Origin of the sequence: Rhizobium sp. P32RR-XVIII (genome assembly GCF_012641395.1) — a bacterium.
GTDB lineage: Bacteria > Pseudomonadota > Alphaproteobacteria > Rhizobiales > Rhizobiaceae > Rhizobium.
The window spans coordinates 1-54915 of the sequence record NZ_JABAIH010000009.1; the positions used below are offsets into that span (position 1 = coordinate 1).

The 54915-nt window shown below is 59.9% G+C and carries 57 protein-coding genes, 12 pseudogenes and 1 riboswitch (1 of these 70 only partly in view); of the genes and pseudogenes, 20 read left to right on the forward strand and 49 right to left on the reverse strand.

Features of this window, described 5'->3' with window-relative positions:
- Positions 1–407 precede the first annotated feature (407 nt).
- The 3 genes and pseudogenes from HGP14_RS22910 to HGP14_RS22920 all read left to right on the forward strand — a co-directional run.
- Positions 408–760, forward strand: a pseudogene (locus tag HGP14_RS22910) (IS6 family transposase); the annotation flags it as partial.
- A 130-nt stretch (positions 761–890) separates the two neighbouring features.
- Complete coding sequence (locus HGP14_RS22915; protein WP_205927300.1) at positions 891–1121, forward strand: type II toxin-antitoxin system ParD family antitoxin; 231 nt, start codon at positions 891–893, stop codon at positions 1119–1121.
- Entirely contained in the window at positions 1118–1459 is a 342-nt protein-coding gene (locus HGP14_RS22920) for a type II toxin-antitoxin system RelE/ParE family toxin (RefSeq protein WP_168832200.1), read from the forward strand. Before HGP14_RS22915 ends, HGP14_RS22920 begins: the two co-directional genes overlap by 4 nt.
- 132 nt (positions 1460–1591) lie before the next feature.
- On the opposite strand, the gene HGP14_RS36690 is transcribed toward HGP14_RS22920, so the two are convergent.
- Genes HGP14_RS36690 through HGP14_RS22935 form a run of 3 tightly spaced genes read right to left on the reverse strand, consistent with a single transcriptional unit; the run spans position 1592 to position 2387 of the window.
- Positions 1592–1888, reverse strand: a complete 297-nt coding sequence (locus tag HGP14_RS36690) for a transporter substrate-binding domain-containing protein (protein ID WP_168832201.1) — start codon at positions 1886–1888, stop codon at positions 1592–1594.
- The gene (locus tag HGP14_RS36695) at positions 1846–2037 is read right to left on the reverse strand and encodes a hypothetical protein (protein ID WP_168832202.1); all 192 of its coding nucleotides are present in this window, start codon (positions 2035–2037) and stop codon (positions 1846–1848) included. Before HGP14_RS36695 ends, HGP14_RS36690 begins: the two co-directional genes overlap by 43 nt.
- On the reverse strand, positions 2034–2387 hold the full coding sequence (locus HGP14_RS22935; RefSeq protein WP_312862178.1) for a transporter substrate-binding domain-containing protein: 354 nt from the start codon (positions 2385–2387) through the stop codon (positions 2034–2036). Before HGP14_RS22935 ends, HGP14_RS36695 begins: the two co-directional genes overlap by 4 nt.
- A 51-nt stretch (positions 2388–2438) precedes the next feature.
- Between HGP14_RS22935 and HGP14_RS22940 the strand changes: the two are divergent.
- Positions 2439–2531: pseudogene (locus HGP14_RS22940) on the forward strand (flavin reductase family protein); the annotation flags it as partial.
- Between the two features lie 67 nt (positions 2532–2598).
- Here HGP14_RS22940 and HGP14_RS22945 read toward each other — a convergent pair.
- The 17 genes and pseudogenes from HGP14_RS22945 to HGP14_RS23025 form a co-directional block, all read right to left on the reverse strand.
- The gene (locus HGP14_RS22945; protein ID WP_168832204.1) at positions 2599–3591 is read right to left on the reverse strand and encodes a dihydroxyacetone kinase subunit DhaK; all 993 of its coding nucleotides are present in this window, start codon (positions 3589–3591) and stop codon (positions 2599–2601) included.
- Between the two features lie 55 nt (positions 3592–3646).
- Positions 3647–4057: a hypothetical protein gene (locus HGP14_RS22950; protein ID WP_168832205.1), complete on the reverse strand. Its 411-nt coding sequence runs from the start codon at positions 4055–4057 to the stop codon at positions 3647–3649.
- Positions 4058–4059: 2 nt separating this feature from the next.
- Positions 4060–5640 carry a putative PEP-binding protein gene (locus HGP14_RS22955; RefSeq protein WP_168832206.1) on the reverse strand — a complete coding sequence of 527 codons (1581 nt, stop codon included), beginning with the start codon at positions 5638–5640 and terminating at the stop codon, positions 4060–4062.
- Positions 5624–5968, reverse strand: coding sequence for an HPr family phosphocarrier protein (locus HGP14_RS22960; RefSeq protein ID WP_168832377.1), 345 nt, complete (start codon positions 5966–5968; stop codon positions 5624–5626). The genes HGP14_RS22955 and HGP14_RS22960 overlap by 17 nt, the downstream gene beginning before the upstream one ends.
- Positions 5968–6366 carry a dihydroxyacetone kinase phosphoryl donor subunit DhaM gene (dhaM, locus tag HGP14_RS22965; protein WP_168832207.1) on the reverse strand — a complete coding sequence of 133 codons (399 nt, stop codon included), beginning with the start codon at positions 6364–6366 and terminating at the stop codon, positions 5968–5970. The genes HGP14_RS22960 and dhaM overlap by 1 nt, the downstream gene beginning before the upstream one ends.
- Positions 6363–6977 (reverse strand): dihydroxyacetone kinase subunit DhaL, encoded by a 615-nt coding sequence (dhaL, locus tag HGP14_RS22970; protein WP_168832208.1) that lies wholly within the window; start codon positions 6975–6977, stop codon positions 6363–6365. The genes dhaM and dhaL overlap by 4 nt, the downstream gene beginning before the upstream one ends.
- Positions 6978–7005: 28 nt before the next feature.
- Positions 7006–8646 (reverse strand): dihydroxyacetone kinase subunit DhaK, encoded by a 1641-nt coding sequence (locus tag HGP14_RS22975; protein WP_168832209.1) that lies wholly within the window; start codon positions 8644–8646, stop codon positions 7006–7008.
- Positions 8647–8697: 51 nt separating this feature from the next.
- Positions 8698–9702: an ABC transporter ATP-binding protein gene (locus HGP14_RS22980; protein ID WP_168832210.1), complete on the reverse strand. Its 1005-nt coding sequence runs from the start codon at positions 9700–9702 to the stop codon at positions 8698–8700.
- On the reverse strand, positions 9695–10792 hold the full coding sequence (locus HGP14_RS22985) for an ABC transporter ATP-binding protein (protein WP_168832211.1): 1098 nt from the start codon (positions 10790–10792) through the stop codon (positions 9695–9697). Before HGP14_RS22985 ends, HGP14_RS22980 begins: the two co-directional genes overlap by 8 nt.
- 3 nt (positions 10793–10795) lie before the next feature.
- A complete protein-coding gene (locus HGP14_RS22990; RefSeq protein ID WP_168832212.1) occupies positions 10796–11008 on the reverse strand; it encodes a hypothetical protein in 213 nt (70 codons plus the stop codon).
- A complete protein-coding gene (locus HGP14_RS22995; protein WP_168832213.1) occupies positions 11005–11958 on the reverse strand; it encodes a carbohydrate ABC transporter permease in 954 nt (317 codons plus the stop codon). Before HGP14_RS22995 ends, HGP14_RS22990 begins: the two co-directional genes overlap by 4 nt.
- Positions 11955–12923, reverse strand: coding sequence for a carbohydrate ABC transporter permease (locus HGP14_RS23000; protein ID WP_205927301.1), 969 nt, complete (start codon positions 12921–12923; stop codon positions 11955–11957). The genes HGP14_RS22995 and HGP14_RS23000 overlap by 4 nt, the downstream gene beginning before the upstream one ends.
- A 101-nt stretch (positions 12924–13024) precedes the next feature.
- Entirely contained in the window at positions 13025–14350 is a 1326-nt protein-coding gene (locus tag HGP14_RS23005) for an ABC transporter substrate-binding protein (protein ID WP_168832215.1), read from the reverse strand.
- 340 nt (positions 14351–14690) lie between these two features.
- Positions 14691–14834 (reverse strand): annotated as a pseudogene (locus HGP14_RS36700) (IS6 family transposase); the annotation flags it as partial.
- A 416-nt stretch (positions 14835–15250) separates the two neighbouring features.
- Positions 15251–15652: a TetR/AcrR family transcriptional regulator gene (locus HGP14_RS23015; protein WP_168832217.1), complete on the reverse strand. Its 402-nt coding sequence runs from the start codon at positions 15650–15652 to the stop codon at positions 15251–15253.
- Positions 15653–15803: 151 nt separating this feature from the next.
- Positions 15804–16715: a response regulator transcription factor gene (locus tag HGP14_RS23020; protein ID WP_168832218.1), complete on the reverse strand. Its 912-nt coding sequence runs from the start codon at positions 16713–16715 to the stop codon at positions 15804–15806.
- Positions 16708–20094, reverse strand: coding sequence for an ATP-binding protein (locus HGP14_RS23025; protein ID WP_168832219.1), 3387 nt, complete (start codon positions 20092–20094; stop codon positions 16708–16710). The genes HGP14_RS23020 and HGP14_RS23025 overlap by 8 nt, the downstream gene beginning before the upstream one ends.
- 216 nt (positions 20095–20310) lie before the next feature.
- Between HGP14_RS23025 and urtA the strand changes: the two genes are divergently transcribed.
- The 5 genes from urtA (at position 20311) to urtE (ending at position 25959) form a co-directional block, all read left to right on the forward strand.
- Positions 20311–21603, forward strand: coding sequence for an urea ABC transporter substrate-binding protein (urtA, locus tag HGP14_RS23030; protein WP_168832220.1), 1293 nt, complete (start codon positions 20311–20313; stop codon positions 21601–21603).
- A 117-nt stretch (positions 21604–21720) separates the two neighbouring features.
- The gene (gene urtB / locus HGP14_RS23035) at positions 21721–23340 is read left to right on the forward strand and encodes an urea ABC transporter permease subunit UrtB (RefSeq protein WP_168832221.1); all 1620 of its coding nucleotides are present in this window, start codon (positions 21721–21723) and stop codon (positions 23338–23340) included.
- On the forward strand, positions 23337–24500 hold the full coding sequence (gene urtC / locus HGP14_RS23040) for an urea ABC transporter permease subunit UrtC (RefSeq protein WP_168832222.1): 1164 nt from the start codon (positions 23337–23339) through the stop codon (positions 24498–24500). The genes urtB and urtC overlap by 4 nt, the downstream gene beginning before the upstream one ends.
- 6 nt (positions 24501–24506) lie before the next feature.
- Positions 24507–25262, forward strand: a complete 756-nt coding sequence (urtD, locus tag HGP14_RS23045; RefSeq protein WP_168832223.1) for an urea ABC transporter ATP-binding protein UrtD — start codon at positions 24507–24509, stop codon at positions 25260–25262.
- Position 25263: 1 nt separating this feature from the next.
- On the forward strand, positions 25264–25959 hold the full coding sequence (urtE, locus tag HGP14_RS23050; RefSeq protein WP_168832224.1) for an urea ABC transporter ATP-binding subunit UrtE: 696 nt from the start codon (positions 25264–25266) through the stop codon (positions 25957–25959).
- 306 nt (positions 25960–26265) lie between these two features.
- On the opposite strand, the gene HGP14_RS23055 is transcribed toward urtE, so the two are convergent.
- A complete protein-coding gene (locus HGP14_RS23055; RefSeq protein WP_168832225.1) occupies positions 26266–26484 on the reverse strand; it encodes a hypothetical protein in 219 nt (72 codons plus the stop codon).
- Positions 26485–27114: 630 nt separating this feature from the next.
- Between HGP14_RS23055 and HGP14_RS23060 the strand changes: the two genes are divergently transcribed.
- Entirely contained in the window at positions 27115–27789 is a 675-nt protein-coding gene (locus HGP14_RS23060; protein ID WP_168832226.1) for an HAD family hydrolase, read from the forward strand.
- Between the two features lie 435 nt (positions 27790–28224).
- Here HGP14_RS23060 and HGP14_RS23070 read toward each other — a convergent pair whose 3' ends face one another.
- The 8 genes and pseudogenes from HGP14_RS23070 to HGP14_RS23105 form a co-directional block, all read right to left on the reverse strand.
- A complete protein-coding gene (locus HGP14_RS23070) occupies positions 28225–28701 on the reverse strand; it encodes an Hsp20 family protein (protein ID WP_168832227.1) in 477 nt (158 codons plus the stop codon).
- A gap of 155 nt (positions 28702–28856) precedes the next feature.
- A pseudogene (locus HGP14_RS23075) lies at positions 28857–29153 on the reverse strand (hypothetical protein).
- A 74-nt stretch (positions 29154–29227) separates the two neighbouring features.
- Positions 29228–29515, reverse strand: a complete 288-nt coding sequence (gene gatC / locus HGP14_RS23080; protein ID WP_168832228.1) for an Asp-tRNA(Asn)/Glu-tRNA(Gln) amidotransferase subunit GatC — start codon at positions 29513–29515, stop codon at positions 29228–29230.
- 797 nt (positions 29516–30312) lie between these two features.
- Positions 30313–30671, reverse strand: a pseudogene (locus HGP14_RS23085) (thermonuclease family protein).
- Between the two features lie 80 nt (positions 30672–30751).
- Complete coding sequence (locus HGP14_RS23090) at positions 30752–31126, reverse strand: outer membrane protein (protein WP_168832229.1); 375 nt, start codon at positions 31124–31126, stop codon at positions 30752–30754.
- Positions 31127–31206: 80 nt separating this feature from the next.
- Positions 31207–31558: pseudogene (locus HGP14_RS23095) on the reverse strand (SPW repeat protein).
- A gap of 399 nt (positions 31559–31957) precedes the next feature.
- A pseudogene (locus HGP14_RS23100) lies at positions 31958–32468 on the reverse strand (Hsp20/alpha crystallin family protein).
- Positions 32469–32559: 91 nt separating this feature from the next.
- Positions 32560–33033, reverse strand: coding sequence for an Hsp20 family protein (locus HGP14_RS23105; RefSeq protein ID WP_168832230.1), 474 nt, complete (start codon positions 33031–33033; stop codon positions 32560–32562).
- Between the two features lie 212 nt (positions 33034–33245).
- Between HGP14_RS23105 and HGP14_RS23110 the strand changes: the two genes are divergently transcribed.
- A complete protein-coding gene (locus HGP14_RS23110) occupies positions 33246–33467 on the forward strand; it encodes a hypothetical protein (protein WP_168832231.1) in 222 nt (73 codons plus the stop codon).
- Between the two features lie 41 nt (positions 33468–33508).
- Here the strand turns inward: HGP14_RS23110 and HGP14_RS23115 are convergent.
- The 4 genes and pseudogenes from HGP14_RS23115 to groES form a co-directional block, all read right to left on the reverse strand.
- A pseudogene (locus HGP14_RS23115) lies at positions 33509–33691 on the reverse strand (hypothetical protein); the annotation flags it as partial.
- Positions 33692–33695: 4 nt separating this feature from the next.
- A complete protein-coding gene (locus HGP14_RS23120; protein WP_168832232.1) occupies positions 33696–33908 on the reverse strand; it encodes a hypothetical protein in 213 nt (70 codons plus the stop codon).
- Positions 33909–33956: 48 nt separating this feature from the next.
- Complete coding sequence (gene groL, locus HGP14_RS23125; RefSeq protein WP_168832233.1) at positions 33957–35585, reverse strand: chaperonin GroEL; 1629 nt, start codon at positions 35583–35585, stop codon at positions 33957–33959.
- Between the two features lie 54 nt (positions 35586–35639).
- Positions 35640–35954: a co-chaperone GroES gene (groES, locus tag HGP14_RS23130; RefSeq protein ID WP_168832234.1), complete on the reverse strand. Its 315-nt coding sequence runs from the start codon at positions 35952–35954 to the stop codon at positions 35640–35642.
- A 276-nt stretch (positions 35955–36230) separates the two neighbouring features.
- Here groES and HGP14_RS23135 point away from each other — a divergent pair, with 276 nt between their 5' ends.
- Both HGP14_RS23135 and HGP14_RS23140 read left to right on the forward strand, forming a co-directional pair.
- Complete coding sequence (locus HGP14_RS23135) at positions 36231–36503, forward strand: usg protein (protein WP_168832235.1); 273 nt, start codon at positions 36231–36233, stop codon at positions 36501–36503.
- Between the two features lie 96 nt (positions 36504–36599).
- Positions 36600–36890, forward strand: coding sequence for a hypothetical protein (locus HGP14_RS23140; protein WP_168832236.1), 291 nt, complete (start codon positions 36600–36602; stop codon positions 36888–36890).
- A gap of 96 nt (positions 36891–36986) precedes the next feature.
- Here the strand turns inward: HGP14_RS23140 and HGP14_RS23145 are convergent, their stop codons facing one another.
- From HGP14_RS23145 to HGP14_RS35635, 3 genes are read right to left on the reverse strand one after another with little or no spacing between them, the layout of a single operon-like run.
- Positions 36987–37172 carry a hypothetical protein gene (locus tag HGP14_RS23145; protein ID WP_205927302.1) on the reverse strand — a complete coding sequence of 62 codons (186 nt, stop codon included), beginning with the start codon at positions 37170–37172 and terminating at the stop codon, positions 36987–36989.
- Positions 37160–37519 (reverse strand): DnaJ C-terminal domain-containing protein, encoded by a 360-nt coding sequence (locus HGP14_RS35630; RefSeq protein WP_246704548.1) that lies wholly within the window; start codon positions 37517–37519, stop codon positions 37160–37162. Before HGP14_RS35630 ends, HGP14_RS23145 begins: the two co-directional genes overlap by 13 nt.
- Positions 37446–37841 carry a DnaJ domain-containing protein gene (locus HGP14_RS35635; protein WP_246704549.1) on the reverse strand — a complete coding sequence of 132 codons (396 nt, stop codon included), beginning with the start codon at positions 37839–37841 and terminating at the stop codon, positions 37446–37448. Before HGP14_RS35635 ends, HGP14_RS35630 begins: the two co-directional genes overlap by 74 nt.
- Positions 37842–38226: 385 nt before the next feature.
- Here HGP14_RS35635 and HGP14_RS23155 point away from each other — a divergent pair, with 385 nt between their 5' ends.
- The 3 genes from HGP14_RS23155 (at position 38227) to HGP14_RS23165 (ending at position 39360) form a co-directional block, all read left to right on the forward strand.
- Positions 38227–38703, forward strand: a complete 477-nt coding sequence (locus HGP14_RS23155; protein WP_168832237.1) for an Hsp20 family protein — start codon at positions 38227–38229, stop codon at positions 38701–38703.
- Between the two features lie 70 nt (positions 38704–38773).
- The gene (locus HGP14_RS23160) at positions 38774–39073 is read left to right on the forward strand and encodes a DUF982 domain-containing protein (protein WP_168832238.1); all 300 of its coding nucleotides are present in this window, start codon (positions 38774–38776) and stop codon (positions 39071–39073) included.
- 11 nt (positions 39074–39084) lie between these two features.
- On the forward strand, positions 39085–39360 hold the full coding sequence (locus tag HGP14_RS23165) for a hypothetical protein (RefSeq protein WP_168832239.1): 276 nt from the start codon (positions 39085–39087) through the stop codon (positions 39358–39360).
- A gap of 42 nt (positions 39361–39402) precedes the next feature.
- On the opposite strand, the gene HGP14_RS36705 is transcribed toward HGP14_RS23165, so the two are convergent.
- The 12 genes and pseudogenes from HGP14_RS36705 to HGP14_RS23225 form a co-directional block, all read right to left on the reverse strand.
- Positions 39403–39759 carry a hypothetical protein gene (locus HGP14_RS36705; protein ID WP_409527097.1) on the reverse strand — a complete coding sequence of 119 codons (357 nt, stop codon included), beginning with the start codon at positions 39757–39759 and terminating at the stop codon, positions 39403–39405.
- 213 nt (positions 39760–39972) lie between these two features.
- Positions 39973–40458 carry a DUF3788 domain-containing protein gene (locus HGP14_RS23175; protein WP_246704550.1) on the reverse strand — a complete coding sequence of 162 codons (486 nt, stop codon included), beginning with the start codon at positions 40456–40458 and terminating at the stop codon, positions 39973–39975.
- Positions 40459–40528: 70 nt separating this feature from the next.
- On the reverse strand, positions 40529–41212 hold the full coding sequence (locus tag HGP14_RS23180) for an FMN-dependent NADH-azoreductase (RefSeq protein ID WP_168832240.1): 684 nt from the start codon (positions 41210–41212) through the stop codon (positions 40529–40531).
- A gap of 56 nt (positions 41213–41268) precedes the next feature.
- Positions 41269–41522, reverse strand: a pseudogene (locus HGP14_RS35640) (nitroreductase family protein); the annotation flags it as partial.
- A gap of 128 nt (positions 41523–41650) precedes the next feature.
- Positions 41651–41834, reverse strand: a pseudogene (locus HGP14_RS35645) (helix-turn-helix domain-containing protein); the annotation flags it as partial.
- Positions 41835–42052: 218 nt separating this feature from the next.
- Positions 42053–43873 carry an allophanate hydrolase gene (gene atzF / locus HGP14_RS23195; RefSeq protein WP_168832241.1) on the reverse strand — a complete coding sequence of 607 codons (1821 nt, stop codon included), beginning with the start codon at positions 43871–43873 and terminating at the stop codon, positions 42053–42055.
- 3 nt (positions 43874–43876) lie between these two features.
- Entirely contained in the window at positions 43877–47416 is a 3540-nt protein-coding gene (gene uca / locus HGP14_RS23200; protein WP_168832242.1) for an urea carboxylase, read from the reverse strand.
- 2 nt (positions 47417–47418) lie between these two features.
- A complete protein-coding gene (locus HGP14_RS23205) occupies positions 47419–48069 on the reverse strand; it encodes an urea amidolyase associated protein UAAP2 (RefSeq protein WP_168832243.1) in 651 nt (216 codons plus the stop codon).
- Between the two features lie 10 nt (positions 48070–48079).
- Positions 48080–48901 (reverse strand): urea amidolyase associated protein UAAP1, encoded by an 822-nt coding sequence (locus HGP14_RS23210; protein ID WP_168832244.1) that lies wholly within the window; start codon positions 48899–48901, stop codon positions 48080–48082.
- A complete protein-coding gene (locus HGP14_RS23215) occupies positions 48898–49722 on the reverse strand; it encodes an ABC transporter ATP-binding protein (RefSeq protein WP_168832245.1) in 825 nt (274 codons plus the stop codon). Before HGP14_RS23215 ends, HGP14_RS23210 begins: the two co-directional genes overlap by 4 nt.
- Positions 49719–50537, reverse strand: coding sequence for an ABC transporter permease (locus HGP14_RS23220; RefSeq protein ID WP_168832246.1), 819 nt, complete (start codon positions 50535–50537; stop codon positions 49719–49721). The genes HGP14_RS23215 and HGP14_RS23220 overlap by 4 nt, the downstream gene beginning before the upstream one ends.
- 61 nt (positions 50538–50598) lie before the next feature.
- A complete protein-coding gene (locus HGP14_RS23225; protein WP_168832247.1) occupies positions 50599–51672 on the reverse strand; it encodes a putative urea ABC transporter substrate-binding protein in 1074 nt (357 codons plus the stop codon).
- 74 nt (positions 51673–51746) lie between these two features.
- Positions 51747–51858, reverse strand: a riboswitch (guanidine-I (ykkC/yxkD leader).
- 284 nt (positions 51859–52142) lie between these two features.
- Here HGP14_RS23225 and HGP14_RS23230 point away from each other — a divergent pair.
- Positions 52143–53029 (forward strand): annotated as a pseudogene (locus tag HGP14_RS23230) (LysR family transcriptional regulator).
- A gap of 586 nt (positions 53030–53615) precedes the next feature.
- On the opposite strand, the gene HGP14_RS23235 reads toward HGP14_RS23230, so the two are convergent.
- On the reverse strand, positions 53616–53792 hold the full coding sequence (locus HGP14_RS23235; protein ID WP_168832248.1) for a hypothetical protein: 177 nt from the start codon (positions 53790–53792) through the stop codon (positions 53616–53618).
- Positions 53793–54225: 433 nt separating this feature from the next.
- Between HGP14_RS23235 and HGP14_RS23240 the strand changes: the two genes are divergently transcribed.
- The 3 genes and pseudogenes from HGP14_RS23240 to HGP14_RS35650 all read left to right on the forward strand — a co-directional run.
- The gene (locus HGP14_RS23240) at positions 54226–54435 is read left to right on the forward strand and encodes a cold-shock protein (RefSeq protein WP_168832249.1); all 210 of its coding nucleotides are present in this window, start codon (positions 54226–54228) and stop codon (positions 54433–54435) included.
- 126 nt (positions 54436–54561) lie between these two features.
- Positions 54562–54786, forward strand: coding sequence for a hypothetical protein (locus HGP14_RS23245; RefSeq protein WP_168832250.1), 225 nt, complete (start codon positions 54562–54564; stop codon positions 54784–54786).
- Between the two features lie 41 nt (positions 54787–54827).
- A pseudogene (locus HGP14_RS35650) lies at positions 54828–54915 on the forward strand (DUF6481 family protein); its annotated part runs 278 nt beyond the window's last position; the annotation flags it as partial.

A 54915-nucleotide genomic window follows, 5' to 3' on the forward strand; every position in this document is an offset into this window, starting at 1 on the left:
GGAGGTTGGCTTCGGAGACTGTCGTCGGCTACTGGATTTAAACTCGACCACGAAGTTCCTCTGTGGCTTTTTCATAAAGTCTAGTCCTTCGTATCGATTGGCCGGTCGATCGGCCATGATCTCTTCGCCGGTTGGGATCTCTGGCCACAGGATTGGGGCTTCGCCACCTTTAACGAAGTGTCGAAGCTAAGTCATCAGCGTGCCGCAAATCCCTGAGGCGAGATGATCCGCTATTCCTCACGAGGCCAAGTATTGCAACCAAGCTTGGTTTCGAACGCGTGGAATGCTCCCATAAGCGTGTATCAACGCGGCAAGCTCGGCTCAGTGCGTCGGACTTTCGGTTCCGCTGGCACCGTAACGTTAACCGAGCAGCGATGAAAATGTGGGATCTGGCGGTATGACCAGATTTGCACGTGGTCCTCTCTCGTCGCCACAGATTTCCAGCGGAAGTGATTGCCCATGCCGTCTGGCTCTATTTGCGGTTTCCGCTCAGCCTGCGCATGGTCGAGGATATGCTGGCGGCCCGTGGCATCATCGTCTCTCACCAGACCGTGAGACTTCGGGCTGAGAAATTCGGCAGGCGTTTCGCCAATGATATTCGCGGGCGCTCAGTCGGCAAGCTCGGCGACAAATGGCATCTCGACGAGGCCATCATCACCATCAGGGAAAGAAGCACTGGTTTTGGCGCGCCGTCGATCAGGACGGCTTCGTCCTCGACGGGCTGGTGCAAAGCCGCCTTAGTACCAAGGCTGCAATGCGTTAGATGCGCAGGCTTCTGAAAGGGCAGAGCCGTTCGCCCCGCAATCGCACCGTCATGGGGCCTGCAAGGGACGGTCACATCAGCACCTTGCCAAATTTTGGCATAGGGCTATTTTATCGGCATGATCACGATGAGCATTTCTCTACCCGACAACCTGAAGAGTTTCGTTGACCAGCAGGTTTCGGAGCGGGGCTACGGCACCAGCAGCGAGTACGTACGGGAGCTAATCCGTCGCGACCGGGACCGAGAACATCTGCGCGGCTTGCTCTTCGAAGGAGCATCATCACCCGCGACCACGCCGGTAGACGAGCGGTATTTCGACAACCTCCGCGATCGGGTTCAAGGCCGGCATCATAAGTGACGGCAAAGCCGGTTATCCCTCGAGAACGAGCAAGCCAGGACGTTGACGAAGCCATCGATCATTATGTCCGGGAGGCCGATACGCAGGTCGCTCTGAGCTTTGTCGATGACCTGCGGCATGCCTACACTTTGATTGCGAACCATCCGTCTTCAGGTTCGCCGCGTTACGCTTATGAGCTAGGGATTCCCGATCTGCGAAGCGTTCAGCTTAAGCGGTATCCGTATCTAATATTCTATGTTGAGCAAGCCGGATACATCGACGTCTGGCGCGTCTTGCATGGCAAGCGCGACATTCCGCCATGGCTTGACACGGTCGGCAACCGCAGCCAACACAATTAGATAATTAACAACTTAGTTCCATATTAGCTTTACGCCTCACATGCCTTGATTTTCAGCGCCTTCGATAGTCGATCTACCGCCAGTGGTTCAGATCCCTTCAAAGAGCCTTTGGCGCCCCTGTCGATCGTGGCCTCAGAGCCAAAAACCAACCCCGCATTCGGCGGGGCTGGTGGATGGTGCAGGATTTGTCGGGAGGGGTATATGATCAACCTTTCGGCTGAGATCGACCTTGAACCACTTCTTCGACAGCTCCGCGAGCGTGCCGTCAGCGGCCATTTCACCGAGCGCCTTGTTGAGAATGGCCTGAAGCTCCGGCTCGTTTTTGCGGATACCGAGGCAGACATTGGTGGCCTGAATGCCGCCAACGAGGAGGGGGCCGCTCGTCGTCAGCGTGCCATTGCTGGCATCTGCGCGGTCGCATGCAAACACGACATTGTCGAACTGGCCATCGAGACGTCCGCCCTCGATATCGAGCCGACCTGCTCGGATGACTTATAGGTCTTGATCTCCACGACATCGCCGAAGTTCTGCTCGACGAACTTCAACTGGCTCGTGGAAAGCGAGGCACCGAGCGTCATACCTTCATCACGTCCTTGATTTCGGCAATGGCTTTCTGGCCTTCCTCGGTGTCACTGGACAGGTGTTCGCCCGTATGCGGCAGCTTTGCCAGCGGTCCATCGGCAGCCACCAAGAATGTGTTGGGCGTGATGACGTAGGGATCGGAGAAGTCGATTACCTTCCGGCGCTGTTCGTTCGGCCCCATCGTCAGGACCACATCGAATTTACCTAAAAGGAGCGAAGGGATCTGGCTGTCCCAGTCCCGCGCGACAATATCGCATTCCAACGTGCTTGCAGACTCTTTGATGGCATCCAGATCGAGGCCCTGAAGCTCGCCGCTGGGCGTCGTCGAATTGAAGGGCGGAAACACGCCTTCGACGCCAACCGTGACCTTCGTCCAGGCCTTGACGAACGCGTTGCCGATCCCACGCAAGTCGATGCCATCGCGCGCCTTGGCGGCGATACCCGCTCGACGATTCGTGACCGTTTCGAGATTCTGACGCCGAAATTGTAGGAGTTTCCAACCTTCCTAGATCCGACGAGTTGGCCGCTAGGCTAACCTCGCTAAGACAGGCCCATCCCTAGCAGCCCCAGCGCAATGCAGCCGTCGCAACGGGCGAATCCCATAGAATGAACTCTTCGTCACGGAGGAGAGCGAGCGAGATGGAAAGACCCTGCATGTCAAGTGAGCTGGCGTAAGTACCAACCAGTGAGCGCGCGATCTGCAGACCATGACTCAGCATGAAGCTATGCGCTACGTTGTAGGCGAGGTAAAGTTCCGCTGGCGGCGTGCCGCCAAGTCCGTTCACGAAAAGCAACGCCTTGTCAGAAACCGGAGCGACTTCGTTGAAAACCACCTCGCTTAGACGCCTCACGATGGTGTCGGCGTTAGAGAAGGTCTCTCTTGAATGGCCTGGCTCTCCATGAATGCCGACACCCATTTCGATTTCGCCGGGGCCGAGTGAAAAGGTCGGTCGCCGCGTGTGCGGCACCGTGACACCGGTCAGTGCGACACCCATCGATCTGACACGGGACTCGAGGCCAGCAGCAAGGGTTTTCAACTCAGCAAGCGCCATGCCGTTTTCCGCGGCGGCGCCGAGAAGCCTTTCCATGATCACCGTACCGGCAACGCCACGTCGACCGCGGCCGTCGCGCGTCCTTGCCGTTTCGATGTCGTCGCTTACGATCACGATCTCAATCCTGTGGCGGCTCGACGCCATCTCTGCCGCCATCTCGAAATTCATAACGTCGCCGTCATAGTTCTTTACCACCAGCAGGCAGCCAGCACCGGTGTCCACGTCCTCTATCGCGCTGAGGATTTGGCCCGGTGTAGGCGACGTGAAAATATGCCCGACGCATGCTGCATCCAGCATACCGCGACCGACGAAGCCGATATGCATCGGCTCGTGGCCCGCCCCACCCCCGGAGATGACCGCTACCTTGCCTGGAACGAGGTGGCGACGGCGGATAAATTGACGGTCTGCGCCGAATACAACGAACTCCTCATGGGCGCGCACGAAACCCTCGACGCTTTCGGCGACCATTGTTTCCGCAGCATTCATGAATTTCTTCATCAAACCCCTCCCAAGGCGATGATCATCTAGTGCTCGTCCCGCGCGAAGCGCCTGTTCAATCAGGCGGCCCCGAAATTGCAGCGATCTTTTGGACTAGGTCCGTGATCGCCTCTTCCAGAAGCCGGTTGCGGCGTTCATCGCCGAAGTCAGGCACCATTATGGAAAGATGCCGCAGTTTTTCCGTGGCGCCAAACTCCGGCAGTTTGCCGGGATGGGCGACCTGATAGGCGTCCAGAAAGCGGTCCTGTTCGGCGGGGCTAAAATGGCACACCCTGAAGATGGTCGCGAGGTGACGCGCGGGAAGAGGCGTCGCATAAGTGGGGCTGGTTATCTGGGTGACGAAGCTGCGATGCTTGCCGAGTTCCGTCGCCAGCCTCTGACGTGTTCCGGACGGTCGGTTGTCGATAATCTGCGCCAGAATATCCTTGTAGGCGATAATGGCGTCTTCGGTGTCTTCGCGCGCCATCCCTAGTCCCCGGCTGCCTTTGTCCCATCGGCGTTCAGACCGACGAGTGCCGATCTTATCGCGCCAAGTCGAGCTGGCGCCACCGAAAAATGCCGTATGCCTGCCGCGAGAAGACCGGACATGCGAACCGGGTCGCCAGCCATGTCACCGCAAATGCTGACTGGTCGGCCGCCGGTAAGCCTCACCGCCTGGGTCAGCAAGCGCAGCACGGCCGGTACGGCTTGCTCTTGGTCCAGGCTGAAGCCGGCCTCCTCGCGGGCGGAAGCCACGAGGTATTGCGCCAGGTCGTTCGTGCCGAACGAAAAGAAGTCAGCGCCTTCGAATTCGTCAAGCATGAGCGCAGCTGCCGGTACCTCCACCATCATCCCGATCGGCGGAGTGCGGTGCGGCACGCCGCGGCGGTGAAGTTCGCCGGCTTCTTCGCGACAGATTTGCCGCATAGCGTCAACTTCAGACGGGAATGTCACCATTGGCAACATGATACGCAGATTACCGAAGACCGCCGCTCGAAGGAGCGCACGCGCCTGAACCCGCGCAATCTGCGGCCGGGCAAGAAGCAGGCGGATGCCGCGCAGCGAGGAGGCCTCGGTAATGCCCGGCAGCGGCTTGTCGCCCCCGACATCCAACATGCGGATTGTTACAGGGCGCCCATCTGCCCAATCCAGGAGGTGTCGGTAGATTGCAAACTGCTTTTCTTCGTTTGCTGCATCACCGAGCGACATCAGCGCGAATTCCGACCGCATCAACCCTATGCCCGCGGTCACCTCGGCAGGAATCGCGTCGATTTCTTCCGGCGCGTTGACGTTGACGGACAGGAGTACTTGCGTGCCGTCCGACGTGTACACTATGCCGTTGTCGAGTGGCGGGGCAGTGCCTGTTGACGGAGCGCAGTGCTCTACGGAGGTCGCGTTCCACCTGGCTGCCTCAAGAATGACGAGACCAGCGTCACCATCAACTCCAATATATTGCCCCCTTGCTGTTGCGACGCGGCCGGCGCCGATCACCATCGGGACCGACCGGGATCTGGCAAGCAGGGCGACATGACCGACCGCGCTGCCTGCGTAAAGAACGATACCGCCACCGGCCGACCAGTCGTGGGCGAGGAAGCGGCTGGGTTCCATGTCTTTTCCAACATAGATGGATCCGGCTGGAAAGTCGTTGACGGGCGTTCCCGTGAGCACGGACAGGACGCGGTTCTTGATGTCGAGGAGGTCGACGGCGCGCGCCCGCAATTGGTCTCCTTCGGAGCACTCCAGTTCCCGGATGTATCCATCGAGCGTCCCGACCCAGGCGAATGCTACGTTTTCGCCAGCCTCAATGCGCGCGCCGGTCGCTTCGGTCAGCGTTGGATCGCGAAGCACCTCAATCTGAAACTCGACGATATCGCCGCCGTCGGGATCCGTCCCGGTCGCCAGTTCCTGCAGTTCGAGAATAGCTGTCTCGATCGCACTTGCGAGCTCGACCTGGCCGGAGACGCTTGATGGGATTGTCGCGGCGGGTTCGACCGGCTCGGCGACGAAGGCCGGGCCGCTGGCAATACCTGGGGACGCACTCGTGGCTTTCAATCTAAGCGGTTCGGCCATGCTTCTTTTCCTCATCGAAATTGCGCTCGACGAGGTCCTTCAATGCCCGGATCGCCTCTTCGGCGAGAATGCCGTTTGCGCGGATCTTGAGCACCGAACCCTTGCGGATCTTGGCACCCATGATCTTGATGATGCTCTTTCCGTTCAGCCAGACGTCGTTGCCGTTGACCGCGACTTCGATCGAGCAGGGAAACGACTTTGCCAGCCGCGTGAACGTCACGGAGGGGCGAGCATGGAGCCCAACTCCATGCTTGACCTCGACTTCGGTCTGGCAACTGGCATGGACCTGCCCGGCCTCGTGGGTCCCAATGCGGAAACCGCCGTTCATCACGGTGACAGCTCCTCTGCCGTTCCGACCACCTTGGCCAACGATGCCCCACCAGAGGCCTCGGCGGCAGCAATAACGGCTCCTTCGACAATAGGGGCGTTGCAGATCGAAACCCGTTGGGAGCGGGGCGCGCCGAGCATCTCGATCGCCATTTCGCTGTTGGTTTCGGCGCCTCCCAGGTCGACGAAGACGGCGACGCCAGCTTCCGACCAGGCCTCTTCGATGGCCTTGAGAATTCCCCCGGCATCCGTGCCAAGTTCGCCGCGACTGTTGCCGCCCGACCAGGCAAGCGGCACGCTGTCACCCACCATCTGCCGGACCATGTCGGCGGTGCCTTTCGCGACCAGCGGCGAGTGGGAGACGATCACGATCCCGACGTTTGGGGTCTTCGCATTCATCCCGGGCGGTGCTCCTCAAGGTAGCGGCAGATGGCGGTTGTCAGAAGGGCGCAACTCGAAGCGCCAGGATCGACGTGTCCGATCGAACGGTCTCCAAGGTAGGCCGCGCGGCCGCGCATGGCCTTCATGGCGGCGGTGAGCCGAACGGAAAGTTCCGCGCGGCGCACGATATCCGTCAGAGGCGAACGCTGTGCAAGGGCATCCTGCACGGGATACAGGACGTCGAGCAGGGTCTTGTCGCCGGCGTGCGAGCGCCCACGGCGGGCCACGGCATCGATGGCCTGCTTCAGGGCAAGAGAAAAATCCTGTTCCTGGTCCGATTTGCGAAGCTCACGCCCCATCTCCATCAGCAATGTCCCGTAGAGTGGACCGGCCGCGCCGCCGACGCTCATCACCAGGGTGAGGCCGATCCGTTCCAGCGCCTCGGGCAAGGGAAGGCTTGAGACCGTCTCTTCTTCGGCGCTGACCGCCTCGCAGCCGCGCTGCATATTGGTCCCATGATCGCCGTCACCGATCGCGCGATCGAGTGCGCAGAGGTGATCGCTGTTTGCCGTAATCACCGCCCGACACGCCTCAATCAATCCCGCAAGAAGAACCGGTTCTGCCTGCACCTGATAGCCTCCCAACCGCGGCACCAGCTCACGCCAGCCTTGCCGCGACTTCGAATACACCTGCCACCGCGACGGCTCCCGGATCCGGCACTCCCTCCAGATCCTTTTCGCCGACATAAGAAGCTCGTCCGGCCTTTGCCTTGCGCATCGCTCTTGTCGACTCGGCGCCGGCCGCCGCAGCGTTTGCCGCAGCCGCTACGCCACCCGACCTCAGGGCCGCGAGCGCCGGCGCCAGCGCGTCGACCATCGTGCGGTCGCCGACGGCGGCCCCACCATAGAACGTCATCCGATCAAGCCCGGCAAGCAGGGCAGCCGTAAGATCCGCCTTTTCCGCCATGGCTTTCGATGCGGCGGTAAAGAAGATCGAGAGCAATACGCCGCTTGAGCCACCCATGCTGGTGCTGAGAATCTCGCCGATGGCGGCCATTGTGGCGGTCGGCTCCTTCAATGGAAGGGTGTCGATGCGCGACAGGACGCTGCGTGCGCCGGTAGCGACGGTGGATCCGGTGTCGCCGTCCCCGACGCGGCTGTCCAGGCGGTTCAACTCGCCTTCCAGGGACATCAGATGTTCGCAGAGCACCGTCAGGAGACGGCGACTTTGCGTATCGTTGCTTGCCGACATCGTCCCGCTCTGCAGCACTGCTTTTTTGGGAGCGGGAATGATTGTGATCTCGTGCCGTTCGACGACGGGTGCCCATGCATGCGGTTCGACAGCAGCCTTCAGTGCGGCATCGCGGGTGGCATCCAGACGGATCAGCGAAAGCGAAAAGCCGTTCATGTTGAGCGCGGTCATCATCGGTGCCGGCCCGACGATCAGCTGGACGCGGCGGGCAAGAGGAGAGGACAGCACCGCGTTGGCAATCACGCTCATTTCAAGCGGTGGCACCGCGCCGAGGTTGTTGATCAGCAGCCCATAGTCGCCTGCGCCGTCAACCCTTGCAGCCAGTCGCTCGCTCATGGTGGCCACAAGGTCCGCAACCGGCTGCAGCGCGATGCGCTCGACGCCGGGCTCCCCGTGGATGCCAAGGCCGAGTTCTCCCTCGTCCGCGGCCATCCGATCCTCATGCACTTGGCCGGGTACACTGCAGGTCGAAAGCGACATGCCGAGTGAAACGATGTCGCGCGCTGCGGCCGCCGCCTGTGCCGCGACTGTCGTCAGGTCGGCTCCGGATTCGGCGTGGTAGCCGGCGATCTTATGCACAAACAGCGTACCGGCAACGCCGCGGGGCTGGTTTATCTCGGGGATCGCGATGTCGTCGGCGACGATCACCATCTCGACATCGAAGCCTTCGGCGCGTGCCTTTTCGGCGGCAAGACCGAAATTCAGACGATCGCCGGTGTAGTTCTTGACAATGAGCAGTGCGCCCTTGGGGCCGGTGACGGCCCGGATTGCGGTCAGCACGGCATCGACGCTGGGCGAAGCGAAGATCTCGCCGGATACCGCGGCCGTCAGCATCCCCTTGCCGACGAAGCCAGCATGCGAGGGCTCATGGCCTGCTCCACCGCCGGAGATGAGTGCGACCTTCGATTTATCCCATTCGGCGCGAAGGATTACCTTGATCTCAGGGAAGCTGTCCAGACGGGCGAGTCGACCCGGGCTGCTCGTCAGAAGCAAGCCATCCAGGGCCTCGGTTACGATCGTTTCCCGGCGATTGAAGAAATGTTTCATGGAAAGAGACCCGTCTGTTCATGCAAGTGCTTCGTTTCGTTCTGTTCCGTGTCACAGGCGCTGGCCGCTGGCGTCGAAGTAGAGCGGATCGCGCAGCGTGAGGCTGATTCGATCACCTGGCCGGATTGCGAGATAGGGATCGGCAAGCGTGACGAGCTTGTGGTCGCGCACCCGGATATGCAGGTGGTTCTGGTCCCCCAGGTGCTCGATCCAGTCGATCTCAGCATTGGCATTCTTGTCGACGACGATTTCGAGATGTTCGGTCCGCGCGCCGACCGTTCTGGTTCCGGGTGGTGGATTGGCGCCGGGAAGAAGATCGGCGGGCAGCAGATTGATGTGCGGCTGGCCGAGACGGGCGGCGACATGAAGGCTGGCGGGATTGCCGTAGATTTCGCGCGGCGTTCCAACCTGCAGCAGTCGGCCTCCCGCCACGATACCGATGCGGTCCGCCATCGTCATTGCCTCGATCTGGTCATGGGTCACGTAAAGCAGCGTTGAGCCGAGCTCCTTCTGGATGCGCTTCAGTTCTAGGCGCAGTTCCGCGCGCAGCTTCGCATCGAGCGAGGAAAGCGGTTCGTCCATCAGGTAGATGGACGGCCGGCGCACCAGGGCCCGGCCGATCGCGACGCGCTGCATTTCGCCGCCCGACAGGCGCGTCGAACGGTTCTCCAGCTTGTGGTCGATCCTGACCATGCGAGCAATGTCCCGGACGCGACGGTCGATCTCCTCGGCTCCGAGTTTGCGCACCGGCGCTCGCAGCGGAAAGGCGAGGTTGTCGTAAACCGTCATGTGTGGGTACAGCGAATATTGCTGGAAGACGAAGGCAACATCCCTTTCAGCGGGAGCTTCGCCGGCGACGTTGCGACCGCCGATTTCGATCCGGCCGCTGTCGGGGCGCTCCAGGCCGGCAATGAGGCGCAGCGTCGTCGTCTTGCCGGCGCCCGTCGGCCCAAGCAGGACCACGAACTCGCCGTCACGGATCGAGAGGTCCAGATCAGCGAGGGCCTTGGTATCGCCGAAACGCTTGTTGAGACCCTCGAGAGCGACGTCAGTCATGACGTTCCTCCGAATAGAGTGCCGAGGCAATGGCGCGGCCCGACTTGCAATCGAACAGCGCAAGCTTGGCCGGGTTGAACTCAAGTCCAACCGTCTCGCCGATATGGAAATTGCGGTTTGCCGGTACGCGCGCCTTGATGACGCCGCTCGAGGTCTCGACCGCCACCACCTGATTGGTCCCGAGATATTCGCTGCCGTAGACGGCGCCACGCAATGGAGAGGTGTCGCTGAAGCGGATATGCTCCGGTCTGACACCAAGCGCCAACTCGGCTTCGGCCATATCCTGGTGCACTTCAGGAATGCTGACATCGACGCCATGCAGCGAGACAGATCGTGCGCCTGTCCGAAGGCCCGAGGTGAAACGCATGAAATTCATCGGCGGCGAGCCGATGAAATCGGCGACATACATCGTGGCGGGCTTGCTGTAGATTTCCTGAGGGGTGGCGAACTGCTCGATGACGCCATGGTTCATCACTGCGATCTTGTCGGCCATCGCCATTGCCTCATGCTGGTCATGCGTCACGTAGACCGTCGTCGCATGGATGCGGTTGTGCAGTTCGCGCAGTTCATGGACCATGACCTCGCGGAATTCCGCGTCGAGCGTCCCGAGCGGCTCGTCCATCAGGAAGCACTTCGGACGGCGCACGATCGCCCGTCCGAGCGCCACGCGCTGGCGGTCGCCGCCGGCAAGTCCGGAGACGGATCGGTCAAGGATATGGTCGATCTGCAGCAGGCGCGCGGTTTCGTCGACCCGCTGGCGGATCTCGGCCTTCGGCATGTCTTGCGAGAGCAGCGGGAAGCCGATGTTCTTGCGCACGTTCATGTGCGGATAGAGCGCAAAGAGCTGGAAAACGAAGGCAATGTCGCGGGCGCTGGCGCGGTTGAAAGTAACGTCCTCGCCGTCGAGATAGATCTTGCCGCTGGTCGGCAGTTCAAGTCCGGCAATCATGCGCAATGTCGTCGTCTTGCCGCAGCCAGACGGGCCGAGCAGTGCAAGGAATTCGCCGTCATGGATGACGAAGCTTGAATCCTGCACCGCGACGAAGTTGCCGAACTGCTTGCGGAGATTTTTGATCCTGATGTCGGCCATGGCTCACTCCGGGAATTTCGACACGATGATGAACATAGCCGTGCCGGCCAGCAGCGTCACCAGCGAATAGGTGTAGAGAACCAGCAGGAACGGCTGGAAAAGCATCAGGAAGCCGAGGGCGATCAACGTAGTCGCGATATTCTCCATGGGGCCACGCCGCAGGAAGAACGGGCGCTTCGGACGAGATGGGCGCGGTGTTTCGATCAAGTGCGTCATTTGCGGACCGCTCCGAAGGTAATGCCACGCAAGAGCTGCTTGCGCAGGAGAATGGTGAAGACAAGGATCGGGATGAGGAAGATCGTCGTTCCCGCCGCGACTGCTGGCCAGTCCTGACCGCCTTCGCCAATGATGGTAGGAATGAAGGGCGGCGCCGTCTGGGCTTCGCCGGATGTCAGCAATGCGGCAAAGGCATACTCGTTCCAGGCGAAGATCAGGCAGAAGATCGCCGTGGCGGCAATGCCGGTGGTCGCCTGCGGCAGGACGACTTTCCAGAAGGCCTGCAGCCGCGTGTAGCCGTCGATCATCGCGGCTTCCTCGTATTCGCGGGGAATCTCGTCGATGAAGCCCTTGAGCAACCAGACGGCGAGGGAGACGTTGACCGCGGTGTAGAGCAGGATCATGCCCAGCGCCGTATCGGAAAGCCCGAGCTCGCGGAACATCAGATAGATCGGGATGGCGACGGCAATCGGGGGCATCATGCGCGTCGACAGGATGAAGAACAGCAGGTCATCGGCAAGCGGTACCCTGAAACGGGAGAAACCGTAGGCGGCCAGCGTTCCCAACGAGACGGCTAGAAACGTCGAGCCGAAGGCGATCACCAGCGAGTTGGCAAAACGCGGCAGGAAGTTCGACGGGCCGGCGATCACCATGTTGCGCTTGCGGGTCACCTCGTCGCAGGTGCCGGTCGGCGCGGGAAGGGAGGCGATGTATTCCGGCGTCTGGCGCGTTCTCGTCGTCAGAAGGTTGCAGTAGCCTTCCAGCGTCGGCGTAAAGACGATCTTGGGGGGATAGCTGATCGAGTCGGGCGGTGACTTGATGCTGGTCAGGAAGATCCAGACGAGCGGGATTAGCGTGATCAGGGCGTAGAGGATGACGATGGCGCCGGCGATGCGCTTGCTGATTGGGCTCGGTTCGACGACCGAATGGGCTGAGGTGGCGGAACTCATCGTTGCTTCACCCTGTTGAGTGCCTTGACGTAGATGTTGGCGAGGCCGAACACGGCCACGAAGAGGACAATGGCGAAGGCCGAGGCTCGCCCGGTTGCCCAGCTCTCGAAGGCCGCACGTTTCAAGGTGATGGAGGCGACCTCGGTGGTCGAGCCCGGACCGCCGCCGGTCAAAAGCGTGACCATGTCGAACATCTTGAAGTTCTCGATGCCGCGAAACAGCACGGCGAGCATGATGAAGGGCAGGGCCATCGGCACGGTAATTGACCAGAACTGCCGCCATCCGGAGGCGCGGTCGACCTCCGCTGCCTCGTAGATATAGTCGGGAATGGACCGTAGGCCCGCCAGGCAGATCAGCATGACGTAGGGCGTCCACATCCAGGTATCGACAATGATGATCGCCCAAGGCGCAAGCGTGACGCTGCCGAGCATCTGGATGTCAGCGGTCGGAATGCCGGTGACCAGAGAAACGGCATAGGCAAAGAGTCCGATCTGCGGCTCGTAGAGGAAGCGCCAGAAGTTGCCGACGACCGCTGGCGACAGCATCATCGGGATGAGGATGACCGTCGTCCAGAACGCGTGGCCCCGAAACTTGCGGTCGATGAGATAGGCAAGCGCAAAGCCGATGACCGTCTGCAGCAGGATCGTCCAGAACACGAAGTGGGCTGTCGTCTGCATGGCCTGCCAGATGTCGGGGTCGGTAAGCACGCGCTCGTAATTATTCAAGCCGACGTTCTGAACCGGCGCATTTGGGCGATTGGCGCGATAGTTCGTGAACGACAGATAGATCGCCCAAATAAGCGGGAAGATGTTGATGGCGAGAAGCAAGATGATGGTGGGGGCGATAAACACCCAGGCGATCGCCCGGTCGGACAGACCGCGGACCCGGCGAGCGACCGATACCGGCGTTGCTCTTGCAGTCGCATCCGCTGCATGCTCGACCATAGAGGAAGAGGAAATGTTCAAGGTGTCACCTGGTCTTTGCATATGTGAGACACGTGGCGGCTCGGCAGTCTTGGCAATCCGGGCCGCCATTCTAGCAAGAATACTGTGCGTCCAGCCGGACACTAGATCTTGCCGTCGTCCTTGAAGACTTCGGCCCAGTCCTTCACCAGACCGTCAAGCGCCTCCTGGGCCGTGCCGTTTCCGGCCACGACATAGTTATGAACGCGCTTCTGCATGTCCTGGAGCAGGGTTGCGTAGCTCGGCTCGGCCCAAAAGTCCTTGACGATCGCCATCGAGTCCAAGAATGCTTGGGCGTAGGGCTGGCTGGAAGCGAAGTCGGGGGCATTGACGACCGACTTCAGGCACGAGTAGCCGCCGAGTTGCCACCATTTGGCCTGCACTTCAGGCTGGGCGAACCACTTGATGTACTGCAGAGCGGCGTCCTTCTTGTCGGAATAGGAGACGACCGAAATTCCCTGTCCGCCAAGCTGAGCGAAATGCTTCTTTTCGGCCGGGTTGGGGAAGAAGCCGATCTTGTCGCCGCCGACCTTCTCATCCTTGTAAAGACCCGGCCATGTGAAGGCGAAGTTCATCTGCATGGCGACCTGGCCTGACTTGAAGGCGTCGGCGGATTCAACCATGTAAACGTTCGAGCTGCCGGGCGGTGTGCAGCAGTCATAGAGCGCCTTGTAGAATGCCAGTCCCTTGACTGCATCAGGCGAGTTGACGAAGCCTTCCATCTCGTAGGGCTTGTCGGGGTTGTCGTACTGAAAGCCCCAGTCATAGAGGACGTTGGTCACGCCCATCGTGATGCCTTCGGAGCCGCGCTCCGTATAGATCGAGGCGCCGTAGACGGTCTTGCCGTCGATCTCGCGTTTCTGGAAGAACTCGGCGATCTGCTTCAACTCGTCATAGGTCTTCGGCGCTGCGAGATCCCGGCCATACTTTTCCTTGAATTCTTTCTGCAACTCCGGCCGCTCGAACCAGTCCTTGCGATAGGTCCAGCCGACGACGTCGCCCATCGCGGGCAGTGCCCAGTAGTTCGGCGTGTTCTTCGGCCATTCCGAATAGCCTACGACCGTCGCCGGCACGAAGTCATCCATCTTGATGCCTTCCTTGTCGAAGAAGTCGTTGAGCTTGACGTAGTGGCCGTTTTCCGCCGATCCGCCGATCCACTGGCTGTCGCCGATGATCAGGTCGCAGAGTTTTCCGTGGGAGTTCAGTTCGTTGAGGAAGCGATCGGCGTAGCTCGTCCAGGGCACGAACTCGAACTTCATTTCGGTGCCGGTCTTGGCGGTGAAATCCTTCGAGAGTTCGACCAGCGCATTCGCCGGGTCCCAGGCGGCCCAGCAGAGCGTCAATTGGTCGGCTTTAGCGAGATTGGGTAGGGCCGACGAGATGATGAACGTCGAGGCCAACCCGAGAAGGGCTTTCGATTTCTTTTGCATAAGTTCCTCCCAGAACCAAAGGCCGACTCCCCGCCGGCCGCGCAAGTTCACCCATTTTAGAGAAATGCCTACATGAACTCCTCAATTCTCATGTTTAGCAATATGTTTAGTAATAGACGAATTTGTAAACAATGCAAGCAAGTTTCGTTGCTGCGACGCACAGGGCCGGGGTGGGATTTAGCGGTGCTCAAGAAATGGCAACCAGGGTTTCAAATTGTTCGGCGATTGACAGGCTGGAAGTGTGGGCGTCCTGCAACTGACGCTTGCGCAGCATGTGGATCAACTCGATGCCGGACAGGGTCGCCGCTGCGGATTTGAGCGACTTAAAGCCGAGCATGTCGACGACCCAGGGGTGGATTGTCGCGTGATCGACGCGGATGCTGCGTCCGGCCACCATTTCCTTCAGGTCGCGCAGGCTCAGGTCATAGCTCGGATACCAGCGCACGCACAGCAAGATCACCGATTGCTCGAAATGCCCGACCATTCGCAACGCGCATAGGTGCACTGCAGCATTGTCTATTTTGTGTGCCAAAAACATATTGTAGAGAATAGACCGTGGAAGCTGTGCACCTCCTCCCGCACGGCTTCGATCTTCGGACGTTCCTTCCTCCTCCCTGGAACGTCTGTTGGAACGGCGGCACTCCTCCTCCCCGTCGCTGTTCGGTCATTTTTAAAGCCTGCCGCACCTCCTCCCGCGGCAGGCTTTTTTTATTACGAGCTATCCGCCGCGCCACCCGGTAGTTGCAAGCTGCGGCGGTTTCTTGGTAAGCGGTGTTTCGCTCGCACCTGGACAGCAATCCTGGATTCGGTGTTTAGGACCAGCAGCCTTGATGGGCATGGCAACTATGCGCCAGCACCTGACCGACATAGTGTCATGTGCTTTTCAAGCCGCGGACTGCTTTAGCCCGAAACGCGGTAGTTCTTTATCATCGAGTCGAAGAACGAAATATCTGATCGGCTTCGCGCAAGGAGCTGCGCTCCTGCGACTGCTACAAAGATCGCACGCGTCCGCTGTTCGCAATCTTCTTTTGCAATGTCCACGGTATTGATCAGCGCTCCTTGAGCCACGCCACATTGACGTCGGCGAAGGTGAACCTCTTTTCTAACAGCCTCCGGAAGATCGTCATATTCCCCGCCCAGGAAGCTTCCCAAGCAGAGGCGGTTGCCATTGTCCGACGACATCCAGAACGTATCATGATATGTCCGAAGGCTTCCTAACGGATCCTTTTTGCTCTGTGCGACTTCTTCCAACCATGCCTTTGTATCTTGCCAGTACCGTTCGGCAATAGCGGCTGCCAGCACGGCTTTTCTGCTGGCCTGAGCGGAGGCTTGTCCAATTTCTTCGGTAGTTGTGGCGCTCTATGGGCTCGGAGGGAGATGGGAAGCATTTGATTTCAAGAACAAGCACTGTCGAACCTGCCGTTAACTGTCGTTGAGCACGCTAGGGCATTAGTCACATCTCGTGCAGGACATGAGCGGCTTTGACGGCGGCTGAGGCGCGGTTTTCGACGCCGAGCTTCACGTAGATTTGTTCGAGATGCTTGTTTACGGTGCGCGCCGACAGGCCGAGAATCTCGCCGATGTCCCGGTTCGCCTTGCCCTTCGCAATCCACAACAGGACTTCGGATTCTCTCTGTGTCAGCGAAAAATGCCGGCGTAGCACCTCGTCATCAGCGCGCGCGTTGTTCGCTGTGAGGCGAAAGAGATATTCGTCGGGGCCGATGGCGCCGAGGAAAGCTAGCTGGAGCACGGGCTGGCCAGCATGGCTGATGGAGAAGGCGTCGTCGCGGCCGGTTGCTATGCGATCCTTCTTCCAGGCGGCAATGTGCGCCGTCACCGCGTCCATGCCATCGTTGCGACCCATTGCAGCATTGATGAGACGTGTGGCCTGTGGCGTCGTCCAGTGAATGTCGCCATCGCCCTTCACTGCAAGCAAATGTCTGCCGGCAGCGTCCAGCGCAACACGCGCGCTTTGTGTCGAACGTGCGTTGCGCAGGTGGACACCGATTCGGGCTCGCAGCTCATCGATGTTGATCGGCTTCGTCAGGTAATCGACGCCTCCGGATTCGAGAGCGCGAACGACATGTTCGGTTTCCGTCAGACCGGTCATGAAGATAACCGGTATCTGACTGATTGCCGGGTTGGATTTGAGTTTCCTGCAGGTCTCGAAGCCATCCATGGATGGCATGACCGCGTCCAGCAGAATGAGGTCGGGGGTAATGCGTTCCACTATATTCAGCGCGGCCGAGCCCGATGTCGCGATCAATACAGAGAAGCCGGACTGCTCCAGAGCATCGCTCAGGAACCCCAAAGCCTCAGGCGAGTCATCCACCAGTAGAACAATATCGCGCGGGAGCTCAGCCAAGGGTCTCTACCTTTTCATCAAAACGGTGCAGGAAATTCATGAGGCCGTTCAGATCGAATGAGACCGCATAGGAACGAAGTTCCTCTGTAAATGGCTGATTTGCTTCGATCCTGGCAAGGTCGGCGAGCTTTGCTTCGATGCCTCGGATGTAGCCGATCTCGGCAAGCCGCATCAGTTCCTCGATATGGGCGGCACCGGGGCTGACGAGTGGCGGCTTGGGCGGCGGAGCCGGTGCTGGTGTCGCGTCAGCGTAGACCCATTTCAGGCCGAGATGCAGCGCCAGCTTGTCGCGCAGCTGCTTGATGTCGACCGGCTTTCCGATCGCGTCGTTGTGGCTGTCGTCGCTTTCCGCCGTCGCTGCCGCGTCGCCGATATTGGCGGAGAGCATCACGATCGGAGCGGTCTGGCCACTTGCGCGCAAGCGCGAAACGAGTTGCCACCCATTCATTCCCGGCATGGAGATATCGACCAGGAAGAGATCTGGTTGGATGCCTTCAATCAAGGTCAGGCAGTCGGTGCCGCTCGCTGCGGTCAGGACGACGAAATCAAGTGGGGCAAGCACCTCGCGCATCATTTCACGGTGGTCCTCGTTGTCGTCGACGACGACAATGGTGCGGCGCGGGCCGTCGTAGCTGACAATCTTCTTTTCCTGCGGCGGCGCCGTCATTTCGCGCATCACCGCCGACAGCATGAGGCGAACGCGGAAGGTCGAGCCCTGATCCTTCTCGCTCTTCACCGAGATTTCGCCGCCAAGGGTGTTGGTCAGGAGCCGCGTAATCGTCAGGCCGAGTCCGAGGCCTGGCATCGGCCGGATGCTGTCGGCGTCGCCGCGCTGGAAAGGTTCATAGATTCGGCTCAAGTCCTTTTCGGCAATACCGCGGCCCGTATCGGTGACGGTAAAGGTCGCGACCTGGCTGCGATAGCCGACATCGAAGGTGACGCTGCCCTCGTCGGTGAACTTGATGGCGTTGGAGAGCAGGTTGACGAGGATCTGGCGCAGGCGCTTTTCGTCGGTGCGCACGAACTGGGGCAGGGCGACAGAGCGATCGTGATGGAAGGTTAGCCCCTTGGCCTGTGCCTGCGGGCGGAACATGTCGATGATCTGATCCAGGAAATCCTGGATGTTGATCTCGTTGGAATAGACCTGCAGACGCCCGGCCTCGATCTTCGAGATGTCGAGCAGGCCGTCGATCAGGCCGGACAGATGCTCGGCGCTGCGTCTGATGACCTTGATGGAGGACTGGCGCGGGGCGGGGATCGTTTCGTCGCGCTCAAGGATCTGGGCGTAGCCGAGGACGGCATTCAGCGGCGTGCGCAGTTCGTGGCTGAGGCCGACGACATAGCGGCTCTTGGCGCGGTTGGCGGCCTCTGCCGTCTCCTTGGCGTTCTGCAGGGCCGCGTCGGTCTTCTTGTGCGCGGCGATTTCCTTGAGCAGCAGCGTGTTCTGACGCGAGGATTCCTCCTCGGCGACGACGCGGCTGTCATGGGCAAGCACATAGAACCAGCAGACGACACCTGCGATGACAGCGAAGACGAAGAAGACGACCAGGATGGTGCGGTTCACCACCTCGGCAGTTTCCGGCGAGGCTGCGGAGACCTGATGGGCGATCATGGCAAGGATCGTGCCGATGGCAGTCAGGGCCAGCACGACGGCAATGCCGTAGCGACCGAGGCGGGTCGTCAGCTTCTCAACGACGGTCTCAGGCAAGACAGCTTTGGCGACCGCTCCGACCTGCGCCTTCAAGCGCGCCTTCGGTTTGCACATGTCATGGCAGCGGCTATCGAGCGAACAGCAGAGCGAGCAGATCGGTGCGGCATATGCCGGGCACCAGGCCATGTCCTCGGGCTCGAAGGGATGTTCGCAGACCGAACAGGTGATGCTCGTCAGGTTCTTCCAGCTGTGGCGCGGCTTGCGTGCGAGGTAGAACTTGCCCTTCGTACCCCAGGCGATCAGCGGCGAGGCGATCAGCGCGACGACGAGAGTGATGTAGGGTGCGAGCGACGCGGCGACGAAGCCGAACACGCCGAAATGCGCAATCAGCGCCACGGCGGCCGAGAGCGTCATGGCGCCGAGGCCGACCGGGTTGATGTCGTAAAGATGGGCGCGCTTGAACTCGATGCCTGGAGGGGCGAGGCCGAGCGGCTTGTTGATAAAGAGATCGGCGGAGATTGTGCAGAGCCAGGCCATGGCGATGATCGAGAAGATGCCGAGCGTTTCTTCCAGCAGCCTGTAGATGCCGAGTTCCATCAAAAGCAGGGCGATCGCCACGTTGAAGATCAGCCAGATGACGCGGCCGGGATGGCTGTGGGTCAGGCGCGAGAAGAAGTTCGACCAGGCGAGAGAGCCCGCATAGGCGTTCATGACGTTGATCTTCAGCTGCGAGACGACGACGAATGCCGCCATCAGCAGCAGTGCCGCATTGTGCCAAGGGATCATGTAGCCGAAGGCGGTCAGATACATCTGCGCCGGATCGGCGGCGCGGTCGACGGGCACACCCGCCGTAAAGGTCAGGACCACAAGGAAGGAACCGGCAAGCAGCTTCGGTGCGCCGATGATAACCCAGCCGGGACCGGCGAGGAAGACGGCAAGGCGGTGGCGCCACTTGCGCTGCCCGTCCGGCGGCAGGAAGCGCAGGAAGTCGGCCTGTTCGCCGATCTGCGACATCAGCGCCAAGATGACGGCGGAGGCAGCGCCGAACTCGACGAGATTGAAATCCGCGACCGTGCCGGGCGGGCCGGAGGCGTGGCGGATGCCGGCAAAGGCACGCCAGACATCAAACTTCTCCCAGTCGAGAAAGGCGATGAAGATGAAAGGCAGGACGTTGAGGACGATCCAGAAGGGCTGAGTGACCAGCTGGAACCGGCTGATCAGCTTGACGCCATGCGTCACCAACGGGATCACCATCATGGCGCTGATGATATAGCCGATCCAGAGCGGGATGCCGAGCGTCAGCTCCAGCGCGCCGGACATGATCGACGCCTCGATCGCAAACAGCATGAAGGTGAAGCTGGCATAGATCAGCGAGGTGATCGTCGAGCCGATATAGCCGAAGCTCGCGCCGCGGGTCAGCAGGTCGATATCGACGCCATGGCGGATCGCGTAGCGGCTGATCGGCAGGCCGATGGCGAGCATGGCGATCGAGGCGACGATGATGGCGAAGAAGGCGTTGGTGGTGCCGTAGGAGAGGGTGATGGCCCCGCCGATCGCTTCCAGCGCCAGGAAGGAGATGGCGCCGATCGCCGTCTGCGAGATGCGCTGCGAGGAGAATTGCCGGGCGCTCTTTGCGGTGAAGCGCAGCGCATAGTCCTCGAGCGTCTGGTTCGCGACCCAGCGGTTATATTCGCGCCTGACCGGAATGATGCGTTGCCGCGCTGCCATGCTGCTCTGCTGGTCCCTTCGTTCCCCTTGTCACACTTCCGTAACATGGATGGCCGGAGCGCTTAAGAGCGCAGCGCAGCATTCGCCTGCAGATTTAGCCCCGTTGCCTACGTCATATTACGTATGTGTTTTCGCAGTGCAGCACCCGATAGTTCTTTAAGCAACAGTTAATTTTTGCCTTCCGGCCTGTTGTCGAACAAGAAGAGGGATCACAAGATGAATCTGCGATCATACGTTTCAGGCGCCGTTCTCGGCGCCGTAATGTCGGCCACGGCCGCATTCCACGGGGCAGTCGCTGCCGAGGACACGATCAAGGTCGGCGTCCTGCACTCGCTCTCCGGCACCATGGCTATCTCCGAGACGACGCTCAAGGACGCCATGCTGATGCTCATCGACGAGCAGAACAAGAAGGGCGGGCTTCTCGGCAAGAAGCTTGAAGCCGTCGTTGTCGATCCGGCTTCGGACTGGCCGCTGTTTGCCGAAAAGGCACGCGAACTGATCGAAAAGGACAAGGTTGCGGCCGTCTTCGGTTGCTGGACCTCGTCGTCGCGCAAGTCGGTTCTGCCGGTTTTCGAAGAGCTGAACTCGATCCTCTTCTACCCGGTCCAGTACGAGGGTGAAGAATCCTCTCGCAACATCTTCTATACGGGTGCTGCTCCGAATCAGCAGGCGATCCCGGCCGTCGACTACCTGATGGAGAAGGAAGGCGTTAAGCGCTTCGTGCTCGAAGGTACCGACTACGTCTATCCGCGCACGACCAACAAGATCCTGGAAGCCTACCTCGAATCCAAGGGCATTCCGAAGGAAGACATCATCGTCAACTACACGCCGTTCGGCTTCTCCGACTGGCAGACCGAAGTTTCCAAGATCAAGGAATTCGGTTCGGCCGGCAAGAAGGCCGCCGTCGTCTCGACGATCAACGGCGATGCCAACGTGCCGTTCTACAAGGAACTCGGCAATCAGGGCGTCAAGGCAACCGACATCCCTGTCGTCGCCTTCTCGGTCGGCGAAGAAGAACTTGCCGGTCTCGACACCAAGCCGCTCGTCGGCCACCTAGCTGCCTGGAACTACTTCGAGTCGGTCGAAAGCCCGGCCAACAAGAAGTTCATCAAGGAATGGCATGCCTACACCAAGAACGACAAGCGGGTGACGAACGACCCGATGGAAGCCGCCTATATCGGCTTCAACGCCTGGGTTAAGGCTGTTCAGGCTGCCGGCACGACCGATACCGACAAGGTTCTCGACACCATCATCGGCACCACGGTTCCGAACCTTTCCGGCGGTTATGCCACCGTCATGCCGAACCATCACATCACCAAGCCGGTCCTGATCGGCGAAATCCAGGCCGATGGCCAGTTCGAAATCGTGCAGCAGACGCCTGCCGTCGTCGGTGACGAATGGTCCGACTACCTGCCGGACTCCAAGGATCTGATCTCCGATTGGCGCAAGCCTCTGAACTGCGGAAACTTCAACGTCGCGACCGGCAAGTGCGGCGGCAAAGGGTCTTGAGCAAAGCCGATCCGATAACTGCCTGATGACTTCCGTCCGGATCCCATCTCCGGGCGGAAGCTCCGTCCCAAACGGTTGCTGCCCAAAATGCGAACGATAGTCCAGGCGAGAAAGCCGATGTATCGCCCCCTCAAAATTATCCTCCTTACCCTGTGCCTCGCGCTTCCGGCGCTCGCGCCGCCGCTGAAGGCTCAGGAAGATGTCCACGCCCTCGTCGATGCGCTAGGTGAAGGCGACTTCGATGCCCGCGCCGAAGCCATCAAGGCGCTCGTCGCGTCCAAGGATCCGCATGTCGGCCAGATCCTGCAGCAGCTCAGCGACGGCCAGCTTTACGTGAATTCCGAAGAGGGCGGCCCGGTGCTGCTCCAGGGCGGCACGGATGACGAGCCGACCTATTCCGATCCGATCACCGGCGAAGCTGTCGACGGCATCGACCCGGATTCCATGTCGAAGGTGAAGATCAACAATTCGCTGCGCGGGGCGATCGTCAGCGCGATGAGCACCCTGACGCTGCTGAGCCCGGATCGTTCCGCGCGGCTCGCTGCCGCCCAGGGCCTGCTCAAGGACGCCGATCCCTCCAACCTTGATCTCTTGAATTCGGCGCTTGCCGGAGAGAAGGACGGCGAGGTGAAGAACACGATGGAAGCCGCCCGCGCCGTCATGATGCTGAAAAGCGACGTCAGCGCCGAGGACAAGAAGGCCGCCATCGACACGATCGCCGCCCGCGGTGACCGCAATGCGGTGACGATCCTGACGACGGCGATGGACACCGCGCCCGACGACCTGAAGCCGGCGATCCAGAGCGATATCGACGGCATCAAGCGCAATCTGGTGCTCTGGGATATCGTCCAGAATGTCTGGTACGGCCTGTCGCTCGGCTCCGTGCTGCTGCTGGCAGCGATCGGCCTTGCCATTACCTTCGGCGTGATGGGTGTGATCAACATGGCACACGGCGAAATGGTGATGATCGGCGCCTACACGACCTATGTCGTGCAGGAGTATATCTCCTCCAGCTTTCCCGAGATGGCGAACTATTCGCCGGCCTTCGCCGTTCCCGCCGCTTTCGTCTCTACCGGCTTCCTCGGCCTCGTCATCGAGCGCGTCGTCATTCGCTATTTCTATGGTCGACCGCTTGAAACGCTGCTTGCCACCTGGGGTGTCTCGCTGATCCTGCAGCAGGCGGTGCGCACCATCTTCGGCCCGACCAACCGCGAGGTGCGCAATCCGAGCTGGATGTCCGGTGCCTTCGAACTCGGTGGACTGTCGATCACCTGGAACCGTCTGTGGATCATCGTCTTCTCGATGGCCGTTTTCGTCACGCTGCTGCTGCTCCTCAAGCGTTCCGCCTTCGGCCTGCAGATGCGTGCCGTCACGCAGAACCGTCGCATGGCCTCGTCCATGGGTATCCGAACTGGCTGGGTCGATGCCTTCACCTTCGCGCTCGGCTCAGGGATCGCCGGCATGGCGGGGGTCGCGCTTTCTCAGATCGATAACGTGTCGCCGAACCTCGGCCAGAGCTACATCATCGACAGCTTCATGGTCGTGGTCTTCGGTGGCGTCGGCAATTTGTGGGGCACGCTGGTCGGCGCTCTGTCGCTCGGCCTCGTCAACAAGTTCCTCGAGCCCTTCGCCGGCGCCGTGCTCGGCAAGATCCTGGTGCTCGTCCTCATCATCCTCTTCATGCAGAAGCGTCCGCGCGGGCTCTTCGCACTCAAAGGAAGGGCGGCGGAAGCATGATTACGGCCTTTCTGCTCCGGTCTCTCGATCGCAAGATTTCCATTGCCATCGCCATCCTCTTGGCGGTCGCCGTCCTTGTTCCGGTGCTGAACCTGATGACCGCCCCCGAGAACCCGCTGCATATCCCGACCTACATCATGGCCCTGTTCGGCAAGTATCTGAGCTATGCGCTGCTGGCGCTGGCGCTCGATCTCGTCTGGGGCTTTTGCGGCATCCTCTCGCTCGGCCACGGCGCTTTCTTCGCACTCGGCGGCTATGCGATGGGCATGTATCTGATGCGCCAGATCGGTTCGCGCGGTGTCTATGGCGATCCGATCCTGCCCGACTTCATGGTGTTCCTGAACTGGAAGGAACTCCCTTGGTTCTGGTACGGCTTCGACCAGTTCTGGTTTGCGGCGCTGATGGTGCTCCTCGTGCCGGGCCTGCTTGCCTTCGTCTTCGGCTGGTTCGCCTTCCGCTCCCGCGTCAACGGCGTCTACCTTTCGATCATCACCCAGGCTATGACCTACGCGCTGTTGCTTGCCTTCTTCCGCAACGACATGGGTTTCGGCGGCAATAACGGCATGACCGACTTCAAGGAAATCATCGGCTTCAACGTCCAGGCCGACGGCACGCGCGCGGCACTCTTTGCGGCAACCGCAATCTTCCTGGCGCTGTCGCTGATGATTGCTTCGGGGATCGTCCGCTCGAAGTTCGGCAAGGTGCTGGTCGGCGTGCGCGATGCCGAAAGCCGTACGCGCTTTCTCGGCTACCGTGTCGAGCGTTTCAAGCTCTTCACCTTCGTCGTCTCGGCGATGATGGCAGGCATTGCCGGTGCGCTCTACGTGCCGCAGGTCGGTATCATCAACCCCGGTGAATTTGCGCCGGCCAACTCGATCGAAGTCGTCATCTGGACGGCGGTCGGCGGCCGCGCGACGCTGATTGGCCCGATCATCGGCGCTATCCTGGTCAATGGCGGCAAGACGATCTTCACGGGTCTCTTCCCGGAGTTCTGGCTATTCGCGCTCGGCGGCCTCTTTGTGCTCGTCACGCTGTTCCTGCCGAAGGGCATCGTCGGCACCATCGCCCAGTATCTCGGCCGCAAGACGCCACGGACGGAAGCAACGCCTGCTTCGCTTCAAGAAGAAGGCGTCGATCCAAAAATCCAGCCAGCGGAGTGAGCGCGCATGATCCCTGACGTCAAACCCAACAGCGTGCTCTATCTCGATGGCGTGTCCGTCTCCTTCGACGGCTTCAAAGCGCTGAACTCGCTGTCGATCGTCATCGAGCCGGGCGAGCTTCGCGCCATCATCGGCCCAAACGGCGCCGGCAAGACGACGATGATGGATATCATCACCGGCAAGACACGGCCCGACGAGGGCGAGGTATTCTTCAACGGCCAGACCGACCTGACGAAGCTCGATGAAGCCGACATCGCCCAGCTCGGCATCGGCCGCAAGTTCCAGAAGCCGACCGTCTTCGAAAGCCACACGGTCTGGGACAATCTGGAACTGGCGCTGAACCGCAGGCGCGGTGTCTTCTGGACGCTGTTCTACCGCCTCTCCGCCGACGACAAGATACGCATCGACGAAATCCTCGAAACGGTGCGGCTGACGCATCGCCATGACGAGCTAGCTGCCAATCTGTCGCACGGCCAGAAGCAGTGGCTGGAAATCGGCATGCTTCTGGCGCAGGAGCCGAAGCTGCTGCTCGTCGACGAACCGGTCGCCGGCATGACGGATGCCGAGACCGCGGAAACCGCGATCCTCCTCAGAGAGATCGCCAAGACGCGTTCGGTGGTCGTCGTCGAACACGACATGGGCTTCATCCGCGACCTCGGCGTCAAGGTAACCTGCTTGGCGGAAGGCTCGGTGCTGGCCGAGGGCTCAATCGACTTCGTGAGTTCCGATCCGAAGGTGATCGAAAACTATCTGGGGCGCTGAGATGCTAACAGTCGAGAATGCAAACCTTCACTACGGCGCCGCACAGGCGTTACGCGGAATCTCGGTCAAGGCAGAGATGGGCAAGATCACTTGCGTGCTGGGGCGTAACGGCGTGGGGAAGAGTTCTCTTCTCCGCGCCGTTACCGGCCAGCATCCGTTGTCGGCCGGCAGTGTCAGCTTCAACGATGTGAAACTGAACGGATTGCCGCCGTTTGCCCGCGCCAAGCAGGGCATCGGCTATGTGCCTCAGGGGCGCGAGATTTTTCCGCTGCTGACGGTGAAAGAAAATCTCGAAACCGGCTTTGCTCCGCTTGGCCGCCGCGACCGCAACATCCCCGATGACATTTTCCGCCTCTTCCCGGTGCTGAAGTCGATGTTGTCGCGTCGCGGCGGCGATCTTTCCGGCGGCCAGCAGCAGCAATTGGCGATCGGCCGGGCGATGGTGACGCGGCCGAAGATCCTGGTGCTCGACGAGCCGACCGAGGGCATCCAGCCCTCGATCATCAAGGATATCGGCCGAGCGATCCGCTATCTGCGCGACACCACCGGCATGGCGATCCTGCTCGTCGAGCAATATCTCGATTTCTGCCGCGAACTTGCCGACTACGTCTACATCATGGACCGCGGCGAGATCGTGCATGAGGGGCTTGCAGAGGCGCTGGATACGCTGGAGGCCCGTCGTCATTTGACAGTCTAGCTCCGTGGTAATCCATTTATCCCTAATCGCCGCTGCATGGCACTTCTTCTGAGAGGTGAGACTGCATAACCATCTTCGCCGGACGACTGTTGCGCGGATCGCTACGGCATATTTTTAGGCCGTGAAGAAACCGTCTTGGCTCGGCCGACGGCAACGGCTTCGGATCGGATGCGGTCTGGCTTGGCCCGGAAGCGATCCTCATCGCCGGGACTCACAGTGTTCAACCATATCGGCTAAAAATTGCTCCCGGGATCATGGTGCTGCTCGAACGGCAAAAAAATCAAAACGTTGCAAAGCCGCTCGGCTTCATTGGAATTTGGTGCCATAAGCCTTGACACCCATGAACGGTTCACCGGCCAACTCCGTGCGGGCGGCGATGTCGCGATCCTCGCAATTGACACCGCCGAAGCCATCGAGGAGCGGCGAGGTCGCGTCCAGACTTGGGTCGCAGCGCCCCTGGTCAGGCGTCTTGAAAGTTGGATCGGCCGGAGCACCGTTTTCGTAGAGCCAGCCTTCCCTGACCATTTCGCCTTGCCTCAAATGGCCTTGAAGCGGCGTGAAAATCTTACCCGAATGGAGCGAGAAAGCGCGAACGCAACGAAGGGACTAGCTTTTTTCAAAGGGAGAGCTATTCTTGCTGCAGTGCAGCATTCGTGATCCTGGGATCGCCACTTACCAGTCGCTCCATAGGCGCGCAGCACTGTCGCGAGGTCGAGACAGCGAAGGCAACATAGACCTCGAAAGTGCTTCTGAGTCGAACCGACACAGGTCGACCGGTAGGACAGAGTGCTGTGGCGGACAGCTCGTTAGCGAAGGAGATGTGCGATGAAGCGGCAGACGCAGCAAAGCTATGCGCCAAAGCGCAAGAAGACGGGTCGTGGTCAGTCACTGATCTAAGTACCGGATAGGTGGCTATCCTAAGCTATGGAGTTGTCTTGGATCGTATGGATGAGGGAAAGTGCCTGGACCTTGTGGATGCTCTCAATGAATACGCCCAGGCTTCTCACCCTTCCTGATTTGTCTAAAGGAAACTGGGTTCAAGAGGGAATCAGTCCCTCGGCGAGATCGCGGAACCTTTAACGGATCATCAAGCACTGGCCTCTGGCCAACGTTTCACGTCGGTCACCATCGGCCGCAGCACGAAAGGGTTAGGACATGCGTATCGAACACGCCTTTCTTTTCGACCTCGACGGAACCTTGGTTGATAGCGTCTATCAACATGTACTCGCGTGGAAGGAAGCGTTGGACGAAGAAGGCATCGAGCTTTCGATCTGGCGGATTCACCGAAAGATTGGGATGAGCGGCGGACTGTTCACCAACCAGCTGTTGAGAGAAACTGCCGTAGCGATAACTGATGAGAAAAACGAGCGCCTGCGTCAACTGCACGCGGCTGCCTACCGTCGGCTGGGCAGCCAGATAAAGCCTCTGCCTGGAGCAGTCGAATTGCTTCAATGGTTGTCCAGCGAAAGAATACCCTATGCCATCGCCACCAGCGGCAGGCTTGAAACAGCCGCGGTCAACATTGCCGCTCTGGGTGTGGACCCGAGATCGTTGCCAGTCATAACGAGAGATCAGGTGAAATATGCCAAGCCGGATCCTGATCTCTTCCTCGCCGCAGCCAAGGCTTTGAAGGTTCCTATCGAAAACTCTGTGGTCGTCGGAGACAGCATTTGGGACATGCTCGCTGCGATCCGCTGCCGGGCGCTCGGAATCGGCCTTCTCAGCGGGGGCTATGGCCGGGAGGAACTGCGCGACGCCGGTGCAATCAGGGTCTATGAGGATCCGGCCGATCTGCTGCACCACATCGATGAAGTCGGAGGCAGGAGATAGGTGTCGACGCCACGAGCCGCTACGACGCCCGCTTCCTCGCCCCGCTAGGCAAAAAGCCGCAGCCAGGCCCTTGGCGATATACATGGCCGGCCGCTCGTCGCTGTCACGTGTCCCGCTCGTGACCCTACAGCTGGCTTTTCTCATGGAATCCGGTCAGGACAGCCATCACGACGCGATTGAGACGATCGTCCGCTGACGGGGAGCGTCGGTTCCAGATCGCAGTTCGCGCCACTGTGCCGTCTCATGGGGGCAGGGAACACTGCGCTGGGAGCGCGACACGGAATGCAATCAAGTTGTCGGGGAGTTCCGTAGCCATTTTGCTTCTCCTCCCGTAGATCATGATCAACATGGCACTTGATAGGCTCTCCATGAGCTAAACACGCCAAAGGCACCGGGCGGGGCGCCCGATGCCCGTTAGACGTCTGATACTGTTTGTCAGGCGACCTTCTCACCTTCGATCTGCTTAGTCTGATCGTTGCCAACGGCCAGGTCGCTCTTGATCTCGATGCGACGCGGCTTCATTTCCTCCGGAACTTCACGTTTGAGATCGACTGTCAAGAGACCGTCGTTCAGGTTTGCGCCAACGATCTTGACATGGTCTGCAAGCTCGAAGCGGCGCTCGAAGCTCCGACCCGCCATACCCCGGTGCAGGTACTCGCCGTCTTGGCCATTTTTCTTCTGGCCCGACACGATAAGCATGTTCTGTTCCTGGATCATCGTCATTTCGTCCTGCGAAAAGCCCGCCACAGCCATTGCGATGCGGTAATCATCCTCGCCGGTCTTGACTATGTCATACGGGGGCCAGTTGTCGCCGGTCTCGATGCGGCTTGCCGCCTCAAGCGCGTCCAACATACGATCGAATCCGATGCTCGACCGGAACAGGGGAGAGAAATCGAAAGTGGTGGTTCTCATAGCCACATCCTCCTTTGAAGCAACATGGATACGAGAGCGCCAAGTCCAAGTCGTCCTCGACGCTCACTCAGCTTTGCCGGTCCGCCTTGGGCATCCGGTAAACTAAATGTAGTGACGGAATATTTGCCGTTCAAGACGCCCAGACGGCGCAAGGCTTAGGTGCCGCCGATGCTGCGATTGGTGACACGCCTCATGAACAGTGGGATGTCCTCGAGTTCCGCGAGTTTCCCGTTTTGCTTTCAAAAAGCGCCGAAAATTCTCGCGCACTGCCGACGTTGGATGTCTGCCACATGCTTCGTCTCGGCAAAGGTCGATTAAGGTTTCGTAGGTGAGGCTTCGCTTCTCAGGGGCCACTCATCCAGGTAGTCGAACACGTCGTCAAGTCCCGCTATTTCCTGAACGAAGTATTTCCGCCGCGCGTAAATGGGGTGGTCAAACTTGTCGAGCGCCATGGCAACCTCCTTAACTTGGCGTGTTGACGCGTACGGATTTGGGCGACGGCTTTGGGAGCCGAAAGCGGGAAAGGCTATTCGACCACTTTAGGCACCAGGAAGAAATTCTGATCGGCGAGCGGCGCATTGGAAACAATATCAGCGGCCCTGTTGCCTTCCGTGACTTCGTCCGCGCGCATCTTTATTGTCATAGGCATGACCGAAGTCATCGGCTCGACGCCCTCGACGTCCACTTCCGAAAGCTGCTCGACGAAACCGAGAGTACCGTTCAGCTCGCCAACCATGCGATTTGCCTCTTCCTCCGAGACGGCAATACGGGCAAGGTGCGCAACGCGCTGAACGGTTGCAAAGTCGACGGACATGGCATTCTCCAACGGGAATTTTTCAAACCGTATGCTGGCCCCAAATTTTCAAACCGTATGCTGGCCCCAAATAAGCCCCGCCGAAGCGGGCAGTGGTACGATGGAGATCGGGATAGGGGCACGCGATCGAATGGCCAAACTGTAAGGAAATCGCAATGTTCCGGTCAGGTAGGGTACCGTGAGCGTCAGCCGATAAAGCCGAACAGGGCGGCAAGGCTGCCGATGACCCAATTAGTGGGGCCCTGAGCCGTTGCCATCTCTTCGCGTCAGCTTCCATCGCCGAAAGAGGTCTTTTGCGGCATCAAGTCGGCCATTTCGAGCGCATCGTCTGCTGTCATGCCGTCTAGAAGGTCGCCGCCACTCTCGGCTGGCTCGTCTGTGAAGATATCGACAACACACCACAACCCTGGGAATTGAGAGCTTCCCCGAAGTCTATATCGGCATTGTGCCCGCTTCTCCTTCATCGTTAGGTTGCCTCTTCTAGTCGGCCGATGGAGCGCTATCCTCCTTCAGGCTGCTAAGTCGAGCCTCGCGCAACCGTGCGGTTTTGGCTTCGCGCTGAGCGCGTTCCCGTTCAAGGGTTGCTTTGGCAACTTCATTCGTCTTTTCGAATTTTGCTCGTTGCTCGCTAGCAGGTAAATGTGCCAACTGTCCCTCCATCGAGATATGGGAACCAGCCCGCCATCAATGCGGCAACGGATTACAAACGGCTCCCTGTTTAAACGGCATTAATTGAAATTTGGGCTGTTAGTGGCCAGCTTCAAGCATTGGTCTGCTGCCGTACGGTTGCAATCTCGTCAGGACTCTGTGGTGCACCAGTCGTTTCGATGCCCGGGCCGCCACTCTCGAGCAAAGCCGTCCTTGAGTAGCGTCTTGCCGATTTCTTCACCATTGGCCCGGTAGATATTCACCAGCGGGCGGTGAGTAGGTGTGCGTCCACCGCTCCGCTCCATTCCACCCGCAAGCCTTTTTTAGCCAAAAGCTCTTTCAACCTTCCCTGGCGATTAACGCCAGCCTCCGTTCCTTGATGCACTTCGCGTGCGACCCGATCTCCGGCGTGTCGATGCCCCGAGACGAACGGAACACCTTCCCCCAGCAATCGCATATTCTGACCACTCGGCAGGCACTTGACCGTATCGCCGTCGACAGCCGCCATTGAGGCGCAAACCAGCAGTTCGGTGACCACTATTGCGCTCCTCTATGCCTTGGCAACCGCGACAGGTCATTCTTAGAATTTCAAGCCGATGCCCACCGTGAGCATGTGCTGGTCGAGATCAAAGTCCACTGATCCGCAACCAAAGTTTCCGGTGCCGAAGTCATTGAAGCGATATTCTCCCTGGCAAAGACATTGTTGGTGAACGCATAATCGACACCCGCCCCAACCGTGTACCCGCTAAGCGTATCGCTCGACGTGCTGCCAGGGGTATGTGCCTCGGCTCGCGCGGCCGTCCAACCCGCCATGCCGTAAAACAAGGCTCGTTCTAAAGCAAACCCGGGGCGACCTGGAACCGACCCTTGAGCGGTGGTTTCAACGGAAGCGGGAACGCCGAAATCCTCTTCGTTCCAATTTCTATAGAGGTCACCCTCGAAACCGATCACGATGTTGTCCATCTGGAGCTTCCTTCCCCTCACGCGTGACGCGTGAAGAGTGCAAAAAGGACGGGCCGAAGGCCTCGACCGTTCTCAATTTCTTACACGGTGGACAGCGGATGGTTGTGGTTAAACCAGATGCTGCCAGTGGCCCGGACTGCGACCACAATGCCGGCAATCACATGCGCCCACATTGCCGCTGTCACCACCGAGAAGCCAAGGACCCATGGCGCGACCGCGGCCCAGATGCCGAGCATCAGATTGATCCATTCTTCCGCCTCACAGAAAGCATAAAGCGCCACAGCGGCGATGCCGACAATGACAATACCGACGACCCAGGCGTTCCAGGCGGCGTAGGGTTCGGCGGCGAAGCCGAGCGGCCATGCGATAGCACAGACCAAGACCGGCAACGATATTGAGGACATCGAAAGCCGCCCGGTTGTTCGAAGGCAGGGACCTGGTTCATTTTTCCTCATCAGTGTTGCGCATTAATGGGCCGCCTCCTGCTGGCAGAAGACGGGTGCGGCGGCAGCAATTGAACCGCCTTGCTGCGATGTCCGGTTGTCGGGGAAGAGGAGACGGAACAGGCACTGTTCCTGCTGGTAGGTACGGCCCCAGCAGATCCAGCCTCGGTGCCGCACCTGTTTGGCGAGATACACGCAATGGCATTTTCGGAAACCGGGAGCATTCGAGAGAAAGACTGCTTCGCCGGTTGTCGTTCGAGCCTTGGAAGCCGAAACAGGTGTGTTGTTTTCGTGGTGCGTCTAACAGTCTCTGTCATTCACCCCTCCCTGCTGGCGAAGGATCGAGACCGACGGCGGCCCACGGCCGCCCTCGGCGCTTTGATTGACATCAACTCTTGATGGCGATGCGCTTGACCTGTGACTGCGCCTTGTCGCTCTTCGGCAAGGTCACGGTCAGCACGCCGTTCTTGAAGCGAGCATCGACCTCATCTTCCTTGACTTCGAAACCGAGCGGGATGCGGCGCTCGAACCGGCCGTAATAACGCTCAGAGAAGTGCCGATCCTTGTCCTCGCTCTCTGAGCGCTTTTCGCCCTTCAGCGTTAGCACTCCGTCATTGAGCAGGACCTCAATGTCCTTTTCCTCAAGGCCGGGCACTTCGGCCGTCACCTTGATCTCCTTGTTCGGTGTCGGAGATCTCGACGCTCGGCCAACCGGTACTGAATGCGGATGTCCGGGCAACGGATGGCAGGCTGGAGCCGAAGCCGCGGAAGACGTCGTCGAACAGCCGGTTTACCTCGCGATGCAGCGACAGGAACGGATCACGCCCGTCATCGCGAAAAAGGCTCGGAACCTGGTTGCCGTTGTCGCGGCCCCAGGGAATCAAATCACGCATACTCATGATTTTCTCCTTTCTGATGGTTCGCTTGGCAAATCTTCACTGCTGGCGCCGAGCCTAGCCCGGCGTCAGTGCGCTTATTGTGGTGGAAGCCTTAAGCCGCCTGCTTCTCGGCCTCGATCTGCTTCGTCTGAGTCATGGGCAGCGTATCGGTTGCGATCTCGATCTTGCGCGGCTTCATCTCTTCCGGGATTTCGCGCTTGAGGTCGATGGTCAGAAGACCATTGACAAGCCCGGCGCCCACGACCTTGACGTGGTCGGCGAGCTCGAACCGGCGCTGGAACGAGCGGCCGGCGATGCCGCGATGCAGATACTGCACATCTTCAGCATTCGCCTTCTGGCCCGATACGACGAGCATGTTCTGCTCCTGGGTAATCGTCAGTTCGTCCTGCGAGAAGCCCGCCACTGCCACGGCAATGCGGTAATCGTCCTCACCGGACTTGACGATGTCGTAGGGCGGCCAGTTGTCGATCGCCTCGACACGGCTTGCAGTTTCGAGCGCATTCAGTATCCGGTCGAAACCGACGCTCGACCGGAACAGGGGAGAAAAATCGAGGTTTGTCCTCATAGCCATATCCTCCTTATAAGCAACATGGACACAAGGACACGCCAAGAGCACTTGGCCGCTTCCTGGACTTGTCGATTCCCATTGGGCAATCGAACAATATTGATATAATCCAGTGGCTTGCCGTTTCAAGAGGAGTGGAATTGCCTGACATAGGAAATGATTTTTTTGTTGGTCGCACCACATTAGAGCAAGGCAAGAGAAGGAGAGTGGATATGACAATGACATCTGAAGACGTCATCGCCATTCTTGGGCCTGTCGATGAAATTCTGGTGGCGGAGGTCAGGGCGACAGGTGCGACGGCGGCTGAACTCGCTGAGGCATTTGCGTGGGCCAACAATGACGAAGCCTTGATGGGTGAAGGGCGGCCTCTGCCGACCGGCAGAGTTGCCGCCCTGATCGATCTGTTGGTCTCGAATGAAGAGGAGCCGGAATAGGCAAGGCGGGCGACCCCGCCTCCTTTGAGTTGCTGCCTGGCCTATGCCATCGTGACCATCCGAACATCGCCTCGGCGATCGAGGACGTCGACCACGACCTGACGGCCGGAGTGGCGGATGGCGACGTCGGCCATGCCATCGCCGATCCGCAGGCGCCGCAGGATCACCTCGTCGAGGAATGACGGCAGATGCGGCTCCTTGAAACTCACTAGCAAAGCGCCCGGTGCGTCATTGACCGGGCACTTCCTGCGAGGCGTTGTCCCTCATGGCCTCCACCAGTTCGTCGTGGACTCGGATGCCTCTTTTGAAGCAGCGGCCGACAGCCGTCATCAATTCGGCGACGGCCGCCGGGTCCTTTGCAATCCCGCGTTCGCGCGCGATGGTCTTGACGACATCGACACATATGCGGAGGTCTTCCCTCGAAAGATGACTGCTCGTCATCTGCCGCTCCAAGGAACGCCCGCCGCTTTCGCGGCGGGGCACGCCTTCTTAGTAGTCCATGCCGGCGCCAGCGGGCAGGGCCGGATCGGCATCCTTCTTGGGCTTTTCGGCGATCATCGCTTCCGTCGTCACCAGCAGACCGGCAACGGAAGCGGCATCCTGGAGCGCGGTGCGCACGACCTTGGCCGGATCAATGACGCCCTGAGCGTAGAGATCACCGTACTCGCCGGTCTGCGCGTTCCAGCCGTAGGAGAAATCGGCCTTCTCACGCAGCTTGCCGACAATCACGGAGCCTTCTGCACCGGCATTCTCGGCGATCTGGCGAACAGGTGCTTCGATCGCGCGGCGGACGATCTCTACGCCGACCTTCTGGTCCGGGTTGACGGTCGTGAGATTATCGAGTGCCTCGACCGCCCGCAGCAGTGCAACGCCGCCGCCTGGCAAAATGCCTTCCTCGACGGCGGCACGCGTGGCATGCAGGGCGTCGTCAACGCGATCCTTCTTCTCCTTCACTTCGACTTCCGTTGAACCGCCGACGCGGATAACGGCGACACCGCCAGCGAGCTTGGCAAGACGTTCCTGCAGCTTCTCGCGGTCGTAGTCGGAGGTGGTTTCCTCGATCTGCGCACGGATCTGTGCAACGCGACCATCGATCTCAGCCTTGGAGCCAACACCGTCGATGATGGTGGTGTTTTCCTTTTCGATCGATACCTTCTTGGCTCGGCCGAGCATGTTGAGCGTGACGTTTTCAAGCTTGATGCCGAGGTCTTCGGAGATGACAGTGCCGCCCGTCAGGATGGCGATGTCCTCCAGCATGGCCTTGCGGCGGTCGCCGAAGCCCGGAGCCTTGACAGCAGCGATCTTGAGGCCGCCGCGGAGCTTGTTGACTACGAGGGTCGCAAGTGCTTCGCCTTCGACGTCTTCAGCGATGATCAGCAACGGCTTGGACGACTGAACGACAGCTTCGAGAACCGGTAGCATCGCCTGCAGGTTCGACAGCTTCTTCTCGTGGATCAGGATGTAGGGATCCTCAAGCTCGACCCGCATCTTGTCCTGGTTTGTGACGAAGTAGGGCGACAGGTAGCCGCGGTCGAACTGCATGCCTTCGACGACTTCGAGCTCGGTCTCGGCGGTCTTGGCTTCTTCGACCGTGATGACGCCCTCGTTGCCAACCTTTTCCATCGCTTCGGCAAGGTAACGGCCGACCTCGGAATCACCATTTGCCGAGATCGTACCGACCTGGGCAATCTCGGAATTGTTTGTGATCTTACGCGCGTTGGTCTTCAGCTCCTTGACGACAGCGTCGACAGCAAGATCAATACCGCGCTTCAGGTCCATCGGGTTCATGCCGGAGGCAACGGCTTTGGCGCCCTCCTTGACGATCGCTTGGGCAAGAACGGTCGCGGTCGTCGTACCGTCGCCGGCAAGGTCATTGGTCTTTGACGCCACTTCCCGCAGCATCTGGGCGCCCATGTTTTCGAACTTGTCTTCCAGTTCGATTTCCTTGGCGACCGACACCCCGTCCTTGGTGATGCGCGGCGCACCGAAGGATTTGTCGATCACCACGTTGCGGCCCTTCGGGCCGAGGGTGACTTTAACGGCATTTGCCAGCACATCGACCCCACGCAGCATGCGTTGACGGGCGTCGCTGTGGAACTTGACTTCTTTCGCAGCCATTTCTTTAACTCCTCAATAGGCAGCTAGTTGACTGATGTTTGCGGCTGGGTCAGCTCAAGCAGCTTTTTTCTGCTCGGCCTGTTGCTCGATGATGCCCATGACATCGCTTTCCTTCATGATCAGCAGGTCTTCGCCGTTGATCTTGATCTCGGTGCCGGACCATTTGCCGAACAGGATGCGATCACCTGCCTTCACATCGAGAGCCTGAAGCTGGCCGGCATCGTTGCGCGCGCCGGGGCCGACGGCGATGACCTCGCCTTCCTGCGGCTTTTCCTTTGCGGTGTCGGGAATGATGATGCCGCCTTTGGTCTTTTCTTCGGAATCGACCCGGCGGACGAGAATGCGATCATGAAGCGGTCGGAACGACATGTTTTCCTCCGATGGACAAAAAAGATGACGCTGATCCCCGAGCCGGACCGGATGACCAGTCCGGGCGGGTGCGAACCTCACTCGAGCGTTCGCGCGAAAAATTTATTTTTGCGGTTTTTCGATTTCAAGAGGACGAAACAAAAAAATTAGCACTCTTGTAAGACGGCTGCCAACATGCTGGAAAGGAACAACAAACCGTGTTCGGACGTTCAGAAATCCGTTGATAGCCACGAGATTTTGCGTCAGCTTCGGAGTGTCACGAAATGGAGATCAAGAATGCGAATTTCATCGGATCTGGAGCGTCAGCTCAACGGTTACGGCCTCACCACTGCGCACATCCTCTACCGGATTCCCGATTTCGAATCCGTGCTCCAGACCTACGTCTGGCAGGATTATGATCTGGCGCCCGATTTTCCCGGGATGCACAAGTTCCTGGATTTCTGGCAGGCCCCCCTCGACGGGCCGCTGCATTCCGTCCGCTACACCCACCAACGCCTGATCGGACCCAACGAATGGCGCAGCGTTGAAGGCGAGCTCAAGCTGCACTGAGGCTTGAAACCACATTTTTCCCTTCCTAGCTTTTTCCCCGATCGAGGGGGGCAAGGGCTCGGTCAGCATCGCACGCCTGTTCAGAGTGAGACCGAAATGGAAGAGAGAATTCAAATGATGAAAGACCTCAGCATCGAGGAGCGAGAAGAGGTCTTTGCCGATATTGCGCGCGTTCTGGAGGGTACCGCACACGAGGCCTATGTCGAAGGCAACCGCCACTTCGCCGCACTTTCGGCCAACATGGCGCAGGCAATCCGCGTCAACGCCGACGAGCTGGCGCGCGACAATGTTCAGAACGCCAAGCGCGTGCTGCTTCAGGCGTCTACCATGATCTCGCAATTCAATGCCGTGCATCCCTACCGGATGGTGAGCAAGGCCGTGCACTAAGGACTACTTCACGGCTCCTTCAGTTCCCCGCACGATCGTGGCACTATGAAGATTGTGCGTCGGAAAGTCCGTCCAAGGCGGCATGCAAGCGTTGCTTCACCGCCGTCGCGCGTCAGGTCCAAGATCAGGCGCGCGCGGGCAAACATGTGCATCCCGGAAGTCGCGCTGGTCCTCGGCGATCTGCAGTGCAAGGCAACCCTGCTCGATCCACAGTTCCAGCTCAGTCGCCTCGATCTTGAGGCGATGACGGAATTCGCGATCGCCCATGATCAAATCATCCATACTCTTTCGCGGATGCGCAATACCTTTCCGCTGCTGGAATTGGGCGGCAGGACCACGTTGCCCGGGCCGGAGGGCGTCGGCACGCGCACCTTGCCGCCAAGCACGACTTCGCTGAGCGTGACTGGCAGGTCGAGGCGGATATCGTCGCCAGCGCGGGTGAAAAAGCGGGTGGGATATTGATCAGTGCGTCGCCGGCAGGACCGCCCCGAAACCAGCGTCGCCCTTGCCCCGTAGTGGGTCTGACCGTCACGCGTGCCGGCCAGTATCTGGACTTCAAGCGCCGGGCCGACGGGAAGGCTGACCTTGGTCGTGGCGCCATTGACCGCGTCGAAGAAATCGACTTCCAATGAGAAATGGCGGTCGCGTCCAGAAGCACGAAATCGAGACCCACCGCCGGGGCCCGCGCGGCGCGAAAAAAGCTCGCGAAAACATTGTCCACATCACCAAAATCGGCACAGCGGCTCCATTGTGATGGGGCTCACCAGGACCGGCTGCCGATGCGTAGTCGCTATAGAAGTTGCGGGGCGCTTGTTCGGCGCCCGTCATATCGATCTCACCGCGGTCGAAGCGGGCGCGCTTTTCTTCGTCGCTCAACAGCTCGTACGCAGCGGAAATCTCCTTGAATTTTGCCTCGGCGCGTTTATCGCCGGGGTTTAAGTCGGGGTGCAACTCTTTGCGAGCTTGCGAAATGTGCTCTGAATTTCCTTTTGATGCGCATCCGGTTTCAGCCCCGAAGCTGGTATGGGTCTTGGCTCATACATGTCTCCTGTCAGGCAAACGGCATAACAATTCTCGTTCTATATAAGTTGCCAAACTCTGCTTTGGAGTGGGAATGTCAGCGTACAGCGATCACCAAGGGAATTGAGCAGGGGTAATCGCAATCTCCCTGACGTGACCTGGAACGATCGTCGATTTTTTTTCCGGGTGGTCTTGAATCCGAAAATCCCAAAAACCAAATCGATTGCCGCCAGCCGCTGAAGACAGGGCTGGTCTTGCTTGGAGCGCCCGTCTTTCGGCGCTTCCGTACCCATGTTGCTTCAAGGAGGATATGGCTATGGCAACATCTTACGACTATGCACCTTTGTTCCGCTCGAGCGTTGGCTTTGACCGGGTCTTCAATCTTCTCGAAAATGCCCAGCGCGCCCGCTCGATCAGCGATTGGCCGCCCTATGACATCGTCAAGACTGGCGATGACAGTTATCGCATCTCGATTGCGGTGGCGGGCTTTGCCCAGGATGATCTCGACATCACCTTCGAATCCAATCTACTGACGGTCACCGGCAAGAAGCAGGAGACGGCGTCCGAAGGCTATCTGCATCGCGGCATCGCCGCCCGGCCGTTCGAGCACCGGTTCGAGCTGGCAGACCATGTCAGGGTGAACGGCGCCGATCTGAAGAACGGTCTCCTGTCGATCGATCTCGTTCGAGAAATCCCGGAGGCCCTTAAGCCGCGGAAGATCGACATCCAGACCAATCCGGCTCTTGCACGCCCGGCCGCCCCGGCGCAGATCGAAGCGCAGAAGGCCGCCTAATCAGAGCTTTGGAGAAAGGGCGTCGTCGTCACGGCGCCCGTCAACATCGCGGGTTGGAAAGGAGAGCGTCATGAAACCCGACATGTTCAAACAACCTGTGTCCATTCTTGTCGGCCTTGGCATTCGCGCCGAGGTTCGCAGCGTCATGGACGCCTATCGACATCTTTCCGAATGGCCTCAATCACTTAGGGACGCCGCCGATTCGGTTGCGCTGAAGGCTTGCCGCGCGGCACTGCTCGGCGAGATAGAAGCAGAGACTGCGCGGGGCCTGTTTGCCGCCTTTGCCGAAAAGCACGATTTGCTGGCGCCGGAGATTGATGCCATCGCCGCGTCTCACCTTCGGCGAGACAGAGATCCGCACGTGCGTTAAGGAGGCTCGACATGCACGATATGTTGCAGCGGGCCGCGAGCAATGCCAGGACGATGGATCCAGCGATCTTGCTCCAGGGCATGCAGCTTCAGCGGCCGATCGACGTGGTGAAAGCGACTGCACTGTCAGCCGACGACAAACGGACCATTTTGGCGGCATGGGCTTCAGACTTTTATGCGACCGATTCGAAGCCGGCGTTCCGTCATATTCCCGGAACACCGGAGCCTGTTTCGATCGATGAAATCCAGTCTGCGCTCAGAGAGCTCGACCGGCGGTACGGTTTCTGATCTCGGCGATCTTAGGCTGCCTGTTTCATCGACTTGCCGAGCCTAGCCAAATTGGAGAGCCAATTGGCTCTCCACAGATTCGTGCGCCGCGCCCACTCGGTTTCTCAAGGCAACGCGGATGACCGTCTTACCCGGGCGCCGCTCAGTCGAATTGAAGGTCGCGACCGCATCACCCAGGCTAGAGACTTTGCCGATGTTCGATCTCGGAAAGCTGTGCGCGATCAGACGAATATCCGTCGGTCCAACGGCTGTTACATGGCCGAGGATCGATGGCGTCCCGATCATGAAACGAGCGATCAGTCCGGCTCGAAGCCATTCGAGTTCGGCGTTGACGAATGCCGCCGCGTGAACCTTTACGACGACGTCGTTTATCGCACTCTGCGGCTCGGGCCGCTCCACCAGCTTCATTCCGGCCGTGCATGCAGCCTGGTCCGACTACAATCGCTTTCATGAGAATCATCTCCCCTATGTGTGTTGGTTGGTTCGGTAATTTAAGAGGCGTGGAGGTGTCTTCTCGATCCCACGCAGATCGCTGTCGGCGGGACGCCCGCGGCCAAGGGTTTAACGTCGGCTTCCTGTGTACGTCGCGCCACGAGCCCGGTCTTTCTGGCTTCAATTGTGCGCCAGTGGCGGTCGCTTCATTGTCAGAAGTTCTCTCACATCGTGCAGATCATCTGCCGAGGCGATACCGAGCGTCAGCCATTTTCCGTCGATGTATGTTTTCGCTTCATCGTAGAGATTGACCAATTGCGGGCGCCAGACGTAACGCCGTTCCTCGAACTTCTCGCGTTCTGCTCCGCCCATGACCACTAGGGCAGAGAACCGGCGGTATTCTGGCACCAACGTGGTGAATGCCTTGGTTTTCTTATAGCGCAAGGACCAGCCGCGGTTCTTGCCGCCGTAGAGCCAGTCCGGCTCGAAAACTGCAGGATAAAACCCGTCGATCCAAGTGCGCAGTTCGGACCAGTGGCCGAACGCCTCTGGTCCGAGCCATTCGCGCACAGCGATGTCATCGGGCGGTGCTGATTTGTCGGTGATCCTGTCGCCAACTTTGAAAAGGGTACTAACTGATGAAAACATCTGAAGCCTCTCATTCATGGTTCGGCGGCGGCCGGAGGTTAGGATGCTGGCGCCAAAACGTATATGTGCGTCCTCAGAATGCTCCCGGCTACGATTGCCGGCGCGAGCGAGACTGACTGCCGGCGCTGGCGAGCACCGCAGGGTAATTGTGGAATTCTCGCAGGTGCTCTACGGCGGTCAGGTCGAGAGCAGCGAGCGCTTTGCTCCTCGCTAACGGCGCATGGTCCCAGTCGAGGAAAGCAGTGCCCTGTAATGGGAGAAATTGTTGGGTCTTCAGCCCAATGGCGCTGAGTGCCACCGACAGATAGGGCGTGAGAAAATCCGGCTGGTTGGCTCGCTCACCAGTATAGAAGCCGCCGGACGCGACGCCGATAAACACCGGCCGGTCTCGCAGCATTCCCTCTTTTCCCGCCGGCGTCGACTTCATTGTGCGGCCGACACGCAGGATCTGGTCGATCCAAGCTTTGAGAACCGAGGGAATAGTCAAATTGTGCATCGGCGTTCCGATGACAACCACATCGGCCGCTTCGACCTCCGCAATAAGCGCCTCCGAAAGATCGAGAGAACCCGTCGGCGGGGCGGCCAACGTGCCCGGTGAGGCCAACGCTGCGGCGTAGAGGGCAACGGTTTGCGGCAGGGGGTCTGCCCCAATGTCACGCCGGCTGATGCCTGCCCCAGACGCAACCTCGAGAAGCCTTTCGACGATTGCCGCCGAAAGCGCGCGACTATGCGATTCCAGACGAGGGCTGCTATCAATATGGAGGATGTTCATGTGATCGATCCCAGCTGGTTCAAAAGGTTGCGATGGGAGAGTTAGATCGATCCAGCCGGTGTATGCACGGCAATAAACCGCCAGTTCTGCAGATGGAAGGATGTCGGCGCCGAAGTGCCGATCCGCACCAGGTCGCGGATCTGATCATCGCTCAGTGTGGCGTTGGGGTCGTAGTACTTGGCGGCGCTACGGCTCAGAATGTCTCGATGACGGCGTTCGTCGGCGTCGATCGTGTCGGCGCGGTCCGCGCATGGATTTCGGCGGCTGCGGCGGTTGCCGTTTCGTTAGAGGCGATGCTGATGTAGTTCATTGGGTGGCTCCTCATCAAGTGATTATGGAGCCCAATTTACGGCCGGCAGTGAAAATATCGAGACTGTATTTTCCCAATATGATGCGTGAAAGGATCAAATTGAGGCGTCGCAATCTCGGGCCGCGCGTTTAGCCGCCAGCGTGCGCCAGTCGGCGCCATTCCCCCGGCGTCATCCCCATTCTTTCGGCAAAGACGCGGCGGAATGCCGAAACAGATTGATACCGACCGTCTCGGCCACAGCCTCGGTGCTGACTGCCGGCTTTTCCACTCGTTGGCTGCCAGACTCATGCGGAGATCGGTCAACAAATCGAGGGGCCGCAGCGCGGGCGACCCTTTATTCGCGATCGTCCTCAGACGTGGAAGCAAATCATGGCGAAGGCGGCACCATCTCGGTCCCGCCTCGCCACGTGATCTGGGGCGAAAGGATCGACCGATAATCGATTACCGTCTTGCGCGACCGAACCGTCGCGAGTCGCTTCGTGTTTCAAGGCCGGCGAGTATCGCCCGCAGGAATCTTTTGAGATGGGACTTCATGCTCGCCATTTCGAGCTCCTTTGGTCGGTCATGTAGGCGCGCCAGCCTCCCAATTCGGTGATTTCGCGCGCGCCTTCGATTGCATGAGCCTCGCAGAGAAAACCTGAAACCTGAGAACCGTCGTCAAGCGTTATCTTACCGATGCCGAGCGGGGCCGGGATATTCTGCACAAAACGGCCGAAAGCTTCCGGAGTGACTTTCCAAACCTCAACTTCGAGGCCTTTGCCGTCAAGGCCAGGTTCGCGGATCAGGCCCGGCTTCGGCGGGTTAGTATCCGGTAGAACGAAGAGGCGGTAATCGGGTGCAGTGCGGCAGGATTTGACCCGCCTGCCGCCTGTTCGGGTCAGTTCATGGTTGAGAGGCATGCCGGTAAGATGCGCCCCGACGACGACGATCGGCACCAAGCCGTCATCGGCCTGCGGCACCCGGCTTGCCTCCGGTATTGCCGCCAGGCGGTCCTTGCCCATTCCTGCATTCAATGTTCGGTGCATGGCGTCGGCAAAGGGGGCGAGGGCGTCATCGGTATAGGCCAGCCCGATCAGAGTCACGCCGGCTGGGAGATGACCATTGGCATCGAAACCGGCTGGAATGGCGATCGCCGCGCAATCGAGCAGATTGACGAAGTTGGTGTAACGACCGAAATGGCCGTTTTTCACAATCGGATCCGCCATCATTTCTTCGACCGTGTAGGTGGTCGGCGAGGTCGGCACCATCAGAATATCAGCTTTTGCCCATTCCTTTCCGGTCTTTTGGCGCAGCGCTTCGAGCTTGTATCTGCCTTCGAAGGCGGCGACCGCGTCATAGGCTCTCGCGCCCTCAATGATGGTACGGACCGTCGGGTCGAAGTCGGCGGCGTTCGTCGCGAGAAAATCCTTAACGGCCGCCAGGCGTTCAGCGACCCAGGGGCCGTTGTAGAGCAGTTCGGCCGCCTGCCGGAACGGCGCGTAGTTGAAGCGAACGATGGTGGCGCCGAGTGCGCGCGCTCTTTCGATCGCGGCATCATAGAGCGCTTCGACGTGCCTGTTGCCGAAGAATTCCCGCTCGGCTCCATCGAGCACACCGATCCGCAGACCGGAGGCGGGCAGGCTGGATGGAACCGCCTTGCGCGAAAACGGATCGGCGGCATCGTAGCCCTCCATCACCTTGCGGATCGCGACGCCGTCGCCGACTGTACCAGCAAAGACGGTGACGACATCGACGCTGCGGCAGGCAGGCACCACCCCAACATTCGGCACTAGTCCCGGTGTCGGTTTGATGCCGACGAGATTGTTGAAAGCCGCCGGCACCCGACCAGAGCCTGCCGTGTCCGTGCCGAGCGCGAAGCTTGCCAGGCCCGAGGCGACGGCAACCGCTGAGCCGGAGCTCGAGCCGCCCGACACATAATTCTCGTCGAAGACCGAGCGAGGCGCTCCGTAGGGCGAGCGTGTACCGTTGAGACCGGTCGCGAACTGGTCGAGATTGGTCTTGCCGATGACGATCGCGCCCGCGGCTCGCAGCCGCGCGACCACAGTTGCGTCCTTTTCGGGATGATAGGCGAAGGCAGGGCAGCCGGCCGTCGTCGGCAGCCCCGCCACATCGATATTGTCCTTCACAGCGAAGGGAATGCCCCAGAGCGGCAGGCAGTTTGCCTCCGGGGCGCGCTCCGTCAGGGCGCGCGCCTCGGCCCGCAGCGTATCAGCAGGCGTCGGCGTGATGAAGATCGCCGGATCCTTCGAGGCTGTACGACGGGCAATCACAGTCTCGATAACGTCGAGCGGGGTAGTGCCGGCCGCATAGGCTGCACGAAGGCTTGCCAGGTCCAGAATAGTCGGCAGCATGGTTCAGCATTCCTCCAGAACAACAATGATATCGCCCGCTTTGACGTTTCGCCCGGGTCCGGCACGCAGATCACGGACGCGACCCGGCGCATGTGCGGTGACGTTGATTTCCATTTTCATGGATTCGATAATGGCAAGCGTGTCTCCAGCGGCGACCGGTGCGCCCGGCTCGACCAGTAGTTTCCAGATATTGCCGGGTACGGCGCTGGCAACGCCGAAGCAACCTTCTGGAATATCCCCGTCCGGGCTCTCACCGGTGCCTTCGTCAGTGACGAAGCTGTCGAGGCCCGCCTCTTTCCAGCGCTGGCGCTCGGCATCGAAAGCCGCCTGCTGGCTCGCCTTGAAGATCCCAATGGAGGTGGCGTTCGCCTTTAATTCCCTCTCATAGGCGGTGTAGGAGAATTCCGTCTCCTCGATCCGGATGGGATAACCGCCATGCGGGAAGGCGCCGCGGGCTTCTGCCAATTCCCTATGATCGACCGGGAAGAAGCGGATCTGGTCGAAGAAATCGAGCAGCCACGGCTTGTTCTTGGGGAAAACCGGCGTCCGCCGCCAGGTGTTCCAGACTTGAATGGTACGGCCGAAAAGCTGGTAGCCGCCAGGCCCTTCCATGCCATAGATACACATATAGGCCCCGCCGATACCAACGGCATTTTCCGGCGTCCAGGTGCGGGCCGGATTGTATTTCGTCGTCACCAGCCTGTGGCGCGGATCGACGGGCGTCGCGACCGGCGCGCCTAGATAGACGTCGCCGAGGCCGAGCACGAGATAGCTGGCGTCGAAGACGACGTCGTGCACCGCCTGTTCGTCCGCCAGCCCGTTGATGCGGCGGATGAACTCGATGTTGGAGGGGCACCAGGGCGCGCTTGGCCGCACGAGTTCCTGATACTTGCGCATGGCGAGTTCGGCATCCGGGTCGTTCCAGGACAGCGGCAGATGCACGATGCGGCTCGGAACCTTGACGTCTTGCGCTAAAGGCAGACTCGCCTCGATCTCGGCCAACAGGCCGAGCAGACGTTTGCGGGTCAACGCAGTGTCATCATAATGGATTTGCAGCGAGCGGATGCCGGGCGTGAGGTCGATGATGCCGGGCAGGCGCGCCTGTGATACGGCCTGCATCAAGAGATGCACCCTGAGCCGCAAGGCGATATCGAGGGTCATCGGCCCATATTCGACCAACAGATTGTCATCACCCTGCCGGCGGTAGACGACCGAGACAGGTCCATCGTGGCGTTGCCCGATGATCGGCGAGCCCGCCTCTTCCTTCGCCCGATGCACCACTGGGCCGGCAATCGGATCTTCAGGCCGCGCGACGGGATGGAAGCGGATGCGGTCGCCCGGCTTGAACTGGCCCATCTTCCACTGCTCGTCACGGGCGATCACTGCCGGGCAGACGAAGCCGCCGAGGCTCGGCCCGTCCGGTCCGAGAATGATCGGCATGTCGCCAGTGAAGTCGATAGCGCCGATCGCATAGGCATTGTCATGCAGGTTGGAGGGATGAAGGCCGGCCTCGCCGCCATCGCTGCGCGCCCATGTCGGGGCGGGACCGATCAGGCGCACGCCAGTGCGCGCGCTGTTGAAATGCACCTCGTAGCGAGTCGAAAACAGTGTCTCGATATCGCCATCCTGAAAGAAATCGGGTGCGCCATGCGGACCATAGACGACACCGACTTCCCATTCGCGCGTCAATTCCGCAGGCTCTGTTGCCGGCTTCGGCGCATCGGCTGCGGCCTGACGGGCAAGATGCAGCACATGACCGGTCTTCAGCGTGCCGGTGGCATTGCCGCCGAATTGGCCGAGCCCGAATGTCGCGCGCGAGCCAAGCACGACCGGGGCGGCGAAACCGCCTGCTACGGCGAGGTATGCGCGCTGCCCAGGTCCATCGATGCTGCCGATCGAGAGGATCTGGCCGGCGCGGATCATCACGGCCTCGCCATGCGGCAGCTTCTCGCCGTCGACGCTCATCGCCATCCTCGCGCCAGCAAGCGCGACCACCGTATCAGTGTGGAACTTCAGCACCGGGCCGGACACTGTCAGCTCCAGTGCTGCCACCGTGTCGCCATTGCCGACGAGGCGGTTGGCGTGGCGGAAGGAGCGCTCATCCATCGGTCCGCTCGGTGGCACGCCGACATGCCAGAGGCCAAGGCGGCCCGGCAGTTCCTGAATGCTCGATTGGGCGCCAGGCGCGATCACCTCGATGACATCGGGCACGAAGGAAAAGTCGCGGAGCGCCGTCGTCGCAACCTTGCCGCTGGCAAGAAGTTCCGAGCCGGCAACAGCGCGAAGATAATCCAGATTGGTTTCGATACCCGATATCGACGTTCCCTTGAGGGCCGTCTTCAGCTTTTCGATCGCCGTCGGTCGATCTTCAGCAGCCACGATCACCTTGGCGAGCATCGGATCATAGAAGGGCGTCACTTCCGTTCCGGTCTCGATCCAGCCGTCGATGCGCGCATCCTCGGGGAAGGAGACTTCTGTCAGCAGGCCGGCGCTCGGGCGGAAATCGGCATGCGGCATCTCGGCATAGACGCGCACTTCGATTGCGGCTCCCTTCGGCTGCAGCGCTTCCGCACCCGAGAGCATATCCTCAGCTGCCGCCTGGCGGATCATCCATTCGACGAGATCGACGCCGAACACGGCTTCGGTGACCGGATGCTCGACCTGAAGGCGGGTATTCACCTCGAGGAAGTAGAACTCCTCGCGTAGGGGATCGTAGATGAACTCGACGGTACCGGCGCACTCGTAGGAGACCGCCGCGCCGAGGTCGACGGCTGCCTTGTGCAGGCGCGCGCGCGTGGCGGCAGAAAGGCCGGGGGCTGGAGTCTCCTCGACCACCTTCTGGTTTCGCCGCTGCAGCGAGCAGTCGCGCTCGCCGAGCGCGATGACCTTGCCTTCGCCATTGCCGAAGATCTGCACCTCGACATGCCGTGCCTCGGCCACGAAACGCTCGATATAGACGCGCGCATCGCCGAAGCTTGCCTGTGCGGTGCGCTGCACGCTTTCGAAGGATGCCTTCAGGCTTTCGGGATCGGCGCAGAGCTGCATGCCGATGCCGCCGCCACCGGCCGTGCTTTTCAGCATCACGGGATAGCCGATCGTTTCGGCTGCGGCGAGTGCTTCATCGGCACTCGACAGCAGACTGGTGCCGGGCAGCAGCGGCACGCCGCTCGCCTGGGCGAGTTCGCGTGCCGTATGCTTCAGGCCGAAGGCCGAGAGGTGTTCGGGCCGCGGGCCGATGAAGGCGATGCCTTCGGCGGCAAGTCGTTCGGCAAAGCCGATATTTTCCGACAGGAAGCCGTAGCCGGGATGCACCGCCTCCGCCCCCGTCGCCTTGCAGGCGGCGATGACCGCATCGACATTGAGATAGCTTTCGCTCGCCGAGGCCGGGCCGAGGCGCACGGCTTCGTCGGCCAGCAGTGAGGCCTTTGCAAAGCGGTCGGCATCGGAATAGACGGCGACGGAAGCAATGCCCATCCGTCGCAGCGTCTTGATGACCCGGATGGCGATTTCGCCCCGGTTGGCGATCAGGACTTTCTTGAACATGATCAGGCCTCGCCATCCCAGATCAGCACCCGGATCGGCGTCGGATCGAAGCCGTTGCAGGGATTGTTGATCTGCGGGCAGTTGGAGATAACGCAGAGCACGTCCATCTCGGCGACGAGTTCCACGTAGTCGCCCGGCGCCGAAATGCCGTCGACGATCGTCATCTCGCCGGTCGGCTGGATCGGCACGTTCATGAAGAAATTGATGTTGGGCACGATATCGCGCTTACCCATTCCGTGTTTCGAAACTTCGAGCAGGAAGTTGTCGCGGCAGGCATGAAGATATTTCGTGCCGTGGCCGAAGCGCACCGTATTGCTCTCGCATGAGCAGGCGCCGGCCGAGGTGTCATGGCGGCCGCAACTGTCGGCTGTCATCGTCAGCATGACGTTACCTTCGCTCGACATGATCTTCGTGCCGATGCCGACATAGGAGGCACCCTGCATGCGCATCGTATCCTGGTTGGAATAGCGCTCGGAGAAATCGTCGGCACGGTAGAAAAGCGTGTCGATTGCCTGCTGGCCGTAACTGTCCTCGATGCGGATCGTCTGGCCCTTGCGCACGACGCCGGACCACGGCGCTTCGGCGGCGATGAAATGGTCCTCCACAGCGGCTTCCAGGCTGCGGGCAGGGGAGGTCTGGATGAAATCGGACATGGTCTCCTCCTCAGGCCTGCATCAGGGCGTTGTTTTCGAAGCCGCGCACGGCTTCGGCACTTGCCGTGCGGCAAAGATCATCCGCAGCGGCGACCGCCGCCTCGTAGCGGGCGATGACGACGGGCTTCGGCTGGTACGTCGGATCGGGATCGAGCGGATGCGGACAATTGGAAAAGCCGACCAGCATGTCCATCTCGGCACGCAGCTCCACATAGTCGCCGCTGTTGGACCGCTTGCCCTGCCAGCCGAAACCGCCGGCCTTGGCAAGGCGCACGGGCGCGAAAAGATTGAGGATGCCGGGGATGTCGCGGCGGTCGAGGCCGAGCTTGCCGGCAACGAGAACCAGGTTGTCGCGGGTGTTGCGTGTCTTTTCACCCGGATATTTCGCGGCGTTCGAGGCAGAAGTCGATCCGCCCATCAGGCAATCATGCGCGCCGGAACTGTCTTCGATCATCGAGAACATGACGCGGCCCATATCGGAGAAAATCACGCGACCCTTGCCGAGCGCCGTCGTCCACTGGACCTTGGCGGTATCGACGAGGTTGATCCGCTCGCTCGTATCGGCGGCGTTCCAGGCGATCAGCGCCACGGTGGAATTGCCCTCCGCCTGATCGATGCGGACCGCTTCGCCGCGCAAAAGCTTCGTCGACCAGTACCAGCCGCCCGGAATGATCTCCTGGTGGATGACAGTAGCCGCATCGATGGCTGGCGCCGGCAGCGTGCTCAGGCCAGGCAGGGCCTTGGGCGCGAATTCCAGCCCCTTCTTCTGATGCTCCTCGTAGCGCGCACGGTTTGCGGCGATCTCTTCGGGCGAGCGTCTCACATGTATCATGGCTTCTCTCCTGACGGTGCCAGGTCGTCCCGGCTATGCCCCAGGGAAGCGACCGGGCCGTCCCGGTCGGGGCTGAAGATCGATGGCTGGCCGGCAAGGCGTGGCGGCCAGATGGAAATGTCCTTGGTAATGGTGGCGCCGTAGCGCTCCTTCTCTTCGGGCCGGTCGCGCCGCCGCTCGAAGGCAACGACGCGGCTTGCCAGCGTGAAGGCTTCGCGCATGTCATGCGTGACCATGACGACAGTCATCCGCGTCTCATTCCAGAGCCGTTTCATCAGCGTGTGGATCTCGGCGCGGATGCCTGGATCGAGCGCGCCGAAGGGCTCGTCGAGCAAAAGTATCTTGGGCTTCATGATGAGCGCCTGGGCAAGCGCAAGGCGTTGCTGCATGCCCCCGGAAAGCTGTGCCGGGTACTTGCCTTCCGAGCCCGCGAGACCGACCTCAGCAATCAGCTGGTGGGCTTCCTCGATGGCACTGCGGCGGGCTGCACCGAAAAGTTTTGCCCTGTAGCGTGCGGCGGTCAGTTCCTTGCCGAGCAGCACGTTGCAGAGAACGGTCAGGTGCGGGAAAACGGAATAGCGCTGAAAGACAACGCCGCGATCAGGCCCCGGCTCCGGCGGCAGCGCCTCGCCATCGAGCAGGATCTTGCCCTTGGTCGGCTGTTCCTGGCCGAGCAACATGCGCAGGAAGGTGGTCTTGCCGCAGCCGGAAGGGCCCACGAGAGCAACGAAGGCGCGCGAGGCGACTGTCAGTGACACGTCTTCGAGCACGATCTGGTCGCCATATTCCTTCCAGACCTTTTCGATCTTCAATTCGCTCATGCCTGCTTCTCCAGTTCGGACCAGGGGAAGACGGCGATGCGCAGGCGATCGAGCAGGGCGTTCATCGCCACCGCAAGCAGGGTGATCCAGACGACATAGGGAAAGATGATATCCATCGAGAGATAGCGGCGGACGAGAAAGATGCGGTAGCCGAGGCCGGAATCAGAGGAGATCGCTTCGGCGGCGATCAGGAACAGCCAGGCCGGGCCGAGCTGCAGCCTCAGGCAGGTGATCAGCCGTGGCAGGATCTGCGGCAGCACGACCCGCAGGCCGATCTGCCAGGAGGAGCCGCCCAGCGTCTCTGCCTTGACGATCTGCTCGCGCGGCAGCTCCAATGCCTTCAGCGCAAGATCGCGGATCATCGTCGGCGCCACGCCGATGACGATGAGGGCGATCTTCGACGTTTCGCCGAGCCCCATGACGATGAAGAGGATTGGCAGGAGGGCCAGCGGCGGCACCATGGAAATGACTGCAACGAAAGGAGAAAGCAGTGCCCTGAGGTAAGGCAGCATGCCGACCAGCATGCCCACAATGAGCGCGATCGCGGTGGAAATGCCGAGGCCGGCAAGCAGGCGGATCAGGCTGGCGCCAGTATCCGACCAGAGCAGATAGTCGCCGGTGCGCTGGTCGGCCACGAAAGCCAGGCGGTTGATCGCATCGGCAAAGCCGGCAAGGTTCGGCAGAAGCTTGTCATTGGCGTTTGCCGCCAGCCGCTCGGCCGAGCCGACAGTATAGGCCACGACGAGCAGGACGAACGGCAGCAGCATCAGGGCGAACTGCGCGCCGCGGCCTGGCTTCGTGTTGATCCAACGCATGAGAAAGTGCTCCGCTGGTAGGGGAAAGAGGCGGCGCGGCAGATCCTGCCGCCTAGCGCGATCAGAGCGATCCGTCGGCGGCGGCCTTCATGTAGGTCTCGCTGAAGCGCAGCTTCACATTGCCGGTATCCCCCAGCACCTTGCCGTCTGGCATTTCGATGCCGATAACGTCAGGAGAGGGAGCACCATTGCCGAGCAGGCCTTTCTCGAAGAGGAAGTTGCGCACAAGATCCATGGTCTTCGGTAGTGTGGGCGAAGCGGTGAAGGCCACGGCATCGGCCGGCTTGTCGAACAGTTTGGTGGCGGCAAGCTGGGCTTCGAAACCGGTGAGATCCGTGCCGGACGCGGACCCCATGACCTCCCGGGCCGCCTTGCCCTCGGCACTATTGTCCCTCAGCAGCGCGGCAGTCTCATACCAGATGCCAGCAAGCGCCTTGCCGAAATTCGGGTTGTCCTTCAGCACTTCGGTATTGGCGACCATCAGGTCGATGATTTCGCCAGGCACTTGCGAACTGTCGAAAACCTTCTTGGCCGAAGGATCTTCGAGGATGGTGGAGACGAGTGGGTTCCAGGTAACGACTGCGGTGACATCAGGCGTCTTATAGGCGGCCACCATATCGGCATCTGAGGTGTTGACCACCTTCACATCACGTTCGGTTAGCTTGATGCTTTCGAGCGCACGCGCAAGCAGATAATGCGAAACGGAAAACTCGACGAGGTTGACGTTCTGGCCCTTGATATCGGCCAGGCTGGCCTTGTCTTTCAGGATGACGGCGTCGTTACCGTTCGAAAAGTCGCCGACGATGACGGCGGTCGTATCGACACCGCCGGCAGCCGGGATCGACAGGCCATCCATATTGGTCAGGGTCACGGCATCGAATGCGCCGGCCGTATACTGGTTCATCGACTCCACATAGTCGTTGAACTGAGTGACATCGATCTTGATGCCGTATTTGTCGGCCCATTTTTTAACAATGCCATGGTCGGCGGCATAACCCCACGGCATCCAGCCGACATAGATCGACCATGCGACCTTGAATTCGGTCTTCTGCTCGGCCCTGGCAACAGAGCCTATCCCAAGCACCAGCGAAGCGGCGAGGGCGGTTACCGAAAAGATCTTCGAAAAAGTCTGCATTGAAATTCCCCTTTTGCTTTTCTTCAAAAGGGATCGGCAATGACCATCGCGCCGCCAATCCCTTGGCTTACGAGGTCTCCCGGGCTTTTATCCCGCCGTGCACCCGGCGGAATTTCTCTTCCGCCGGTGGTGGCTCTCGGACCAGTCGCACTTCTACAAAGCGCCGGAACCCTAGCCACCAACTCAACAAATTCCCTGCAAGAGGTGTGCCACCTTGTAACAGGTTGATTTCTCAAGCCTCTACACCTTGAGCATCTAGGATTGTGTACACTCTGCGGCATTTGCTTAATATTTGAGCACGGACCGACGCCTGCTTAGGAGCGTCGTTCTGGTGTGCGAGACGCAACCGAAGCTATTTTCAAAGAGTGGCATGGAGGCAGGCGATTTTTGAAAAGCGCATCTCTGTCGGCCCCAGCGGTCTCGAGGGCCACCTTAAAAAACCTCTATTGCCGATTGTTCATTGGTGGCGAATACTTCCGGATGACTATCTGGCTGCGTTCCTGGCGGTTGGGCGCGAGCGAAGCTTTACGAAGGCGGCCGCCAGGTTGGGTGTGTCACAATCGGCTCTGAGCCAGACCGTCGGCCAGCTTGAGGAGCGGATTGGCCTCCGGTTGCTGACGCGAACGACGCGAAGCGTTTCACCAACGGAGGCGGGCGAGCGCTTGTTACAGAATGTCGGACCACATCTGGATGCGGTGGCGGCGCAAATCGAGGAATTGAGCGAACTTCGCGAACGACCTGCCGGCACGATCAAGATAACCGCTGGCGACCATGCGATTGCCACGTTGCTATGGCCGAAGCTGCGTGGCTTGCTTGCGACTTATCCCGACATCAAACTCGAAATCAGTGCGGATGCCGGACTGACCGACATTTCGGCCCATGGCTTCAATGCCGGGTGCGATTGGGCGATCAGGTTGCAAAGGACATGATTTCCGCGCGCGTCGGCCCGGATATCCGGTTCCTGGTTGTCGGAAGCCCGAGCTACTTTGCCGATCGTGCCTCGCCCGTTATGCCGCAGGATCTGGTCGAGCACATCTGTGTCAACCTGCGGCTTCCCACCTTCGGCGGCCTGTACGCGTGGGAGTTCGAAAAGGATGGTCAGGAACTCAAGGTGCGCGTCGAAGGGCAACTCGTCTTCAACAACATTTTCCATGTACTCGACGCCGCTCTGGAAGGCTTCGGGCTCGCTCATGTCCCTGAGGATATCGCTAAGCCTCATCTTGCTAACGGTCGGCTACGCCGGGTGCTCGATGACTGGTGTCCGCCCTGGCCTGGTTATCACTTATACTATTCAAGCCGCCGGCAGGCTTCGCCTGCGTTCGCAGTCGTCCTTGAGGCGTTGCGCATACGCACGTGAGTTGCCGCTTCCCAACAAAAGGGCGCGAAAGCGAGGCCTCTTTTCCGGAAATCCTGTGCGACACGTTCTGCTTCTTAGATGGCGCCCGCGAGCCGCACGCCTGGACAGCTTGTGCGTGTTGGGCCTAATCGCGCCGAGCGGTTGAAAGTGCTACAGCGGTCGAACCGTTCTTTTCTACCAAGGTTGGGGAAAGGCACCGGCTCGGTCTGTCGATGGCACGTGCTTTGGCTCTGCAGCTTGGTGGCATCGCAGGAGATACGCAGCCAAGTCGGTGTTGGCACGGAAATCGAGTCTGGCTTCCGGTCGGTGGCGACTTATACACTGCCGCGTCACGGACCACATGATGCCTGGCATGGATGGCACCGAGCTCGCGACGCGTACGTGCGGAACATTTGCAGGTACAAGTCCTCCTCGTCTCCAGCTACGTCGAGCGTGAAGGAGCGGCGTCTGATTTGCCCCGACTGACGAAACCCCTCCGAAGCGACGAACTGGCCGCAAGCCTGGCGGCGCTGACCGTGTCAAGGAATGTCGGTTAGAAGATGGGGTCTCCGCGCTTCTCGAACCTGATGATTTTCATCTTGCCTGCTCACTCCCGTGGAGCGTCCCGCCTCGGCAGGGACTTTGCGTGAGCGGCCGCTTCGCCGGAGTAGGGGAAATCCTCCCCGATCTGGAGTGTGCCATCGTAGACCTTGAAGATAGGCCCGTCGATCTCGACAATTTTATAGCCGTTTACGTATTCGATCTTAGGCGTTTTCCAACCCATCGTGGCTTTCCTGTTTAAAGTTCGACATGTTTCTTGGCGGATGAGGACCACCTATCTCCATCAGCTGCTGGGGGATCCGGTCACAAGAGTCACCATCGCGTACCTCGATTACGCGAATCGTACCACGTCAATCAAGCTGAACTCTGACGCGTTGTGTTAGTCGACCAGCGCCGACGTCTTTTTCCATCGAGTCCTCGCGCGACGTTTAAACCGATACAATCTGGGGGCGAAACCGACATCTGACAAAAACTAAGCGTTGACGCGGTCGTCTCGGTCCCGTATAGATGCGTCATCGATCTTTTGCTTGCCGAGCTTTGTCTATCGCGCGATTGGCACCGCGCTCTAAGCGAACTCCCCTTTCAAAAATAGTCGGTTTCCATCTGCGCAGCATCCGCTTCGCGGTCCCTCACTCTATGCTTTGAAAAGGTTCATCATGACCACTGGCACAGTAAAATGGTTCAATTCCACCAAAGGCTTCGGCTTCATTCAGCCTGATAATGGCGGCGCTGACGCCTTCGTTCACATCTCGGCTGTCGAACGCGCTGGAATGCGCGAACTCGTCGAAGGCCAAAAGATCGGCTTCGAACTTGAGCGCGACAGGAAGTCGGGCAAGATGTCGGCCTGCAATCTGCAGTCCGCCTGATCGGTATCTGCTTTCCTTTGACCACGGATGTACTGGCACTGCCGGAAGCAGGTATCACTTTGAGGCCAGGCAGTTTGCCTGGCCTTTTTCGTTCCGTTCACAAGATGAACCTATCAGGATTTTTCGATGACACAGACCTACAGTAAATCTCGCCAAGCGGCGGAGATTGCCTTCGGTAATCTCCAGACCCAGCTCTTCGCCAAAAATCACGCAATGGACGAACTCGAAGCGATCGCTCAGTCTCGAGTCGCCAAGACTCAAAGGTTGCGGGAGGCGCGGCTGGCGAAGGAGCTCGCCGACCGGACCTCTGCTACGTCAGCCCTGCTTGCCAAACGTGGCCAAAGGGGCTGATCGAACCTCTCCTCATCAGGATAAAAAATTGAAGAACATCAGACACAGAACTCGCCGATCCTCGATCCGCAGCTGCGGAGGCTAAAGCATCGCTTCTCAGTGCATACCGTGCTGCAAAGGCTGCTGCAG

Bases quoted from the DNA above. Each gene is read 5' to 3' on its own strand.
- HGP14_RS22915 (WP_205927300.1), top strand. From the start codon at position 891: ATGAGCATTTCTCTACCCGACAACCTGAAGAGTTTCGTTGACCAGCAG.
- HGP14_RS36695 (WP_168832202.1), bottom strand. From the start codon at position 2,037: ATGACGCTCGGTGCCTCGCTTTCCACGAGCCAGTTGAAGTTCGTCGAG.
- HGP14_RS22945 (WP_168832204.1), bottom strand. From the start codon at position 3,591: ATGAAGAAATTCATGAATGCTGCGGAAACAATGGTCGCCGAAAGCGTC.
- HGP14_RS22950 (WP_168832205.1), bottom strand. From the start codon at position 4,057: ATGGCGCGCGAAGACACCGAAGACGCCATTATCGCCTACAAGGATATT.
- HGP14_RS22955 (WP_168832206.1), bottom strand. From the start codon at position 5,640: ATGGCCGAACCGCTTAGATTGAAAGCCACGAGTGCGTCCCCAGGTATT.
- HGP14_RS22960 (WP_168832377.1), bottom strand. From the start codon at position 5,968: ATGAACGGCGGTTTCCGCATTGGGACCCACGAGGCCGGGCAGGTCCAT.
- dhaM (WP_168832207.1), bottom strand. From the start codon at position 6,366: ATGAATGCGAAGACCCCAAACGTCGGGATCGTGATCGTCTCCCACTCG.
- HGP14_RS22975 (WP_168832209.1), bottom strand. From the start codon at position 8,646: ATGAAACATTTCTTCAATCGCCGGGAAACGATCGTAACCGAGGCCCTG.
- HGP14_RS22980 (WP_168832210.1), bottom strand. From the start codon at position 9,702: ATGACTGACGTCGCTCTCGAGGGTCTCAACAAGCGTTTCGGCGATACC.
- HGP14_RS22985 (WP_168832211.1), bottom strand. From the start codon at position 10,792: ATGGCCGACATCAGGATCAAAAATCTCCGCAAGCAGTTCGGCAACTTC.
- HGP14_RS22990 (WP_168832212.1), bottom strand. From the start codon at position 11,008: ATGACGCACTTGATCGAAACACCGCGCCCATCTCGTCCGAAGCGCCCG.
- HGP14_RS22995 (WP_168832213.1), bottom strand. From the start codon at position 11,958: ATGAGTTCCGCCACCTCAGCCCATTCGGTCGTCGAACCGAGCCCAATC.
- HGP14_RS23005 (WP_168832215.1), bottom strand. From the start codon at position 14,350: ATGCAAAAGAAATCGAAAGCCCTTCTCGGGTTGGCCTCGACGTTCATC.
- HGP14_RS23025 (WP_168832219.1), bottom strand. From the start codon at position 20,094: ATGGCAGCGCGGCAACGCATCATTCCGGTCAGGCGCGAATATAACCGC.
- urtA (WP_168832220.1), top strand. From the start codon at position 20,311: ATGAATCTGCGATCATACGTTTCAGGCGCCGTTCTCGGCGCCGTAATG.
- urtB (WP_168832221.1), top strand. From the start codon at position 21,721: ATGTATCGCCCCCTCAAAATTATCCTCCTTACCCTGTGCCTCGCGCTT.
- urtC (WP_168832222.1), top strand. From the start codon at position 23,337: ATGATTACGGCCTTTCTGCTCCGGTCTCTCGATCGCAAGATTTCCATT.
- urtD (WP_168832223.1), top strand. From the start codon at position 24,507: ATGATCCCTGACGTCAAACCCAACAGCGTGCTCTATCTCGATGGCGTG.
- urtE (WP_168832224.1), top strand. From the start codon at position 25,264: ATGCTAACAGTCGAGAATGCAAACCTTCACTACGGCGCCGCACAGGCG.
- HGP14_RS23055 (WP_168832225.1), bottom strand. From the start codon at position 26,484: ATGGTCAGGGAAGGCTGGCTCTACGAAAACGGTGCTCCGGCCGATCCA.
- HGP14_RS23060 (WP_168832226.1), top strand. From the start codon at position 27,115: ATGCGTATCGAACACGCCTTTCTTTTCGACCTCGACGGAACCTTGGTT.
- HGP14_RS23070 (WP_168832227.1), bottom strand. From the start codon at position 28,701: ATGAGAACCACCACTTTCGATTTCTCTCCCCTGTTCCGGTCGAGCATC.
- gatC (WP_168832228.1), bottom strand. From the start codon at position 29,515: ATGTCCGTCGACTTTGCAACCGTTCAGCGCGTTGCGCACCTTGCCCGT.
- HGP14_RS23090 (WP_168832229.1), bottom strand. From the start codon at position 31,126: ATGGACAACATCGTGATCGGTTTCGAGGGTGACCTCTATAGAAATTGG.
- HGP14_RS23105 (WP_168832230.1), bottom strand. From the start codon at position 33,033: ATGAGGACAAACCTCGATTTTTCTCCCCTGTTCCGGTCGAGCGTCGGT.
- HGP14_RS23110 (WP_168832231.1), top strand. From the start codon at position 33,246: ATGACAATGACATCTGAAGACGTCATCGCCATTCTTGGGCCTGTCGAT.
- HGP14_RS23120 (WP_168832232.1), bottom strand. From the start codon at position 33,908: ATGACGAGCAGTCATCTTTCGAGGGAAGACCTCCGCATATGTGTCGAT.
- groL (WP_168832233.1), bottom strand. From the start codon at position 35,585: ATGGCTGCGAAAGAAGTCAAGTTCCACAGCGACGCCCGTCAACGCATG.
- groES (WP_168832234.1), bottom strand. From the start codon at position 35,954: ATGTCGTTCCGACCGCTTCATGATCGCATTCTCGTCCGCCGGGTCGAT.
- HGP14_RS23135 (WP_168832235.1), top strand. From the start codon at position 36,231: ATGCGAATTTCATCGGATCTGGAGCGTCAGCTCAACGGTTACGGCCTC.
- HGP14_RS23140 (WP_168832236.1), top strand. From the start codon at position 36,600: ATGGAAGAGAGAATTCAAATGATGAAAGACCTCAGCATCGAGGAGCGA.
- HGP14_RS23145 (WP_205927302.1), bottom strand. From the start codon at position 37,172: ATGGATGATTTGATCATGGGCGATCGCGAATTCCGTCATCGCCTCAAG.
- HGP14_RS23155 (WP_168832237.1), top strand. From the start codon at position 38,227: ATGGCAACATCTTACGACTATGCACCTTTGTTCCGCTCGAGCGTTGGC.
- HGP14_RS23160 (WP_168832238.1), top strand. From the start codon at position 38,774: ATGAAACCCGACATGTTCAAACAACCTGTGTCCATTCTTGTCGGCCTT.
- HGP14_RS23165 (WP_168832239.1), top strand. From the start codon at position 39,085: ATGCACGATATGTTGCAGCGGGCCGCGAGCAATGCCAGGACGATGGAT.
- HGP14_RS23175 (WP_246704550.1), bottom strand. From the start codon at position 40,458: ATGAATGAGAGGCTTCAGATGTTTTCATCAGTTAGTACCCTTTTCAAA.
- HGP14_RS23180 (WP_168832240.1), bottom strand. From the start codon at position 41,212: ATGAACATCCTCCATATTGATAGCAGCCCTCGTCTGGAATCGCATAGT.
- atzF (WP_168832241.1), bottom strand. From the start codon at position 43,873: ATGCTGCCGACTATTCTGGACCTGGCAAGCCTTCGTGCAGCCTATGCG.
- uca (WP_168832242.1), bottom strand. From the start codon at position 47,416: ATGTTCAAGAAAGTCCTGATCGCCAACCGGGGCGAAATCGCCATCCGG.
- HGP14_RS23205 (WP_168832243.1), bottom strand. From the start codon at position 48,069: ATGTCCGATTTCATCCAGACCTCCCCTGCCCGCAGCCTGGAAGCCGCT.
- HGP14_RS23210 (WP_168832244.1), bottom strand. From the start codon at position 48,901: ATGATACATGTGAGACGCTCGCCCGAAGAGATCGCCGCAAACCGTGCG.
- HGP14_RS23215 (WP_168832245.1), bottom strand. From the start codon at position 49,722: ATGAGCGAATTGAAGATCGAAAAGGTCTGGAAGGAATATGGCGACCAG.
- HGP14_RS23220 (WP_168832246.1), bottom strand. From the start codon at position 50,537: ATGCGTTGGATCAACACGAAGCCAGGCCGCGGCGCGCAGTTCGCCCTG.
- HGP14_RS23225 (WP_168832247.1), bottom strand. From the start codon at position 51,672: ATGCAGACTTTTTCGAAGATCTTTTCGGTAACCGCCCTCGCCGCTTCG.
- HGP14_RS23235 (WP_168832248.1), bottom strand. From the start codon at position 53,792: ATGGGTTGGAAAACGCCTAAGATCGAATACGTAAACGGCTATAAAATT.
- HGP14_RS23240 (WP_168832249.1), top strand. From the start codon at position 54,226: ATGACCACTGGCACAGTAAAATGGTTCAATTCCACCAAAGGCTTCGGC.
- HGP14_RS23245 (WP_168832250.1), top strand. From the start codon at position 54,562: ATGACACAGACCTACAGTAAATCTCGCCAAGCGGCGGAGATTGCCTTC.